Raw genomic sequence first — 53,561 nt, forward strand, 5'->3', positions numbered from 1 at the left:
TAACCTTTCGGCGAATCTTACGGTAACGCGGGAGGCAGATAATACGCTTTCCCGCCACAGAGTCAATCACTTAATTTCCTCTGCTCTACTCGGCTACTTTGTGAAGTTGCTCACAGCGCCGTGTCGATGGATGCGCATTATAGGGAGCCGCTTCAGAATGGCAAGGGTTTATATTAAAGTTTTTTCCGTTTGCTGATTATTTGAACATAAAGGTGATTTATGACGCTCTTTTATCGCTTTTGGCAGATCTGCCAGGCTATTTAGCACCCAATCTGCCGCAGCTTCGCCTTCTGCCGTGACTGGTTTGCCGGTGCGCACCAGAACCTTAGTACCAATATTCGCTGCTAATGCTGCCTGCATATCTTCAATTTTGTCGCCAACCATATAAGAAGAAGCCATATCGATGTTAATTTCACTTTGCGCTTGCAGTAACATGCCTGGCAGTGGCTTGCGGCATTCACATGCTTCGCTGAACTCCGCGACACTGCCATCGGGATGATGTGGGCAGAAATAGATGCCGTCCAAATCAACACCACGATCAGCAAGGGACCAATCCATCCACTCAGTTAGGCTTAAGAACTGTTCTTCGGTAAACATACCGCGTGCAATGCCCGATTGATTGGTGACTAATACCAAAGCAAAACCCATTTCTTTCAATTCACAGCATGCATCAATTACACCGTCTATAAACTGAAACTTGTCAATTTCGTGAACATAACCGTGGTCGACATTAATTGTACCATCACGATCTAAAAATATTGCGGGGACGGGCTGAGTCACTTATCTGCTCCTGAAGGCTGTACATCCCGTTAGTATCGCATGTTTTATTACCGATTGAGAATGGAAGAGAATCAGTGTTGCCAGTTGACTTAGCCGTCTAGACGCCTTAACATCCAATCCATACTTCGGTTCTGCTGAAGTTGACTTCATATCTAGCCACGGAAATAACGATAAAATAAGAATAATATGATTAAACTTTCTCACATCAGCAAAGTATTCCAGCAGGGTTCGCGCACGATTACCGCGCTTTCAGACGTGAGCCTACACGTCCCCGCTGGGCAAATTTATGGCGTTATCGGTGCTTCAGGTGCCGGTAAAAGTACACTGATTCGGTGCGCCAATATGCTAGAGCGCCCTACCAGCGGGCAAGTCCTGGTAGATGGTCAAGATCTCACCACCTTATCAGAAGGCCAGTTGACGCGCGCTCGTCGTCAAATTGGCATGATTTTTCAGCATTTTAATTTACTCGCCTCCCGTACCGTGTATGGCAATATCGCGTTGCCGCTTGAATTGGACAACAGATCACGCGCAGATATAAAGAAGAGAGTAACCGAGCTGTTGGATTTAGTCGGCCTGGCTGATAAGCAAGATGCTTATCCCGCGAACTTATCAGGAGGGCAGAAGCAGCGTGTTGCTATTGCTCGCGCGCTGGCCAGCAATCCTAAAGTTCTGCTGTGTGATGAAGCCACCAGCGCACTGGATCCGGCAACGACCCGCTCAATTCTGGAATTGCTAAAAGATATTAACCGCCGCTTGGGCCTCACAATTTTGTTGATCACCCATGAAATGGATGTGGTGAAGCGCATCTGTGATCAAGTCGCCGTTATTAGTGACGGTAAATTGATTGAAAAAGATAGTGTCAGCGAAGTGTTCTCTCATCCGAAAACCCCGCTGGCTCAACAATTTATCCAATCAACCCTGCATTTGGATATTCCGGAGGATTACGCCAAGCGTATGACTCAAGAGCCAGCGGCGGATCGCGTCCCACTGCTGAAACTGGAGTTCACCGGTAAGTCTGTTGATGCGCCGCTGATTTCACAAGCAGTGCGCCGTTTCAACATTGATATCGGTATTCTTAGCTCGCAAATGGATTATGCCGGCGGCGTTAAGTTTGGTGTCATGCTGGCTGAGCTACATGGCGACACTCAAGATGGCCTAGCTGCCATCAAGTTCTTGCAAGATCATCATGTAAAAGTAGAGGTTCTGGGTTATGTCTGAGGCAATGATGTGGTTAATGGGCCGAGGCGTCTGGGAAACTCTAATGATGACTTTTGTGTCCGGTTTCTTTGGTTTTGTTTTGGGGCTACCGGTCGGGGTTCTGCTGTATGTCACCCGTCCTGGGCAAATTATTGCCAACAATAAGATTTACCGAACACTGTCTGGGGTAGTGAATATCTTCCGCTCTATACCTTTCATTATCTTATTGGTGTGGATGATTCCATTTACGCGAATGATAGTCGGTACATCTATTGGTTTGCAGGCCGCGATTGTGCCGTTAACCGTCGGTGCAGCACCCTTTATTGCCCGAATGGTAGAGAACGCCCTGCTGGAGATCCCGTCCGGTTTGGTTGAAGCCGCGCGTGCAATGGGTGCAACGCCAATGCAAATCATTAAAAAGGTGCTGTTGCCTGAGGCCCTTCCTGGCCTGGTCAATGCCGCCACAATTACCCTGATTACCCTGGTAGGCTATTCTGCTATGGGGGGGGCTGTCGGTGCCGGTGGCCTAGGCCAAATCGGTTACCAGTATGGTTACATTGGTTATAACGCCACTGTAATGAATACGGTATTAGTATTATTAGTAATTCTGGTTTATCTAATCCAGCTCAGTGGCGATCGGATTGTAAAAGCCGTTACCCACAAGTAGTTGTTGCCACATAAATTAGTTGTTGCCACATAAATTACATAGCGACTGCCTCACACAGCGGCGCACCTTAACGAATGTCTATAGAGGAAGGGATATGTCTTTAAAATTCAAATCTATCGCGGCAGTCAGCGCACTCATTGGTACTCTGGCTCTCGTGGGTTGCGGCCCGGCAGAAAAAGATCCAAACCACATTAAAGTGGGTGTCATTGTCGGTGCTGAGCAACAAGTTGCTGAAGTTGCGCAGAAAGTAGCAAAAGACAAATATGGCCTGGATGTTGAACTGGTCACTTTCAACGACTACGTATTGCCAAACGAAGCACTGAGCAAAGGTGATATTGACCTGAACGCCTTCCAGCATAAACCTTATCTGGATCAGCAAATCAAAGATCGTGGCTACAAGTTGGTTTCCGTAGGTAACTCATTCGTTTACCCGATTGCTGGTTACTCTAAGAAAATCAAATCATTGGAAGAGTTACAACCTGGCTCTCAGGTCGCACTGCCAAACGATCCGACTAACCTGGGCCGTTCTCTGTTACTGCTGCAAAAAGTGGGCCTGATTAAGCTGAAAGAGGGTGTTGGCTTGTTGCCAACCGTGCTGGATGTGGTTGAAAACCCTAAAAACCTGAAACTGGTTGAACTGGAAGCACCTCAGTTACCACGCTCTTTGGATGACCAACAGATAGCATTGGCCATTATCAACACCACCTATGCAAGCCAGATTGGCCTGACGCCAGCGAAAGATGGCCTGTTTGTGGAAGATAAAGAGTCACCTTACGTCAATCTGATCGTGGCCCGCGAAGATAATAAAGATGCGGAAAATGTGAAGAAATTTGTTCAGGCTTACCAGTCTGACGAAGTTTACGACGCAGCAAATAAAGCCTTCAATGGCGGTGCAGTTAAAGGCTGGTAATCATCAATTGGCTATTTTGCTGAATACCACGCTAACTAAATTCAGTGTTTGCTAAATATATTGCAAGACGGGCTATAGCCCGTCTTGTTATTTGCATAATAGATTGCTTCAATAGCGCCTCTTAAATAAAAAGGCTGAGGAATTTCTATGCGTGCGTTACCTCTGTGTCTGTTAGCTATTTCGCTAACGGGATGCTCTATGCTTCAATCAAAGCCATCCACCACAGAAACCCCGGTTAAACAACCGTCTCCGGTGACTAAAACCAGCCCAACGGTAGCCCCTCGCCCGGCTCCGGTAAAACTTTATAAAAGCGCGGAAGAGCTTGTCGGCAAGCCTTTCCGTGACTTAGGGGAAGTGTCCGGTGAATCTTGCCAATCGACAGTTCAGGACTCTCCACCCAGCATTGCAACCGCCCGTAAAAGAATGCAGACCCGCGCATCTTATATGAAAGCCAATGCGGTCTTACTCCATCAATGTGAAATACAAAGTGGTATCCTTGGCTGTTATCAACAAGCGGTGTGCCAAGGTTCAGCACTGAGCGTTTCCTCAAAATGAGTCTGTTCTCCTTTAATCAGATCGGCGTGATCCGTTCACCCTATAAAGAGAAGTTTGCCGTGCCACGGCAACCCGGTTTGATTGAGGATGGTGGGGGTGAGTTACAACTATTAGCACCCTATAATCAGCCAGAGGCCGTGCGGGGCTTATCTGATTTCAGCCATCTATGGGTGATGTTTGTTTTCCATCAAACCATGGATGGCGGCTGGCGTCCGACGGTTCGCCCGCCACGTTTAGGCGGCAATGCCCGAATGGGCGTTTTTGCTACCCGCTCCACTTTTCGCCCTAACCCGATTGGGATGTCTCTGATTGAGCTAAAAGGGGTGCGCTGCCAAGGTGGCGAGGTGATTTTAGCATTGGGCAGTTTGGATCTGGTTGATGGCACGCCAGTGATTGATATCAAGCCCTATCTCCCTTTTGCGGAGAGTCAACCGCAAGCGCGCGCGGGTTTTGCTCAATTAGCGCCTGATGCTAACATGCAAGTTTGCTTCTCCACCACCGCCGAACAGCAGTTAGCACAGCAACAACAACAGTATCCGAATTTGCGGCGTTTTATCACTCAGGTTTTAGCGCAGGACCCGCGTCCCGCCTACCGCAAAGATGATAACGACAACCGCGAGTATGCTGTTCTACTGCTTGAATTTAATGTGCGCTGGCGGGTTATGGGCCAACAAACAGAAGTGTTATCCATCGACCCACGTTAAATTTCGCCCTGCTCTCTTTTGACAACCCGTACTCACTGGTAAACTAAACTACTTTTTACTTTTTTGGCTGCCTCTACTTGTTGCAGTGCCAATGGAACCAAAACATCATGCGTACTAGCCAATATTTGCTCTCCACTCTTAAGGAGACACCTGCCGATGCTGAAGTGATCAGCCACCAGTTGATGCTCCGCGCCGGGATGATCCGTAAACTGGCATCAGGTCTCTATACCTGGTTACCGACCGGGGTCCGGGTGTTAAAGAAAGTCGAAAACATCGTGCGCGAAGAGATGAATAATGCGGGTGCTATCGAGGTTTCAATGCCGGTGGTGCAACCGGCTGACTTGTGGCAGGAGAGTGGCCGCTGGGAACAGTATGGCCCTGAGCTGTTACGTTTTGTTGATCGCGGCGAGCGCCCTTTTGTTCTCGGCCCGACTCATGAAGAAGTGATTACTGACCTGATCCGCGGTGAGATCAACTCTTACAAACAGCTGCCGCTGAATTTCTTCCAGATCCAGACTAAGTTCCGTGATGAAGTTCGCCCACGTTTTGGCGTGATGCGTGCTCGCGAATTCCTGATGAAAGATGCCTACTCTTTCCATACCACTCAGGAGTCGTTGCAGGAAACTTACGACGCGATGTATACCGCTTACAGTAAGATTTTCGAACGTATGGATTTGAATTTCCGTGCTGTGCTGGCAGATACTGGCTCCATCGGTGGCAGCGCATCCCACGAATTCCAGGTGCTGGCAGAAAGTGGCGAAGACGATATTGTTTTCTCAACCGATTCTGATTATGCCGCTAACATTGAGTTCGCTGAAGCGCTGGCCCCTACTGAACCACGGGCCGCGGCAACAGAAGAGCTGCGTATCATTGATACCCCCAATGCAAAAACCATCGCTGAATTGGTCGAGCAGTTCAAACTGCCGATTGAGAAAACAGTGAAAACCTTATTGGTCCATGCTCATGAAGAGAGTGGACATAAGTTGGTGGCGCTGCTGGTGCGCGGTGACCACGAATTAAATGAAATCAAAGCAGAGAAGTTGCCACAAGTTGCCAAACCACTGACCTTTGCCAGCGAAGAGGAGATTCGTGCGGCAATCGGTGCAGGCCCTGGCTCACTTGGGCCGGTTAATCTGCCACTGCTGGTTGTCGCTGACCGCTCCGTGGCAGTGATGAGTGACTTCGGTGCGGGCGCGAATATCGACGATAAACACTACTTCGGTATTAACTGGGAGCGCGATTTGCCGCTGCCACAAGTTGCTGATTTGCGTAATGTGGTTGAGGGCGATATCAGTCCTGATGGTAAAGGTACACTGCAAATCAAGCGCGGGATCGAAGTGGGCCATATCTTCCAGCTCGGGACCAAATACTCCGAAGCGATGAAAGCCACGGTTCAGGGCGAGGATGGCCGTAACCAAGTGATGACCATGGGTTGTTATGGTATCGGGGTGTCTCGTGTGGTTGCTGCGGCGATTGAGCAGAATTATGACGACCGTGGCATTATTTGGCCAGATGCGATCGCGCCATTCCAGGTTGCAATTTTGCCAATGAATATGCACAAATCCTTCCGAGTGAAAGAGTTGGCGGAAGAGTTGTATGCCACGCTGCGTTCACATGGCATTGACGTTATTCTTGACGATCGTAAAGAGCGCCCAGGTGTGATGTTTGCTGATATGGAATTGATTGGTGTGCCACACAATATCGTGATTGGCGACCGCAATCTTGATAGCGAAGAAGTGGAATACAAACATCGCCGTGCTGGCGAAAAGCAAATGATTAAAACCAGCGAAATCATTGATTTCTTGCTGAGTCAGATCAAACGCTAAGTTAGGTATTTTGATCGTCAGGCCGCTGGGTAATCGCCACCAGCGGCTTTTTATTTCAGCGACGAACCGATTTTATTGGCTGTCGCAGCTTTTATTAGCATTGAACTGAATATCATCACCCGCCGGGATCAATGTTTTATCCGATTGTCCCTCTTCCATCGAAGGCCGAATATCAAAGTGACCATTGAGCGTCAGAAATACAGGTTCACCGGCATTTTTACGCGCTTTCAGATACCCTTTCTCCAGCGCGATACTATTCTCTACTGGGAAAGTTTTGCCGGTTGCACAATCAGTAAATAGTGCGGCATCCGCAAAGTATTTATACATGCCACTTAATGACATCGGCGTTTTAGGCAAAGATTGTTCGCTCGGCACCAACTGATAATTCAACGTAGATTGGATCGGCAACCCCTGTTGATCAAGCATCACCAGATTCTTACCCACGGGGCGGAAATAACGTTTTTCTCCCTGCCCATTGGTTAACACCAATTTATCCGCAGTACGCGCCCACTTACCATATTCAGCAAAAGTTTGATCACCCTCTTTACTGCCACGATAAATCTCTTTTAGGACAAATGTGCCGTCGCTATTAAGAAACAGCGAGGTATCCAGTCCGCTGCAATCTGCACAGGGTAATACCCCCTGATAACTTTGCTGCATCGGTTGTAAAACCTGCTCTACCGGCTGATACCTATTATTACAACCGAAGAGTGACAGCGCACCTACTGCCACAAACAGCGTTATTGCTAATTTACTCACAGTCACTCTCCCATACTGTGTGCGATATATAAGGCATGAAGCCATCCAGGCATCACCCCTGATCTATTTTTCCGCGCAGCGCTTTGGTTGCCCCTTTGCGGACTTTGCTTTCAACTCGCCTGATTTTTGAGCCTTTGGTGGGTTTCGTCGCCCGACGGGGCTTTTCCACGACCATGGCCTGACGAATCAATGCCACCAGCCGCGCTAATGCCGCCTCACGATTCATATCCTGGCTGCGGTACTCCTGCGCTTTAATGATGACCACACCTTCAGCCGTCATCAAATGACTATTTAGCAATAATAACCTTTCTTTATAATACTCTGGCAGGCTTGATGCCTTGATGTCAAAGCGCAAATGGATAGCGGTTGAGCTTTTATTAACATGCTGGCCTCCTGCCCCCTGCGCTCGGATCGCGGTCAGCTCAATCTCGCTGTCGGGTAGGCTGACGCTATTAGATATAATCAGCACACTTATTGCCCACTGCTCTGCCATTCGGCAAAACTAATTTCCAGACTATTCTTATCATCTGATAACCAGATAGTTCCCTCTTGCAAGGTGGCCTGTAATGACATATTTCGGTTAGACAACGCAGCCAACTTTGCCATCTGTTCATCATCAAGGAAGCGCACTTGAAGATTGCGGTGTCCAGAGAGCTTATCCTGGACCTGTGGCCACCACACTTTAGCCGCCCGCTCACTGTAGGCATACAGCACAACGTGCTGTGACTGATTGCAGGCTTTTCGTAACCGTTTCTCCTCTGGCAGCCCTAATTCTACCCAGAGTTCAATGCCATTGTGATCGTTGTGACGCCAGATTTCCGGCTCATCATCGGCGCTCAGCCCCTTAGTAAACTGTAAACGTTCATCTGCATGACAAATCCACGCTAATAAACGCAGCATCATGCGCTGGTCGGTTTCGGAGGGGTGTTGCGCTATCGTCAGGTTAACATCCTGAAAAAAATTACGATCCATATCAGCAATGTTAATAGCGGCTTTATGGATGGTTGCTTTTAGTGCCATGGGTGACCTCTTAATTATCTGGCGGACAGTGTACTTGATTAGGTCTGCCAGCAGCCAGACAACCCTGTGTAAAGAGAGTTATTAGTGGCATCAATACTAAAAAGAAACCTTATCTTCCACTCTAATATCTCCATCACTCCTGTGCTATAGTCCTTATAAGTTCAGAGTTTATCTTCGTAGGTTGACAGTGTGCTGTTTCCGCTGAGAATTTACCGGGTTAAACTTTTCCAGGAGGATTACTGTGCAGCAATACTGTGAATTAGTACGCCGTTTTTATGCCGAAATAGGAAGTGGTGACCTTGGCTACGTGCCAGACGCCCTGCGTTGTGTATTGAAAGCATTGGACGAAGTTGCGGCTAACGACGCACTCCCGTCCTCCGTTAGGGAACAGGCGGCCTATGCCGCCGCTAACTTATTGGTGAGCGATTATGTCGATGAGTGAAGAGTATCAACCCATCAACTGTGATGACTACGATAATCTGGAACTCGCCTGCCAACATCACCTGATACTGACGTTGAAGTTGAGAGGCGGCGAGATCGTGGAAGGTAAAGCTAGCGATCTGCTGCTGAGAAAAAAGGTCGAGTACCTGATTGTCGAACAAGACGGAGCTATGCGTGAGTTACGTCTGGACCATATTGCCAGTTTCAGTCATCCCGAAATCGGGACTGTCGTGGTGAGTGCATCATAGTTTCCACGCTTTATATGGGCCGCTTTTCAGCGGCCCCAAAGTTTAAGCTGCTAAACCGGCATATTAAGGTTTAAGACTGGCATAGTAAGCGGCCAGGTCAGAAAAATCCTCGTCAGATAAGTTAGACACATAAGCCCGCATCACTTCAGCCTGCCCCCCTGTACGCCCACCTTTTTTATACGCGGCCAATGATTGCTCCAAATAGAGCGCATTCTGTCCAGCCAGATTAGGGTACATCGGCACTGAAACTTTGCCATTCATGCCATGGCAAGCCACACAACTGGCTGACTTCACTCGCCCAGCCTCGATATCATTTTTTGCCAGCGCCGAAAAACTGCACAGGCCGAGAACGACCAATGTACTGACGACAAATTTCATCATTGCTCCTCACACAGTATTTTGCCAATTTCGGGCCTGTTGGCGACGTTTGTTTGCCGCCTTCCCGCCCCCTGAAATCTATTGGGTCTATTTATTATTATTCCGCTTTGGTCCAATTCAGATACCAGCACGGCTCGCCTTCTTTCGCCTGCCCCGCCTGAGTCACGAAAACCCCAGCAGCGGCAATCAGTTGCTCGCCAAAATAGAGCAACGGAATACGTTCCCGCTGCCATGGCGGAATACCTAACTCCTGCCATATCTTCTTTCCTCGGCGCGAATGGTGCCGCCCGACAATTTTGACGTCGCCATGCAATCCAAAACCTATACTGATCTCGTCGCCAACAGCAGCAGCTCTTACCGCTTGCCCACCACTGGTACTCAAGCTCAGGACACCTAGATTGGCTGGCAGAACCAAGGGTTCAGGTAGCACCTCTTTATCCTCAGCCGTTGCCCAAGAGAGATGATCTACACCTATCTCTTTCAGTGCCAGTACCAAGTAGAGATATTGCTGGAAACGGCGAACCTGATAAGCACCGAGGGTTAATTGAGGCTCTGCATCCTGCCTGGCCATCGCGACCTCCAACCACAATCTTTGTAACTGGCTCTGCGACGGCATTGAGGCTCCTCTCTCTGCTAACCAACGGCGCAGTATTGCCGCTCGCTTAGCCTCTGACGCCAGCAGTAGCCCCTCAATGGAGAGCGCGCCATGGTGATTTTTTAGTTGTCGCACACTCTCAGCCAACAACTCATCCAATAGTTGTTCTTGCTCGGCACACAAACCCGCACTACGTGCCGTGGCCTGCGCGAAATGCGGCCAACGATGATGAAGTAAAGGCAGAATTCTCAAGCGCAGGAAATTACGATCGAAACGATCGTCCTGATTACTGTCATCTTCAATCCACTGTAATTGCTGGATTCGGGCATAGCTCTCTAGCGTTTCGCGGGAAAATTTCAGTAAAGGTCGCAATAACTGGCTGTGGGCAAAGGGCATTTTAGCAGCCATTGCGGATAAACCTGCCGGGCCACTGCCCCTCTTGAGAGCAAGCAGGAAGGTCTCACATTGGTCATCCAGATGCTGGGCTGTAAGTAACACTTCATCGGCTGCTAAATGTGAAGAGAAGGCCTGATAGCGAGCCGTTCTGGCTGCCGCCTCAATACCATTGTTACGGGAATCAATACTCACTCGAACCACTTCGAGTGGAATTTGCCATCGCTCACATTGTTGTTGGCAATGCTTTACCCAACCATCTGCCCGCGGATTTAAGCCATGGTGAATATGAATGGCACGTACTTTCAGTTCAGGAATGAGTTGGTCACGTATACAGACCAATAAATGCAGCAATACACTCGAATCCAAGCCACCACTGAATCCCACCAGAAAATTGCGATGTCCCCCCAATTGTGCGAACACGGGGTTAAGTAAAACATTTGGCGTAGCAGGGACTGGGTTCATGTTATTCCGGCATCAATTCATAGAGCTCCAGTGGTAAACCATCTGGGTCATTAAAGAAAGTAAAACGTGATTGAGTATAAGGATCAATGCGAACCGCTTCGCAAATCACCCCAGCAGCGTCGAGTTCACTGACGGCCTGTTCAATGTCATCAACCTGAAAAGCCAGATGTCGCAAACCACAAGCTTCTGGGCGACTCGGGCGCGGTGCCGGTGAAGGGAAGGAGAATAATTCGATGGTGTATTGCCCATTTAACGCCAGATCAGCTTTCCACGAATCGCGCTCTGCGCGATAAACCTCACTAAGCAAATTGAAGCCCAGTACCTCACAATAGAATTTTTTGCTGGCCTGATAATCTGAGCCAATGATCGCAATATGGTGAACCTGACGTATTGCCAGCATATAACCTCCGTTAAATTAAGTCTGCATGTTCATGCGTACTTCAGGTTGCCTGTGCGTTGGCGACCTTCCTGCACTCAAGTTATTTAGGCTATATATGCTTTAGCCAAACTCAGGTATTCGGCAAAAAATAGATAAAAAAAACCGGCGCTTAAATTCTGCACCGGTTTTTCTCAATGGGCAATAAACTCAGCAGTAGCCGTAGTTCATCAAACGCTGATAACGACGATTCAATAGCTCTTCTTCATTCAGAACATCCAAATCACTGAGGTCCGCCAGCAATTGTGCTTTCAGTGAAGCAGCAATCGCTAAATAATCACGGTGGGCGCCACCTAACGGCTCAGGGATAACGGAGTCAATCATCTTCAACTCTTTGAGCCGATGCGCGGTGATGCCCATAGCTTCTGCGGCTAATGGCGCTTTATCTGCGCTTTTCCACAGGATAGAAGCACAGCCCTCAGGGGAGATAACGGAATAGGTACTGTATTGCAGCATATTCACTTTATCGCCAACACCGATAGCTAATGCACCACCAGACCCCCCTTCACCGATAACGGTACAAACGATAGGTACATTCAGTCGTGACATCTCACGCAGGTTACGTGCGATGGCCTCAGATTGACCTCGCTCTTCTGCGCCAACCCCCGGATAAGCCCCTGGTGTGTCGATAAAAGTAATGATTGGCAGCTTAAAGCGCTCAGCCATCTCCATCAGACGCAGTGCCTTACGATAACCTTCCGGCGCAGGCATACCAAAGTTGCGGCGGATCTTCTCTTTGGTTTCACGACCTTTTTGATGACCAATGATCATCACTGGGCGACCATCCAAACGAGCAATGCCACCGACGATAGCTTTATCGTCAGCATAGGCGCGATCGCCTGCCAGTTCTTCGAAATCGGTAAAGATATTAGCGATATAATCCAGGGTATAAGGACGACGAGGATGGCGTGCCAGTTGGGCAATCTGCCATGCGCCGAGGTCCGAGAAAATCTTCCGCGTCAGCTCGAGGCTTTTCTCACGTAGACGCTGGACCTCTTCATCCAGATTAATATCTAATTTTTCGTCTTGACGGCTGACTGCAGTCAGCGAGTCAATTTTCGCTTCCAGCTCTGCAATCGGCTGTTCAAAATCAAGAAAATTCAGACTCATAGCATTCCTATTTTAGTCAAATTCCAGTTCCACCTGCTCATTACCTACCAGCGTTCGCAAATCTATCAATAAGCGATCGGTGGGCGTCACGCGCCATGTGGCTCCAAACCGCAGCCGGGCGCGAGCATCTTCCCGCTGGTAATAAAGATGCACTGGGATCGTCCCCGCTCGATGGGGTTCCAACGATTGACGGAGACGGTTCAAAAGCTGGTCATCAATTTGCCTGTCGGTCAGCGATATAGCAAGCCCACGGGCATATTTTTCACGAGCTTCACTGATGTCCATTAACTCACGGGCGGTCATTTTAAGTCCACCACTAAAGTCATCAAAGCTGACCTGTCCGGTGGCTATCAGGATACGGTCTTTTTCCAATAAATGCTGATATTTTTCCAACGCATCGGTGAATAGCATCACCTCCAGACGCCCGGAGCGGTCATCCAAAGTACAAATACCAATACGATTCCCGCGTTTTGTTACCATAACTCTTGCAGCGATAACCAGCCCCACTGCGGTGGTCATTTTGCCCCGATCCGTCGGATGCATATCTTTCAAACGCTGCCCGCCGGCATAACGCTCTATCTCCTTGAGATATTGGGTGATCGGGTGACCGGTCAGATACAGCCCCAGCGTTTCCCGTTCACCGTCTAAGACAATTTGTTCCTGCCACGGCGGCACATTAGCATAAGATTGCTCAACCTGCTCAGGCGCATCAGCCAATACACCAAACATATCTGCCTGACCAATAGCTTCGGCCTTAGCATGCTGGTCAGCAGCTTTTAATGCTTCGCCCAACGAACTCATCAAAGCAGCACGGTGCGGCCCCAGGCGGTCAAAAGCACCGGACATAATCAATTTTTCTAAGATGCGACGATTGAGCTTTTTGGTATCGACTCTGGCACACAAATCAAATAATTCTTTGAAGTGTCCACCCTCTTTACGGGCCTCCAGCATGGCCTCAATCGGCCCTTCGCCCACACCTTTGATGGCCCCGATACCATAAACGATTTCGCCTTCATCATTAACATGGAAATGATACAGACCGCTGTTGATATCAGGAGGTAGGATTTTCAGCCCCATACGCCAGCATTCGTCGACCAGGCCAACCACTTTATCCGTGTTATCCATGTCAGCGGTCATGACTGCTGCCATAAATTCAGCCGGATAATGCGCTTTCAACCAAAGGGTCTGGTAAGAAACCAATGCGTATGCTGCAGAGTGAGATTTGTTGAAACCATAACCGGCAAATTTCTCTACCAGGTCAAAAATCTTAATTGCTAGTTCGCCGTCAACGCCCTGACTTTTCGCACCATCTTCAAATACAGAGCGCTGTTTAGCCATCTCTGCCGGGTTTTTCTTACCCATCGCACGACGCAACATATCCGCGCCGCCGAGTGAATAACCAGACAGAACCTGGGCTATCTGCATGACCTGTTCTTGATACAAAATGATGCCATAAGTCGGCTCAAGCACCGGTTTCAAGGACTCATGTTGCCACTCAATATCCGGATAAGATATCGCTTCACGGCCATGTTTGCGGTCAATAAAGTTATCTACCATCCCTGATTGCAGCGGACCGGGGCGGAATAACGCCACCAGTGCGATCATATCTTCGAAACAGTCAGGCTTCAGACGCTTGATAAGATCCTTCATGCCTCTGGATTCAAGCTGGAATACCGCTGTCGTCTCCGAACGTTGCAGCATATCGAAGCTTTTTTTATCTTCCAGCGGAATAGAGGCAATATCTATGGGCTCTAGCCCGGTTTTGGCGCGCCGGGCGTTAATCATCTCCAGTGCCCAGTTAATGATAGTGAGTGTTCGCAAACCTAGGAAGTCGAACTTCACCAGCCCGGCATATTCCACATCATTTTTATCGAACTGGGTAACGGGGTTGTTGCCTTCTGCATCGCAATATAGCGGTGCAAAATCAGTAATTTTAGTCGGAGCGATAACCACACCACCGGCATGTTTACCGGCGTTACGCGTTACCCCTTCCAGCTTGCGTGCCATATCAATCAACGCTCTAACTTCTTCATCTGCCTCATAAATTTCAGGCAGTTGTGGCTCAGCGGCGAAAGCTTTTTCCAGGGTCATGCCTGGGTCTGGTGGGACTAACTTGGAGATTCGATCGACAAAGCCATAGGGGTGGCCCAGTACGCGCCCAACATCGCGAATAACAGCTTTCGCCGCCATAGTACCAAACGTAATAATCTGGGAAACCGCATCACGACCATACATGTCCGCCACATGCTCAATCACCAGATCGCGTTTCTCCATACAGAAGTCAACGTCGAAGTCGGGCATTGAGACTCGTTCTGGGTTGAGAAAACGTTCGAACAGCAGGTCAAATGCCAATGGATCAAGGTCGGTAATTTTTAGCGCATACGCCACCAAAGAACCCGCACCCGAACCACGACCCGGCCCGACTGGTACACCATTATCTTTCGACCACTGGATAAATTCCATTACGATCAAGAAGTAACCAGGAAAACCCATCTGGTTAATCACTTTCAGCTCAATTTCCAGGCGCTCGTCGTACTCTGGTCGTTTCTGTGCTCGCTCTTTAGGATCTGGGAAGAGTAGCTCAAGTCGCTCTTCCAAACCTTGTTTCGACTTCTCGACCAGAAAATCTTCTGTACTCATATCACCGGTCGGGAATTGCGGTAAGAAATACTCCCCGAGGCGAATGGTCACATTACAACGTTTGGCGATTTCAACACTGTTGAGCAGTGCCTCAGGGATATCCGCGAACAGTTCACACATCTGCTCTTCATCGCGCATAAACTGCTGAGGGCTATAATTTTTGGGCCGCTTAGGATCAACCAGCGTAAAACCGTCATGGATGGCGACCCGGATTTCGTGGGCATCAAAATCTGATTCATCGATAAAACGCACATCATTGGTCGCCACTACCGGCAAGCCGCGCTCAGTAGCTAATGCTACAGCGGCATGCAGATAATTCTCTTCATCCGGGCGACCGGTACGAATTAATTCCAGATAGTAGCTGCCAGGAAAATGCTCCTGATAAAACTCAAGACACTGATCAACCTGAATCTGATTACCACGCAAAATAAATTTGCCGACATCCCCCATCCGGCCACCAGATAGCAGGATCAACCCCTCTTTATGCCGGATCAACCAATCACGATCAATGATAGGCCCAGCAGCGCCATAACCACGTTGATAGGCTTCGGAGATCAGTAAAGTCAGGTTTTGATAACCTTCATTATTGCGTGCCAGCACAGTGAGGTGGGCTAATTCATCACCCAGGATTTCGCTTTGCACATAGAAGTCTGCGCCAATGATGGGCTTAATCCCAGCACCATGAGCGCTACCGTAGAATTTCACCAAGCCGCAGAGGTTAGTGAAGTCGGTAATGGCCAGAGCGGGCATACCTAGCGCAGCAGCTCTTTTCACCAAGGGTCCAATCTTGGCTAATCCATCGATCATGGAGTAGTCGCTGTGAACACGCAGGTGGACAAAACGAGGTTCGGCCATATCCAGATACCAGAAATTAGTGGATTGAATCATGTCCTCAGCGATTTTCTGCTGAGGAATCATATCCATACGTTATGGATGTTGCTTTATTTCGTGAATACCACTAGTGGATTACACCAAACCCAGCACACGTTTAACCGGGCCGAAACTACGCCGGTGATGCTCTGTCGCACCGAAGGCGGACAATTTTTCCAAATGGACAGCGGTTGGATAACCTTTATGTTGCGCAAAACCATATTCAGGAAAATGGCGATCCAACTCAGTCATTTCACGATCTCGCGTCACTTTAGCCAAGATCGAGGCAGCGCTGATTTCTGCCACTCGGCTATCGCCTTTCACCACGGCCAATGACGGCATAGCCAGTTTCGGGCAGCGGTTACCATCAATCAAAACATAATCAGGGGCGATATGCAGCCCTGCAACCGCCCTTTGCATAGCCAGCATCGTCGCGTGCAATATATTCAGGCGATCTATCTCTTCTGGCTCTGCGCGACCAAGGCTCCACGATAATGCCTTATCAGTAATTTCGTCATAAAGTGATAAGCGGCGCTTTTCACTCAATTTTTTCGAATCAGCAAGTCCTACGATTGGCCGTTTAGGATCAAGGATCACGGCCGCAGTGACAACCGCGCCGACTAAAGGGCCACGGCCAACTTCATCCACACCAGCAATCAGATTTGCCTGCGGATATATAAAAATATCAGTCATCGTCCTGCCAACTCCAATACCGCCTGCGCAGCTTGCTCATCTGCGCCACAGCGAATGCTCTGATGCAAGATCAGAAAACGCGCTTTTAATACCTCAACCGCTTCACCACCTTGCAATAACGGCAACAGCGCGTCGGCTAATTTTTGCGGCTGACACTCTTGTTGTAGCAGCTCCGTCACCAACTCTTCGCCCGCTAACAGATTCGGTAACGAAACATAGGGCGTTTTGACCAGGCGCTCTGCCAACCAGAAAGTGAAAGGTTTCATACGGTAACCGACCACCATTGGGCATTTAGCTAGCATACACTCCAGCGCCGCAGTACCGGATGCCAACAGTGTTGCGTCACTGGCGATCATCGCCGCGCGGGCATTACCATTGAGTAAATGCACGGATAAATCAGGGGCAACCTCGGCCTTAATTCGCTCAAACTGCTCACGTCGTTTGCTGTTAACGAGGGGAACCAGCACTTCCAGTTCAGGCAGTTGCTCCCTCAGGAGCACTGCTGTACGCAGAAAATCGCCACTGAGCATTTCAACTTCAGAGTGACGACTCCCTGGTAATAAGGCTAAGCAAGGCACATTCGGCGCAATAGCCAGCTCTACTCTTGCGGCTTGTTTATCAGGGGCTAACGGCATGGCATCGGCCATGGTATGACCAATAAAACGGCAAGGAACATTAAAACGGTCGTAAAACGCTTTTTCAAAAGGGAGAAAAGCAAGCACCATATCAGTCGCTTTGCCTATTTTGAAAACACGTTTTTGTCGCCAGGCCCACACTGACGGGCTGACATAATGAATGGTTCGGATACCTCGCTGTTTCAAGCGCCCTTCAAGGGTGATATTGAAATCAGGGGCATCGATACCGACAAAAACATCTGGGGATAGCTCACTAAAACGCTGGGTCAGATCTTTTCGGATTTTCAGCAGACGTGGCAGCCGCTCTAGTACTTCAACAACGCCCATCACTGCCAACTCTTCCATCTCAAACCAGGCTTCACATCCTTCAGCTTGCATCAGAGGCCCTGCGACACCGACAAAGCGCGCATCAGGCACCTGAGCTTTCAGTGCACGAATTAACCCTGCACCCAGGATGTCGCCAGACGTTTCTCCGGCGACTAAACCTATCGTTAAAGGACGCCCGTCACTTAACGGACGATCAACAGATAATGGGCTATTTTGCATAGATCAGCGAATAATGCCGCGAGTGGAGCGAGCAAAGAAGTCACTGAATGCCTTAACCGCCGGATATTGTTCCGCTAATTCGGCAATTTCGGGCTTCACTTCATCCAATGTCCGGCCACTGCGATACAGCAACTTATACGCATTGCGGATAGCGTGAAGTGATTCTTTGTCGAAACCACGGCGTTTCAACCCTTCGATATTAATACCGAACGGTGTCGCATGGTTACCCTGAGCAATGACAAACGGAGGCACGTCCTGAGCAACGCCAGAACAACCACCCACCATAACATGCGCACCGATTACGCAGAATTGATGAACAGCTGTCATACCACCAATAATGGCATAATCGTCAACTTCCACATGACCACCCAACGTTGCATTATTCGCAAGAATACAACGATCACCAATGATACAGTCATGGGCAATATGGGCATTGATCATCAGTAAATTATCGTTGCCTACTTTTGTCAATTCACCACCTTGCACTGTGCCACGGTGGATAGAAACGCTTTCGCGGATACGGTTACGTGAACCGATCTCGACTCGAGTTGGCTCGCCTGCATATTTCAGATCCTGATTTGCTTCACCAATAGAAGCAAATTGGTAAATCTGATTATCGCAGCCGATTTTTGTTATTCCATTAACGACGACATGGGACTTCAGTTCCGTGCCAGCGCCGATTTCCACCTGGGATCCGACAAAGCAGAAGGGGCCAATATGAACGCCAGCGCCAATAACTGCGCCTTCTTCAACAATAGAACTTGGATGGATAACGGCCGTTTTGTCAATCACGTATCAGGACTCCTTTGCAACTACAGGTTCTGCTGGCGGTGTCGCGGGTTTGCTACGAGCACACATCATAGTAGCCGTACAAACAATTTCACCATCTACTTTCGCAACACCAGTAAAACGAGTCAGACCACGGCGTTCTTTGACAAACTCAACTTCCATGATCATTTGATCGCCAGGGACTACCGGACGTTTGAAGCGAGCTTCATCGATACCAGCAAAATAATAAAGCTCACCCGGTTCAAGTTTACCACGGCTCTTAAAGGCCAAAATCCCAGTAGCCTGAGCCATCGCTTCTAAAATCAGCACACCAGGAAAGATTGGCTTGCCCGGAAAGTGGCCTTGGAAAAATGGCTCGTTGAAAGAGACGTTCTTCACTGCACGCAGAAATTTTCCTTCCTCAAAATCAAGGACGCGATCTACCAGCAAGAACGGAAAACGGTGCGGGAGTAGATCCAAAATCTCTTCAATATGCAGAGTATGAGTGTCAGTAGTCAAAATACTCTTCCTGTCTAAAAAACTGATGCTATCAACAACACGGCCTGCACAGCCCCAAAAGGGAGGCATTAGGCAGGCCGCAAATTAGGAACTCTGTATACCCTTCGTACTGAAACTACGGTGATGCTAGCTACAACACCAATTTCTTTGGGTATCTACTTTTGGCATCAATTGCCAATAAGCTTAATTATTCGCTCAGAGTGTCGGGCTTGAGTGATTATTCTTTATCGATTTTACGCTCAATAGCTTTTAATCGCTTATTAATCCCATCAATATTCATCACTAAAGCAGCTGTCTTGCGCCAAACTTTATTCGGTTGTAGCGGAATACCGGAGGAGTATAACCCAGGTTCAGTGATTGGGCGCATCACCATTCCCATTCCAGTAATTGTGACTTTGTCACAAATCTCCATGTGACCATTGATCACGCTGGCACCACCTATCATACAGTAGCGGCCAATTTTCAGACTACCCGCCATGATAACACCACCCGCAACTGCGGTATTGTCGCCAATCACAACGTTATGTGCAATCTGACATTGGTTATCAATGATGACGCCATTACCAATAATCGTATTATCCAGTGCACCACGGTCAATCGTTGTACAAGCACCAATCTCAACGCGGTCGCCAATATGTACAGAACCGAGCTGTGGGATTTTTATCCAATTACCACGATCATTTGCATAGCCAAAACCATCTGCACCAATGACCGTACCGGATTGAATCAGACAGTTTTGCCCAATCACAACTTCATGATAAACGGAGACATTGGCCCACAAACGGCTACCAGCACCTATGTGAGTATTCTTACCAATAAAGCAGCCAGCACCGATAATCACGTTATCACCCAGCACAACACCAGACTCTATCACCGCATTAGCACCGACAGAGACACAATCTCCCAGGGTTGCTTGCGCGGAGATAACTGCACTTGGTGCAATATCTTGCGCCGGTTGAGGTGTGGTATCCATTATCTGCGCCATACGTGCATAGGTTAAATAAGGATTTTTAACCACCAAAGCCGCAGATTTACAGAAAGGTAAGTCAGCCTCAGTTAACACCACAGCACCAGCATGACAAGTGGCGAGTTGTTCCTGATAACGGCTGTTTGACAAAAATGTGATTTGCGAAGGCTCGGCAGAATGCATAGAAGCGATGCCGGTGATGACGAGATCGCCATCACCGTGCACCTGTGCATCCAACTGCTGGGCTAAATCAGCCAGTCGAATTGAAGGCATGTTTTATTTAACCTGTTTCAGCACGTCAGCAGTAATGTCTTTAGCAGGGTCTGCGTATGCAACAGCATTCGCATCAATCACCACATCATAACCGCCTTTGCTAGCAACAGATTTCACAGCATCCTGAATACGGCTCAGAATTTTGTTGCGTTCTTCCATCTGGCGACGGCGATTATCTTGCTCAAAAGCCTGGGCTTTAGTTGAGAAAGTTTCACGCTGTTTCATTACGTCGCTTTCCAGCTTAGTACGATCACTGGCCTTCATGGTAGAACCGTCGCGTTGCAGTTTCTGCATTTTAGTCTGCAGATCTTTCTCCATCCCTTGCAATTCGGTTGCACGGCCTTTGAATTCATTCTCCAGCTGCTTAGCTACGGTTTCACGCGCAGGTAATTGTTGGAAAATGCTGGAAACATTAACAATAGCAATTTTGTCAGCGGCTTGAACGCTGGCAGAAGCTGCCAATGCTAAACCAAGACTTGCGGCACACAACCACTTTTTCACTATAAACTCCTTACCATTACCCGTTTGTGTCAGAGACACCTTGAAGTGCACTTAATGCTGAATAATGCCTAAGATAGCGCCGACCTAGGCCAACGCTACTTTAGGTTTCTCCAACTACCAGTGCTGTCTTGAAAATTCAGTACTGCTTTGCCAACCAATTACCAGGTTTTACCAATGTTAAACTGGAATTGCTCTGACTTATCGCCTTCGTAATCTTTAACCGGTTTAGCATATGAGAACACTAATGGCCCCAATGGAGACATCCATTGCAATGACACACCGGCAGACACACGAATATTACTCGCTTTACTGTAATCAGGTATGCCAGCAGCTCGTGTGGCTGCGGTATTTTCCCAATTGGTATCCCATACCGTACCGGAATCAATAAAGAATGAGGTACGTATAGAGTTAGCGTATTTCTCACTGATAAATGGTGTCGGTGTAATCAGCTCTAAACTGGCCACCGCCATCGCGTTACCCCCGACAGCATCGGTAGAGTCTCTTACGGTTCCATTAGCATTATAGTATGCCGCTTTAGGCCCGATGTTATTTGATCGGAAACCACGAACTGTACTAGAGCCACCGGCATAGAAGTTTTCGTAGAATGGCATCTCTTTAGAGCCAATACCGTCGCCATAACCCAAGCGACCACGGCCCAAGAGCACCCACGAATGGTCTTCATCTAACGGCTGATACGCAGAGGTATCGAAAGTCACTTTATAGAACTCGTTATCAGAACCCGGTACAGTTACTTTGGTATTTACTGATGATTTAACACCCTTGGTTGGGAAGAAACCACGATCAAGGTTGTTATATGTCCAACCCAGATTCAGTGTGAAATCGTCGGCAGTGAAACCTGCACGGTCAATCAGATTAGGATCTTGACCAACAGAGTCAAGATATCGCCACATTGCAACTTGCGGTTCCATATCTGACAGATCGTTATGGACGTAACCTAAGCCGACACGCAATGAGTTATTCTCATTGATTGGGAAGCCTAAAGTACCATCAACACCATAACTGCTGTTGGTATAGCCAGATAGATCTGCATTATCTGCTTTAAAATCATTATAGAAGATACGCCCGCCCAAACTGACACCATCAACGGTGAAGTAAGGGTCGGTTAAGGTAAATTCAGCGTAGGTCTGGTAGTCGTTCTTCGTACCGTTAATGCCAACAGTATTACCCGTACCCAGCCAGTTATCCTGTTGAACACCAACCTGGAAGCTCACGCCACTTTCAGTACCGTAACCGATACCAAAGTTTAGGCTACCTGTGTTGCGTTCTTTAACTTTGTAGGTCACGTCGACCTGATCAGCTGTTCCTGGCACGCGCTGAGTTTCAACATCAACGGTTTCAAAATAGCCTAAACGGTTCAGACGTTCCTTACCCGCTTCGACCTGATCATTACCTAGCCATGCACCTTCCATCTGACGCATTTCACGACGCAATACGGAGTCTTTACTGGTGTCATTACCTTCGAAACGAACATTACGGACATAGAAACGGTTACCCGCATCTACATTGATATGCAGTTTGACGGTTTTATCAGCGTCGTTAATTTCAGGTTGAGACACGACACGCGGATAGGCATAGCCATAACGGCCCAACATCTTCTTGATGTCTTCTTCCATGCGCGTGACTTTGCTGCCGTTATATAACTCACCCGGCTCAATCTTGACCAGTTTGTCAGCATCAGATTGATGGCCTGCAAGATTACCGCTCACAACGACGCTGTTAAGCTTGTATTGATCGCCTTCGGTAATATTGATGGTGATATAGATGCCTTTTTTATCTGGCGTCAAACTCACCTGAGTTGAATCGATGTTAAAGCGCGCATAGCCGCGATCCAGATAGAAGCTACGCAAGATTTCAAGATCGCCCGCCAGTTTCTGCTTCTGATATTTACGATCACCGACCACGTTCCACCATGGCACCTCATCACGCAATTGGAAGCGCGAGATTAGCTCATCAGTGGTGAAACTGTGGTTGCCGACGATATTAATCTGCTGAATTTTTGCAGAAACACCTTCGGTAAAGACCAATTTAAGATCGACACGATTACGTGGCAGTGGTGTAACAACAGCCTTCACTGAAGCGCTGTATTTACCCACACTGTAGTAGAAATCTTCGAGTCCTTTTTCAATGCTGGATATAGTGGTACGGTCCAGGGCTTCGCCAATCCGGACGCCAGAGGCTTCCAGATTCTGCTTAAGCATGTCATCTTTCACCGCTTTGTTACCGGAGAAAGTGATGCTGGCAATCGTTGGGCGTTCTTTGACTTGAACAATCAGCGTATCACCATCGCGCAGGACACGAACGTCCTCGAAGTTGCCTGTAGCAAACAACGCACGAATAGTTTTACCGATGTCATCATCACTGACGGTATCGCCTACGCGAACCGGCATATTAAGTAACGCCGCACCGACGGCGACCCGTTGCAGGCCTTCGAAATGAATATCTTTCACTACGAACCCGTCTGCACCGTATACGGTGGCGCTGCCAAACAGCAGCGACGCTATGAGCAACTTTTTCATCGCCATCGTTGTTATGCGTTCTTCCTAACCTATCTCCTGCCGTTAAAGACGGGAGAAATCATTGAAAAGTGCAAGCCCCATTAATAACACTAGCAAAATAGAGCCAATGCGATAACTGAAGTCCTGTACTCGCTCAGAAACCGGCCCACCCTTGAGCTTTTCTATCGCCAGGAAGAGCAGATGTCCACCATCTAATACCGGTAACGGGAACAGATTGATAATACCTAAGTTGACACTGATCAGTGCCAAAAACATTAGGTAATACACCAATCCGTACTCAGCTGAAACCCCAGCACCTTGTGCAATAGATATCGGGCCACTCAGGTTATTCAGCTTAACATCACCAGTAATCAGTTTACCCAACATGTTTACCGTCAACCGCATCAACTGCCAGGTTTTATCCCCAGCTTGGTAGAGTGCCGTGAACGGGCCATATTGGCGAATCGTTCTATATTCATCCGGAAGCGGTATAACTTTCGGCACTACGCCCGCAAAACCTTCACTGCGGTTTGCTCCCACCGATTTTGTATCTGGTATCAAGGTTAAAGACAAGGGGGTACTTCCCCTTTCAATATCTAACACCAGTGGCTTACCGGGGTTATCACGAACCTGCAAAACAAATGTTTGCCAACGATCCAGTGATTGACCGCCAACTTTAACGATCCTATCCCCCGCTTGTAAACCCGCCTTTTGCGCCGCTGACCCTGGTTGAACTTCTGCCAGGACGGATTCAATCTGCGGACCACGAGGAATGATACCCAGTGCAACGACAGGATCTTGCTTATCAGGCTCGAATTGCCACTGACGCAAATCTAACGTCTTTTGTACTATGTTGTTGACAGAATCCGGGTTGTTGACAGAATCAGGCGCGTTGGCAGAACTAAATGGGGCTACGCCAACTTGTGTTTGCTTGTCGCCAATTTTACTAACTAATGCCAAACGAACAGAATCCCAGTCAGGCGTTTCGATACCATCTACAGACTTAAGTTCCATTCCCGGAGAAATATTGGCTTGTGCAGCAATAGATTGTGGAGAAATATCCCCCACAACCGGACGTACACTTGGCACACCAATGATAAACACCAGCCAGTAAGCAATGACAGCAAAAAGGAAGTTAGCTATAGGACCCGCGCTGACGATTGCCGCGCGTTGTAAAACAGTTTTATTGTTAAAAGATTGATGGCGAAGCTCCGGTGCAACAGCCTCCACGCGCTCATCCAGCATCTTAACATAGCCACCCAACGGGATAAGGGCGATAACATACTCAGTACCCTGGCGATCAGTTCGACGCCATAGGGCTTTGCCAAAACCAATAGAAAAGCGTTCGACACGGACACCACAGCGCCGTGCCACCCAAAAGTGACCGAACTCATGCACTGTAATTAAGATCCCCAGTGCGATAATAAACGCGGCCAGGCTCCAGAGTATGCTCATCATAATTCCCTAAACTCCCCGTCAGCGACGGATTAAAACACTAACAGCATTAAGCAGGCAAATACCGGCACAGCTGCGGTCAGGCTATCGATACGATCCAGTATCCCACCATGACCAGGAATCAAATGACCACTGTCTTTGATTCCCGCTTCACGTTTAAACATACTTTCGGTCAAATCGCCGAGTACCGAGGCCAATGCAGCAACCACGGAACAGATTAGCAGCTTTTCTGGGATGATATCCAATGGAGCATATCGACCAAACAGCCATGATATCAGAGCTGATGTCAGTAAACCGCCAATTAATCCTTCCCACGTTTTACCTGGTGAGACTTTAGGCGCTAATTTATGTTTACCGAATAACTTACCGAACATGTAAGCACCAGAATCTGCGCCCCACACCAAAAGCATCACGTATAACAGCCACCAGGCACCAATATTGTGGTGCTGGTCATAACCATACTGGCGTAATGCCACCATGCCCCAGAAAAAGGGGACAATGGTCAGAATGCCGAAAATTATACGTAAGAGACGTGAATCGCGCCAGAACACAGCAGAGCGTGGGTATGTAAGCACCAACAGCAATGCAGCGAGCCACCAGCCTATAGAGAGCCAGAGAGGAACACTCACTTGTGGAAGATGAACTGAATGCTGATAGGCCGGAAGGCTAAGCAGCATCAAAACAAGTAGGAAACCACAAAGTATAGCTAACCAAATGCGCTGTGAACGACTGGCAAATCCAGCTAATTGACCCCACTCCCATGCTGCAAGCATACAGACAAAGAGAGTAACAATAGCAAAACCAACCGGCGGAAGCAGGAACAGTGCACCAATGACAACCGGAATCAAAATCAAAGCAGTTATGAGACGATACTTCAGCAAAAGTTCCCCCTAGGATGCAGTGGCATCGATAGGTGTAGTTCCCCCGAAGCGACGCTCGCGTTGTGCAAATGCATTCAGCGCACCTTCAAAGACATGTTCATCAAAATCAGGCCAGAGTACATCAGTAAAGTAAAGTTCAGCATAGGCAATTTGCCACAACAAGAAATTACTGATGCGATGTTCACCACCGGTTCTGATCACTAAATCCACCTCAGATTGCTCATGCAGGCAGATATGCGAGTTTAGCGATTCTTCATTGATATCTGTGGGTTGCAGCTCCCCTTGCTGTACTTGTTCAGCTAAATGGCGCACACCCTGAATAATATCCCAACGCCCACCATAATTGGCAGCAATGTTAAGTTTCAGACCGTCATTATTTGCTGTTAGCACTTCTGAGCGACGGATCCGTTGTTGCAAACGTTCGCTAAATCGACTGATATCACCAATAACCGATAAACGAACATTATGTTTATGCAGGCTTTTTACTTCGCTGTCCAGCGCACGAACAAAAAGCTCCATCAGGGCGGTGACTTCCTGAGCAGGGCGGTTCCAGTTTTCACTACTGAAAGCATAAAGCGTGAGCGCATCCAAATGATGAGTAGCCGCAAAACTAACTGCCCGGCGAACTGACTTCACTCCCGCTTTATGACCGAAAACCCTTAATTTACCCTGATTTTTAGCCCAGCGCCCATTACCATCCATAATGATAGCGACATGGCGTGGCATCAGGGGGGACAAGTTAGCCCTATCTTCATTTACAGACGGCATAATGCGAACTCATTTCCTCAATCAAACCAATTGTTCGTCCCGAACATTAGGCAGTAAGCGCACAAAAAAAGCCGTGTACCAAGTCACGGCTTCTTAAGTGACAGCCAAAATAGACGGTTTAAATACCTATTGGGCCACTAATCAACAGTCTATCTCTCCATCGATGGTGCAGACTATACCACCTCAGCCTTGCCCTAACAAATTCCCAAATCAGGCAGTAGCTCTGAATTATTCAATTTTGCGATTGCTTTCGCAGCTGCATTACGGGCTTTACGATCAATCACCAGCACCTCATCCACACAGCTAGGTTCTGGTAACGATAAAGACTCCACAACCACTCTATTAATTGCTGCAATATCAGTGAAACGAATCTGTGAATCTAAAAATGCCATGACAGAGACTTCGTTTGCCGCATTCAGCGCTGTCGTTGCAGCCTGCCCTGCATTACATGCGTCAATCGCCAATTTCAGGCACGGATAACGTTGATAATCCGGTGTGGCAAAGGTCAGTTCACGTATCTTGCAGAAATCCAGTGGTGTTACACCAGAGTTAACCCGCATTGGGTAGGCCATAGCATGCGCAATAGGTGTACGCATGTCAGGTGTTCCCATCTGTGCCAGCACGCTGCCATCATGATAGCGCACCATCGAGTGAATGACGGATTGAGGATGTAAAATTACCTCAATTTGTTCTGCGCTGGCATTAAATAACCAACGGGCTTCAATATACTCCAACCCTTTATTCATCATTGTCGCAGAATCGACAGAAATTTTACGCCCCATAGACCAGTTTGGATGAGCACAAGCTTGATCTGGCGTGACATCCGCGAATTGCGATAAAGGGGTTTCACGCAATGGACCGCCAGAGCCAGTCAAGATGATGCTAGAAACGCCATTCTCACTCAATGAAGAGTAGCCTAATTGGCGCTGAATTTTTTCAGGTAAACTCTGAAAAATAGCATTATGCTCGCTGTCAATTGGCAGCAGTTGCGCTTTACTGTTCTTAACTTCATCCATGAACAGCTTGCCGCAGGTAATCAGTGACTCTTTGTTAGCCAGTAATACCTGTTTACCCGCACGGATCGCCGCCAGTGTAGAAGATAATCCGGCAACACCGACAATCGCCGCCATCACCTGATCAACATCATCTAACGCCGCCAGTTCACAGGCAGCTTTTTCGCCAGAGTATACTTCGGTTTTTGAACCCTTTTCAGCCAATAGCAGGCGCAATTCTTTAGCCGATATCTCATCGGACATTGCAGCGTAGCGGGGAGCGAATTCAAGACATTGCTGAGCCATCTGCTCGACATTGCGGCCTGCAACCAACGCAGTGACTTTGAATAATTCAGGATTAGCGCGCACAACACCCAAGGTGCTGTTGCCGATGGAACCGGTAGAACCAAGAATAGTCAGTTGCTTCATGAGAGTGCTCTGAATAACTGTTTTTATGATAGGCGAGGCGTTAACCATCTGTATGACAGGCGGTATTATTAAGATCCTCAAGCCCACTTTTATGGCGCTTTATGGCTCATAACAGATTGGCCGAAAGCAGAGCGCCACCTAAGCGGCGCTTTGCAATTATGAATGAGGATTAGAAATCCATTAGCTCGGCTTCTTTCGCAGCCAATGCAGCATCAACTTTCTTGATAAAGGCATCAGTCAGCTTTTGTACTTCATCTTGAGAACGGCGATCTTCGTCTTCACTGATCTCTTTATCTTTCAACAAAGCTTTCACTTTTTCGTTAGCATCACGGCGCACGTTACGAATAGAAACACGGCCCTGCTCTGCTTCTGCACGAACAACTTTGATCAGGTCTTTACGGCGCTCTTCAGTCAATGCTGGCAGTGGAACACGAATAACGGTGCCAGCAGAAGAGGGGTTCAGGCCCAAATCAGAGGTCATGATCGCTTTCTCAACTGCTGCACTCAGGCTGCGGTCAAAAACAGTCAAAGCCAAAGTACGGGAGTCTTCAACAACGATGTTAGCCAACTGGCGCAGTGGCGTAGCAGTGCCATAATACTCAACCTGTATGCCATCAAGAATACTTGGAGAAGCACGGCCGGTACGGATCTTACTGATATGGTTTTGGAAAGCTTCTAAGCATTTTTCCATGCGCACTTCAGTATCTTTTCTAATTTCGTTAATCACGTTGTTAACCCTTGAAAACTGGTTACTTGGCAGGCCATAGCTTCAGTATAGCCGGTGAATATACAAACCAACAGTTGCTGGCTAGAGGGGCAAATCTTCAATTGAGATACCCCTGACAGGACGGTAGCCGCTTATTTAGCGATCGAGGTCACTTCTTTAGTGATCAACGTCCCTTCATTCTCACCCATCACCACGCGACGCAGAGCGCCTGGCTTATTCATGTTGAAAACGCGAATTGGCAGATTATGGTCACGAGCCAGAGTAAAGGCAGCCAGATCCATAACTTTTAGTTCGCGTTCTAAAACGTCCTGATAGGTTAGCTGTTCATACAGCGTCGCGTCAGGATTTTTCACCGGATCTGCGGAGTAAACCCCATCGACTTTGGTGGCTTTCAACACAACATCAGCTTCGATTTCAATACCGCGCAGACACGCAGCAGAGTCAGTGGTGAAGAAGGGGTTGCCCGTACCGGCGGCAAAAATCACCACGCGGTTGTGGCGCAGCAAGCTGATAGCTTCAGCCCAGCTGTAATTATCACACACACCATTCAATGGAATAGCTGACATCAGGCGGGCGTTCACATAGGCACGGTGCAGTGCATCTCGCATTGCCAGGCCGTTCATTACGGTAGCCAGCATTCCCATGTGGTCGCCCACGACGCGGTTCATCCCTGCCTGTGCTAAACCGGCACCGCGGAATAAGTTACCACCGCCAATGACCACACCGACCTGAATGCCCAATTCGACCAGCTCTTTAACTTCTTGAGCCATGCGATCCAAAACGCTTGCGTCGATACCAAAACCTTCTGCGCCTTGCAGGGCTTCACCACTAAGCTTAAGCAGGATACGCTGATATACGGGTTTTGCATTGGTTGCCATGGTGTTCTGTCCTAAGCAGCAGTAAAAATATTGGGGAGTGAATAAAATGGAACCGCCTATTGGCGGCCCATTTTTAGCATTAAGACTGTTTGCTCATTGCTGCAACTTCAGCAGCAAAGTCAGTCTCAGCTTTCTCGATGCCTTCGCCCACTTCGAAGCGGATGAAGTTTACAACGTCAGCTTTGTTCTCTTTCAACAAATCGCCAACAGTTTTGCTTGGGTCCATAACGAAGTTCTGACCAGTCAGAGAAACTTCGCCGGTGAACTTACGCATACGGCCTTCAACCATCTTCTCAGCAATTTCACGTGGCTTGCCGGATTCGATAGCAATGTCCAACTGGATTTGGTGCTCACGAGCAACAACTTCAGCAGGAACATCATCTGGCTTAACATATTCAGGTTTGCTTGCAGCAATGTGCATAGCAATGTGCTTAACCAGCTCTTCATCAGCGCCAGTTGCAGCAACCATAACGCCGATACGTGCGCCATGTAGATAAGTCCCCAGAACGTCGCCTTCCAGCGCAGCAATACGGCGAATATTGATATTCTCACCGATTTTAGCCACCAGGTTTGCACGTTGTTCTTCGAACTTAGCTTTCAGAGCGTCGATATCAGCGATTTTGTCAGCCAGAGCTGCATTGATAACTTCTTCACCAAATGCTTTGAAGCCAGCATCTTTAGCAACGAAGTCAGTTTCGCAGTTCAGTTCCAGAATCACACCGTATTTACCGTCGGCTGAAACTTTAGCCAGAATGATGCCTTCAGCAGCGATACGACCTGCTTTCTTGGCAGCTTTAGCCTGACCAGATTTACGCATATTGTCGATGGCAAGCTCGATGTCGCCGTTAGCTTCAACCAACGCCTTTTTACATTCCATCATGCCTGCGGCAGTACGCTCACGCAGTTCTTTTACCAAAGCAGCGGTAATAGCAACCATTTAAATTTCCTCGGTTCTCTTGTGAAGAGAAGATCTCACATTAGATACGCAAAGGGGGCCTATAAAAGGCCCCCCTAACCAACATATTTCAATACCTGGTTAATAAGGGCTCCTGAGAGCCTGACTTATTATTCAGCTTCTACGAAGCTTTCTTCCGCTTGAACGGCCAGATCTTGAGAACGACCTTCATTGACGGCAGTAGCAACAGCGCTCAGGTACAGTTTAACTGCACGGATTGCATCGTCGTTACCTGGGATGATGAAGTCAACGCCATCTGGATCGGAGTTAGTATCAACGATAGAGAATACCGGGATACCCAGGTTGTTAGCTTCTTTGATAGCGATGTGTTCGTGATCAGCATCAACAACAAACAGAGCGTCTGGTAAACCGCCCATGTCTTTGATACCGCCCAGGCTGTTTTCCAGCTTGTTCAGCTCACGAGTACGCATCAGCGCTTCTTTTTTGGTCAGCTTGTCAAAGGTGCCGTCTTGAGACTGGATTTCCAAATCTTTCAAACGTTTGATGGACTGACGAACTGTTTTCCAGTTAGTCAGCATCCCGCCCAACCAGCGATGGTTCACGAAGAACTGGTCGCAGTTGTTGGCAGCTTCTTTTACCGCTTCGCTTGCTGCGCGTTTAGTACCAACGAACAAGATCTTACCTTTACGGGAAGAGATCTTTTTCAATTCAGCCAGAGCTTCGTTGAACAGTGGTACGGTCTTTTCCAGGTTGATGATGTGAACTTTGTTACGTGCGCCGAAGATGAAAGGCTTCATTTTCGGGTTCCAGTAACGGGTCTGGTGACCGAAGTGAACACCGGCCTGGAGCATGTCGCGCATGGAAACAGTTGCCATGATTAAAACCTCTATAGTATCAGTTGGGGTTATGCCTCCACGTGTCCCATAACGCCGACCCCATAAGCGATTGATATTAATCAAAAACTTTAGGGCACCCCGGCGTATGTGTCGACACGTGTGTGTTATTTACACATATGAGTGCGATTGGTATTACTCAGCTAAACAACGTATTCGTGACTAGAACATGCCCAGAAACACAGTACGGTTCGCCGGCGCGCTTTATACCATAAACAGCCACAACACGCCAACTTTTGTTGCATCTTGTGCCGCGACTGCAAACGAAAGTTTGGCAGCAAATTGCAGGGCTGGTAACATTAGCGACAGATTTTTTATTAATCGACATTCACCTGTTTTTTTCTGCATCTATGCCCTGAACATTTGGCGTGCCAGCTCGGTAGCAAGTTCGCCCCTGCACCTCAAGTATGAAGGTCATATTAATAATGGCGGCTGATATTCACAGCCCCTACGGACACTTTTGCATGGCAATCTCAATCAAAACACCTGAAGATATTCAAAAAATGCGCGTTGCTGGCCGCCTGGCTGCTGAAGTGCTGGAGATTATTGAGCCTCACGTCAAACCAGGGGTAACCACCGGCGAACTCGACCGCATTTGTCACGACCATATCACCAACCACCAGCAGGCGATTTCTGCATGTTTGGGCTATCACGGCTTTCCGAAATCTGTCTGTATCTCGGTGAATGAGGTCATTTGCCACGGTATCCCCAGTGATGAAAAAGTCCTGAAAGATGGCGATATCGTGAATATCGACGTTACCGTGATTAAAGATGGCTTCCATGGCGATACCTCAAAAATGTTCATTGTCGGCAAACCGACCATTTTGGGTGAGCGGTTGTGCCGCGTGACACAAGAGAGTCTGTATCTGGCCATCAACATGGTCAAACCGGGTATCCGTCTGCGTACGCTGGGTAAGGAGATCCAGAAGTTTGTGGAAGCGGAAAACTTCTCGGTGGTACGTGAATATTGTGGTCACGGCATTGGCGAAGGTTTCCATGAAGAGCCACAAGTGCTGCACTACGATGCAGATGACGGCGGCGTCGTTTTGCAACCGGGTATGGCGTTCACCATTGAACCCATGGTCAATGCAGGGGATTACCGCATTCGCACCATGAAAGATGGTTGGACAGTAAAAACTAAAGATCGCAGCTTGTCGGCACAGTATGAGCATACTATTGTGGTAACGGATAACGGCTGCGAAATAATGACGTTGCGCAAGGATGACACCATCCCCAACATCATAACGCACGAGTAATAACGACAAGCCGGCACCCGCCGGCTTTTTTATGGGCTGCGTTTTTTATCCGATATATATTCATCGGATAAATATTCATCGGGTAAACATATGTCTGAAAATCATACCGAGCACTCTGAATCACGCGCACTCACGCTGACTATTCCTGAGCAGCCCCCATTACCCAGCACCTATCTTGATGGCGAGCTTAACTGCCCGATACTCAAGCAACGGCTTGAGGCATTTCAATTCTGGCTGGCTGAAGCATTCAACGGCGGAATAAGTGCCGAGATACTCATTGCTGCGCGCAGTGATTACATTGATGGTCTGTTACGGCGACTCTGGACATTTTATGGCTTTGATGAAGTGCCAGAAACCGCGCTGGTCGCCGTCGGTGGCTATGGTCGTGGCGAACTACATCCCCTGTCAGACATTGATGTGCTGGTCCTAAGCAAACAGCGCCTGAATGATGAACATGCTCAGCAGATCGGCCAGTTGATCACACTGTTGTGGGATCTGAAGCTGGAAGTCGGCCATAGTGTGCGGACGCTGGAGGAGTGCTTGCTGGAAGGGCTAGCCGATCTCACCGTCGCCACCAATATGATTGAATCTCGCTTGATTTGTGGCGATGTGGCCCTGTTCTTACAGATGCAAAAACACATTTTTAGCGACGGATTCTGGCCTTCACCCCAATTTTTCCATGCCAAAGTTGCCGAGCAGCAAGAGCGGCATAAGCGCTACCACGGCACCAGCTACAACCTTGAGCCAGACATCAAAAGCAGCCCCGGCGGATTAAGGGATATCCATACCCTACTCTGGGTAGCGCGTCGTCATTTTGGTGCCACCTCATTAAGTGAGATGGTTGATTTCGGTTTTCTGACCAAAGCTGAGCGCAACGAACTGATTGAAAGTCAAAGTTTTTTATGGCGTATCCGTTTTGCGCTGCATCTGGTATTGACCCGTTACGATAACCGCCTGCTGTTTGACCGCCAACTGAGTGTGGCCCAACTTTTGCAATATCAGGGCGAAGGCAATGAACCGGTCGAGCATATGATGAAGGATTTTTATCGTATGACACGCCGGGTCAGCGAACTGAACAATATGCTGTTGCAGCTGTTTGATGAAGCCATACTGGCGCTGGATACCAATGAAAAGCCGCGCCCGCTGGATGATGAATTTCAGTTGCGCGGGGATCTCATTGATCTACGTGATGAGAATCTCTTTGTACAGCAGCCCGAAGCGATTATGCGCATGTTTTACCTGATGGTCCGCAATCAGGAGATCAAAGGTATTTACTCCACTACGGTGCGCCGCTTGCGTCATGCGCGCCGGCATCTAAAGCAGCCGCTATGCCACATTCCTGAAGCCCGTAAGCTGTTTATGGCTATCTTGCGCCATCCCGGTGCGGTCTCCCGCGCACTACTGCCGATGCACCGCCACAGCGTGCTGTGGGCCTATATGCCGCAATGGGGCAGTATCGTCGGCCAGATGCAGTTTGACCTGTTTCATGCTTATACCGTTGATGAGCACACGATCCGGGTGCTACTTAAGCTCGAAAGTTTCGCCGATGAAAAGACACGGCCACAGCATCCTTTGTGTGTAGAGCTTTATCCGCGCCTGCCTCAGCCTGAATTACTGCTGCTCGCGGCGCTATTCCACGATATTGCCAAAGGTCGTGGTGGTGACCATTCAATACTGGGCGCTCACGATGTGCTGGAATTTGCTGAGCAGCATGGGCTTAACTCACGGGAGGCGCAGTTAGTTGCCTGGTTAGTCCGCTGTCATTTATTGATGTCAGTAACCGCTCAACGCCGGGACATTCAGGACACGGATGTGATTCAGCAATTCTCCGCCGAAGTGCAAAGCGAAACCCGCTTGCGCTATTTAGTCAGCCTAACCGTGGCCGATATTTGCGCCACCAATGAAACGCTGTGGAATAGCTGGAAACAGAGCCTGTTACGCGAACTCTATTTTGCGACCGAGAAACAGCTACGCCGTGGTATGCAAAATAGCCCAGATTTGCGCGATCGCGTCCGCCACCATCGGCTACAGGCCCTGGCACTGCTGCGGATGGATAATATTGATGAAGAAGCGTTACATCGCATCTGGAGCCGCTGCCGGGCAGATTATTTCCTGCGCCATTCACCCAATCAATTGGCCTGGCACGCCCGCCATTTACTGGCGCATGATTCAACCAAGCCATTGGTGTTGGTTAGCCATCAGGCAACCCGTGGCGGCACCGAAATCTTCATCTGGAGCCCTGACCGCCCATCGCTATTTGCCGCGGTTGTCGGTGAGTTGGATCGCCGCAATCTGAGTGTCCATGACGCGCAAATTTTCACCAACCGCGATGGGATGGCGATGGATACCTTTGTGGTGCTGGAGCCGGATGGCAGCCCGCTGGCACAAGATCGGCATCCCATCATCAGTCATGCCTTGGAACAGGCCATGACCCAACCGAATTACCAACATCCGCGTGTCAGGCGGTTATCACCCAAACTGCGCCATTTCAGTGTGCCGACTGAAACTAACTTTTTGCCGACTCACAATGAGCGCCGGACTTATCTTGAGCTAATTGCGCTGGATCAGCCGGGCTTACTGGCGCGCGTTGGCGAGATCTTTGCAGATTTAGGATTATCGCTACATAGCGCACGTATCACGACGATCGGCGAACGGGTGGAGGATTTATTTGTGTTAGCGGATAAAGATCGCCGCGCCTTGAGTGTTGAAACACGCCGCGAATTAGCACAACGGTTGACAGATACCCTCAATCCGAACGATAAACTGTGATACAAATATCTTTTTAGCGATTAATTTACTTACAACTTCTTAATGTTAGGGAAGAGAACAGGATGCAGCAACTACAGAACGTTATTGAAACCGCCTTCGAGCGCCGTGCAGACATTACTCCGGCTAACGTAGACACTGTCACGCGCGAAGCCATTAATCACGTGATTGATCTGCTGGATACCGGCGCACTGCGTGTGGCAGAAAAGATTGATGGTCAGTGGGTCACTCACCAATGGCTGAAGAAAGCGGTGCTGCTCTCTTTCCGCATCAATGACAACCAGGTCATGGAAGGCGCAGAAACCCGTTACTACGATAAAGTGCCGATGAAATTCGCCGGTTATGACGAAGCACGTTTCCAACGTGAAGGCTTCCGTGTCGTGCCTCCCGCAACCGTGCGTAAAGGTGCCTTTATTGCCCGTAATACCGTGCTGATGCCCTCTTATGTGAATATTGGCGCTTTCGTTGATGAAGGCACCATGGTCGACACATGGGCGACTGTCGGCTCTTGCGCGCAAATTGGTAAGAACGTCCATTTGTCCGGTGGTGTGGGCATTGGCGGCGTACTGGAACCGCTGCAAGCTAACCCAACGATTATCGAAGACAACTGCTTTGTGGGCGCACGTTCAGAAGTGGTTGAAGGGGTGATCGTCGAAGAGGGTTCTGTTATCTCAATGGGCGTATTTATCGGTCAAAGCACCCGCATTTACGATCGCGAAACTGGTGAAATTCATTATGGCCGCGTGCCGGCGGGATCTGTTGTCGTTTCAGGTAACCTGCCATCAAAAGACGGCAGCTATAGTCTGTACTGTGCGGTTATCGTGAAGAAGGTTGATGCCAAAACGCGCGGAAAAGTCGGCATTAATGAGTTATTACGCACTATCGACTAATATTGAAACTCGCGGGCTAACCACCCGCTTTTTTTGCCTGATAAAGCAGTTATCGCCTGCAATCACATATTTTGGCGGAATTTACCGTCATAATAGAAAACTGTGGAATATAAGACCAAAAAGGTGGCGCTATGTATGACAATCTGAAAAGCTTAGGAATCACACAACCAGAAGATGTCGATCGCTATAGCCTGCGTCAGGAGGCCAATAACGACATTCTGAAAATTTATTTCCGCAAAGATAAAGGCGAGTTTTTTGCTAAGAGTGTGAAATTCAAATATCCGCGCCAACGCAAAACAGTGGTGGCGGATAATGCGGGTCATGGTTACAAAGAGATCAATGAAATCAACCCCAATCTACGTTATGTCATTGATGAGTTAGATCAACTGTGCAAACGCGATCAGATTGAAGTTGATTTAAAACGTAAAATTCTGGATGACCTGCGTCATTTAGAGAGTGTGGTCGCCAATAAGATTTCTGAAATTGAATCTGACCTGGAAAAATTAACCAGCGGCCGCTAAATAGAGCAGCAGCTAAACTCGAACAGTAGATATTAAGCCTGGTACGTATTGTGGCGCAACATAACGCCACAATACGGGCTTATTTCAGCCCTAATTCAAATTTCAAATCTATTGATCGTGATGTGCCATTTAACGGTAAGCGGCGACTTTCGCAGAGACCTCATTCATCGCCCGCACCGCATCATGCTTATCCACTATCCCCAAAGGTATGCCGTAATCTGCGGTATAGCGATTTGGCGTGGAGTAATAAGGAATATCATTACCCCCCATAACAGTTGCTAGCAGTCCGTAACCTGCATTATATGAACTATCACTTTTATAATGGTGCAGGCCCATATTATGTCCCAGTTCATGCCGCATAACGTCCTCTCCACAATTTGTTGAACCTGTCGCCACCATATAATCTCCTCCTCCGCCCACCCATGCTAACCCACAGCCATCTTCAGTACCTTTATAATAGATACCATCGGCTTTTAACGTATCCCTCAACTGCTGCACAATAGTATCCTCGCGTAAATCATTAAGGGGATCACCCAACTCACGCCAATGCGGTTTCGCCTCAATTTTCTGTAAGTCCACCATACGATAGCGAAAGTTGGCCCCTGAGTTTTCCAGTGCCTCATTAGTCCTATTAAGATCCCTAATCAACTCACCTCGTATTACATCTTCACCAACCTTGTCTGCGGCTTTATCGCTATAAAGTAACAACAGATCAATAGTCAGAGTTTCGCGCTGCCAAAGCCCTTGCTCATCCACTTTAAATGCCACAGTCTCATTCTGAAAGACTTTATACTTAGTCTCATCTGCTGAGACTTCAATATCTCGTCCCGCATCACTGTTAATAATAATCCGACTGCCTGATACCTGATTTGTCGGCAACCATAATTCTAGCTTTTCATGATCGTTAGAGACATTAATGATCGTTCGTGGTGTATATAATTTGGGGATTTTCCCGCCAATAATATCTTGCGATTGGTAAATAGTATCCGGTGAGCTGATTAATTGCCACTTTCCTTTTTCAGCAATATAGAAAAAGTCATATTGTTCACCATTACGGAGTTTCATCACCCCCAGCTCATCAACGTGGGCAGTATCAATTATCGTTATGTTGTCAGTTGATGATTTCAACGTAATTTTATCGCGGTCCCCAGCTTGCTCAGGCAATTTTATTTGGGCCAGCCAATGACTATCAGTAATATCAATCACTGTAGTTTGTGTTGTTGGGTAAGGTATTTGTCCATAAGTGCTATCAGGTTCGACTCTTCTTGTTGGCACAGATTCAAACACCCAGGCATTGAATTTCTGCAGATACTTCAAAACATACTGATCTCCGGTTTTTATCGTGCTAGTACTGGCATATAACAAATGATCTGCAGCAATTTTTGAATCCTTTTCTGCTGTAGAGCGAATAATAATAATCGACTGATCCTCGGCCGTTGCCGGTAGATTAATTTCAGATACCCAGTTATGACTCTCCATCATGTAGTAAGTAATACCTTGGGGGTTATCAGGAATAGTATTACCGACACTCTCTGGTGTCAGAGAGTTAACTAGCTCCCCCCCGATATCCCATTGCTGTATATCTGTACGGTACTCAAGATAATATTTATTGCCAGTTTCAATTTTTATTTTCGTAAATGGCAGGTGCAGGTATGCATCAAAGGTGGCAAAAGATTTAATAATAACTCTACTACCTTCCTCAGGTTGCAATGGCAATATAATATCTTTGGTCCAGTTCCCATCTGAAAGCGTGAATTCCACCTCGCTATAACCTGAAGGCAGCACACCACTCCCTAATTCATCTGGCGTGGTGGATAATGGATTAGATACCGGCTGTACTTTTCGCCTTTGATTCACCTCCTTGCTAACTTCATCCACTTCATCCACTTCATCCACTTCATCCACTTCATCCACTTCATCACTATCATCTATATAGCTAATAAGTACTTCTGAATCAGGTACCTCATCACTCATATAAACCTGTTGTTGGATTGGTGAAGCATCAAGCACCCAGCCACTCTCATTACATTTAGACTGATATCTGAAAATATACTGTTCACCACGCTTAACTGTTTCTATCTCCCCACTTAATATATTGGTACCGGAAATTTTTGAATCACATTTTGCTGTTGAGCTGATAATAATCCTGGCCCCATCCTCTGCCATGGTTGGCAGAGTCACTTCATGTGCATGATTATAATCATCCATCGAATAGTAGGTAAGATAGCTAGGATTATCAGAAATAATATGACCATCACAGTTTGGCGTCAGAGAATCAATACCTGTTCCTTTTACATTCCATTGCTTAATATCTTTGCGGTACTCAAGAAAATATTCACTTCCGGTTTCAACTTTTATTTTCGCAAACGGCAGATGTAAGAATGCACCCCAGGTTGCTGAAGAACGAATGACAACTTTGCTTTTATCCACAGGATGCTTTGGTAATATAATGTCCTTAATCCAGTTACAATCTGAAAGTTCAAATGTGACTTGATCATAACCTGAAGGTAAATCCCCCCCCTTCATTTTATTCGGTGTGGTAGAAAGAAAACGACTATTCATTGTATTGTGTCCCTTAAAAAATATAAGTTAAGTCACTGCATTGGCAGTCACTACAACATTACACAGAGACGATTTATGAGCCATTTAAGCACGGGTTAATTATGAGAAAAGAAGGAATATTGAAGGTGGCAAAGAAGTAGCCTCAGTTTTATTATGCCTATTAATGGCAAATCTGAGGCCAGATAGCGCAGCTTATGATTGAATTAAATGCCCCCACTGCTCGACCCATAGCGCGGAAACCGCTTCCGGCTCTGGCTGCTCAATAGCATCAATCTCTAATCTTTCACCAATCCGTGTTGCACCCTGCTCTTGTAGCAACTCATCAAATGCACGCCCAGCGCCGCAGAAATTATCATAACTGCTGTCACCCAGAGCAATGACACCATAGCGTAGCTCAGGCTGGAACCCGACCTGATCGCGAACCGCCACAAAGAGCGAAGCAATGCTATCGGGAAAGTCGCCCTGCCCGGTGGTCGAGGTGACCACCAGAACATAATGTTGGCGATAGTATTGCCAGGCCTCTAAGGTACCCTCGTCGAACACTTTGACGTCGTGGCCCTGCTCTTTCAGTATATTCTCAGCCTCTTCTGCCACTAACAATGCGTTACCGTAGACTGTGCCAACAAAAATCCCGATTTGAGCCATAAAATAGATACCCTTTTCACTAGAAAAAATTATTCACTATCCTGACCGTCGGTTGCAGAAAACTCAACCCTTTCAAGATGAGGGGCAATGCCCGACCAACCAAAATGTGACATCAATCCTTGCCAGGATTCATCCCAGCGTGCAGTAAGCGAAAGTGCTTCACCTGTCACCGGATGATTCAGTTCCAAATGGCTCGCGTGCAACATAAGTCTTGAGCAATCAAAATGTTGTGCCACTCCACGATTCTGACGTAAGTCACCGTGAGCGCTATCACCAATGATTGGATGACGAATATGCGCCATGTGCCGCCGCAACTGATGCTTACGCCCTGTTTCCGGTTTCAGCTCCATTAAGCTAAAGCGCGCAGTGTCGTAGCGGCCAATGGCAACAGGAACTTCCACTTGCGCTAGTGGCTGATAATGAGTGACTGAAGGCTGCGGTGCCTTATCTGGGCGAGAAAATTTATCAGCAATCTTATCCAACTCTTCGGTCATTTCGTAATCAACCGCCCCCCCCTCCAGCACATATCCACGGACTACCGCATGATATGTTTTCTGGATTTGGTGCTGCTCAAACTGCAAAGAGAGCGCACGAGCAACATCACTGGATAGCGCCATCAACAATACCCCTGATGTCGGACGATCCAGACGGTGCACGGTATAGACATGTTGACCGATTTGGTCGCGTACCGTTTGCATCACAAATACGGTTTCATTACTGTCTAGCCAGCTGCGATGAACCAGCCAACCCGCCGGCTTATTCACTGCAACTATATGTTCATCTTGATAGATTATTTCCAGCATTAGTTACTTTCTTTATTTAGCAGGTCATCGAGACGCTGTAAGTGCACCAGCAGTGTGGTGCAATCGGGCCGACCATCACCATTCAGCGCCTCTTCAAAATAGGGCGTGATAGCAAAACGGGTGGGAAGTGGGCCATTTGATTCCAGCAATGCATACATCCGGGGAATAAGTACCCATTGCAACCACTGCTCAGCATCCATGGTATCAATGCTGAAAGGTTCATTGCTTTCGAAAGCTTCTGCTTGCGGCGGAACTGTTTGCCAGAGATCAATGGCTCGCATAGCTAGCTCAATATCCTGAAGGCTCTGACGCACTTGATTTTCTGTATTCATGATTCTACTCTCAACCAAAAATAGCCATTCACCGGGCTGGTTCAACGGCGGCAAAGCATACCACTGAAGCAGGCTATGCCCAAATTCACACCATAGGCAACAGATATAACTTAAGCAAAATGTGAATAAAAAAAGGGGTACTGTTTTACCAGTACCCCTCGATTCGTTTTATAGCTATCCAGCTAAAAGTGATGCTCCCTGCTCAGTCCTTGAAAACTTTTCCGTTCGGTTATCCTAACCAGCAATCCGTAGCATTGTCCTACACCATCCCGGTGCTGATCCTGAAGTTATCCTAACCCACCATCCATCCTGAATCGGCTCTCAATCTCCATCCTGGAGGTGTCCTATGTTTCATCCTGAAACGTCCCTTCACTCATCCTAAGCAGTCCCTGTGTTCTTCATCCTGAAGTGGTAGCATCCGCTACCTTCCTTCTCCGCCAGATCCTATCCGGCGAATAGAAGGATCGCTTAAACGACAAAGGGTGACAAGGTACTGTAAGGGTATTGATGCTGACACTTTTTCATATAAAAAAATGAACGTTTATAACAAAATGATTTTATTGAAGATAAATTTGGTACAAGAATTTTACATATGAGGAATAGAAGTGATGTCTCACAGGCCATGTGCGAGATCTCTCACACGCGCAGGCCTCTGAATACAGGATAACCACTTATTTATTCAGGCAATACGGGGCGTAATGCATCCAGAAAATGTATCAGCGTCGAAGCCAATAGTGTGCGTTTACCGCTGCCAAATTGCTCTAACACCACATTGCCACTGACATTACACAGTGAGGCCATGGTCATTTCTGACTCAGTGGTTGCCAAAAATAGCGTCGGAGAGAGCTTCAGCCTTTTTTGTGTTACCAGGTGACCAATCAGATTCTCCTGTAAGCGGATAAAATCATCTTCGCTCCACACTTGCAGCAAACTGAAACGGTGATCACCGAGATCAGCCATCATGTCACCGGCGTATTGGTAAGTATAAAACTCATGAATATCTGGGTGAAGCTGAATCTCCAGTGCCCGCTCAATATTGCTCAAATTGGCATCTGCAACACAAGGCCGAGGTAACCAAATCACCTGATTATCCTGCGTTTCCAGGATGCAGGGTGAGGGTACACCATAGAGTTCTTCACTGGCGGGGGGATGCCCGGTTTGCTGCTGCCATAAATCGATATAGCGTTGAGTAAAACTGTTCAGTGCCGTTGAAACGTTCTGGTCCATTCTTAATTCTCTGTATCGTGGCAGCTTGCACTGCAACATGGTGGGTATCGCACCCGCTTAGAAATGCAGTTAAACGCGGCATAAATTGATAAACTAGAACTATTGTACCGAACTCTCATCATGGAAACAGCATGTCTTCATATCAAGACCACAAGGCGCTGGCGGAACTAACGCTGGGCAAACCAACCGCCTATCGCGATCACTATGACGTGACCTTACTACAAGCCGTACCGCGCAGCATGAATCGCGAGCCTCTCGGCTTGTATCCGGATAGCCTGCCCTTCCATGGCGCTGATATCTGGACACTTTATGAGCTATCCTGGCTAAACAGCAACGGGCTACCGCAGGTTGCGGTAGGCGAAATAAGCCTGAATGCGAATAGCGTTAATCTGATTGAATCAAAAAGTTTCAAACTCTACCTCAACAGTTTTAACCAAACCGTTTTTGCTGACTGGGAAAGTGTTCAGGCGACTTTGCAACGTGATTTGGCCGCCTGTGCTGTGGGTGATGTCAGCGTCACGCTGTACCGACTCGATGAGATAACGGCTCAGCCGATTGCCAATTTTGCGGGAGAGTGTCTGGATCAGCAGGATATTCGCATTGATAGCTATGAATTCAGTACAGATTATCTGCAAGGTTCGGCAGGGGCGAATCGCGTAACAGAGAGCCTCGTCAGCCACCTGCTCAAATCCAACTGCCTGATCACCCACCAACCCGATTGGGGATCCGTGCAAATCAGCTACAGCGGCCCGCAAATTAACCGAGAAGCACTGCTGCGCTATCTGGTCTCTTTCCGCCATCATAATGAGTTTCATGAGCAGTGTGTCGAGCGCATCTTCAATGACATCATGCGTTTTTGTCAGCCGGAAACCTTGTCGGTCTATGCCCGCTATACCCGTCGTGGGGGATTGGATATTAATCCTTGGCGCTCCAACACCAATTTTGTACCGTCAACAGGTCGTCTGGCGCGGCAATAAATGCGCGCATGTGCGCAACATTTTAGCTCACTGCACGTTAATGTTGGCAAAATGCGGGGGACAACGTTAAGGTTAATTACAGTATCTTCCGGCTATTTTCAGCAGAAAAACACAAACTGAATACTGAAAGATCTCTCTGATATTCCTAGGCAAAATAGAAAGTAGCATTCTGATACACGGGCACTACCACCCTCAAGGGTGTAAAGGAGCAACTTTGATTACACATATCAGCCCACTCGGCTCAATGGATCTGTTATCACAGCTAGAAGTGGATATGCTCAAGCGTACAGCTAGCAGTGATCTGTACCGTTTATTCCGTAACTGCTCATTGGCCGTTCTCAACTCAGGTAGCCTGACTGATAACAGCAAAGAGCTTTTATCTCGCTATGAAACCTTTGATATCAACGTACTGCGCCGCGAGCGTGGTGTGAAGCTCGAATTGGTGAATCCGCCAGAACATGCCTTCGTGGATGGTAAAATCATCCGTTCTTTGCAGGCGAACCTCTTTGCCGTACTGCGCGACATCTTATTTGTGAATGGCCAAATTGTTAGTGCAGAACATGACCAGCACTTGAATATGGAAAGCTCCAGCCATTTGACCAACTTGGTTTTCTCTATTTTACGTAATGCCCGCGCCCTGCATATTGATGAAGAACCGAATATGGTTGTTTGTTGGGGGGGGCATTCGATCAATGAAAACGAGTATTTATACGCCCGCAAAGTCGGTAGCCAACTCGGCTTACGTGAGTTGAACATCTGTACTGGCTGTGGGCCGGGTGCGATGGAAGCCCCCATGAAAGGTGCAGCTGTCGGTCATGCCCAACAGCGCTACAGAAATAGTCGTTTTATCGGTATGACCGAGCCTTCAATCATTGCAGCCGAGCCGCCAAACCCGCTGGTCAATGAACTGGTTATCATGCCAGACATTGAAAAACGGCTAGAAGCCTTCGTCCGTATCGCGCACGGGATCATTATTTTCCCAGGCGGCGTGGGAACCGCCGAAGAGCTACTCTATCTGTTAGGTATTCTGATGAATCCAGAGAACAGTGAACAGGTATTGCCACTGATTTTGACTGGGCCGAAAGAGAGTGCCGATTACTTCCGCGTTGTGGATGAGTTCATCATGAATACACTGGGTGATGAAGCGCGTAAGTACTATCAAATTATTATTGGTGATCCGGATGAAGTTGCTCGCCAGATGAAAAAAGCGATGCCATTAGTGAAAGAGAATCGCCGCAATACGGGTGATGCTTATAGCTTTAACTGGTCAATCCGCATCGAGCCTGATCTGCAGCACCCATTTGAGCCAACCCATGAAAACATGGCGGATTTGAACTTGTCCCATAATCAACCCCCTGAGAAACTGGCCGCAGCGCTACGCCGTGCCTTCTCTGGAATTGTGGCGGGTAATGTGAAAGAGGTGGGAATTCAGGCGATTGAAGCTAACGGGCCATTCAAATTACACGGTGACCCGCAATTGATGAAGCAAATGGATAGCCTATTACAGGGCTTTATCGCTCAACAACGAATGAAATTACCGGGCAGTGATTATACACCTTGCTACGAAATCTGTAGCTAAAAGAGAGGCACAATCACCGGGCAGCATTGAGATCCAGCGCTGCCCGACTCCACTGGCTTAATTCTCATATAAAACAGGCTATGCAAATCCACCTTCTTATCGTTGATGCCCTTAATTTAATTCGCCGCATTCACGCGGTGCAGGGTTCGCCTTGCATTAAGGCTTGCCAACATGCGCTGCAACAGTTGATTCAGCACAGCCAACCCACACATGCCGTGGCGGTTTTTGATGAAGATGACCGCTCAGACAGTTGGCGTCATCAGTGTCTGCCGGATTACAAAGCGGGCCGCTCCCCGATGCCCGATAACTTACAGCAGGAAATGCCCCTTATCCGTGAGGCGTTCAATTCGCTAGGAGTCGCTTGCTGGCACTCGCCGGGCAATGAAGCCGATGATCTGGCCGCAACGCTGGCAACTAAAATTGGCGGCACAGGCCATCAAGTGACGATTGTTTCGACCGACAAAGGTTACTGCCAGCTATTGGCACCAAATGTGCAGATTCGTGATTACTTTCAAAAGCGCTGGTTGGATATGGCGTTTGTGAAACAGGAGTTTGGCGTATTGCCGCACCAACTGCCTGATTATTGGGGGCTTGCTGGGATCAGCAGCAGTAAAATCCCCGGCGTCGCGGGTATTGGGGCAAAAACCGCCACACTGTTGCTACAGCAAGCCAACACGCTGGAAGCACTCTATCAGGGGCTGGAGTCAGTACCGGAGAAATGGCGTAAAAAGTTGCAACTGCATCAAGATATGGCGTTTATTTGCAAAAAAATCGCCACATTGAAAACTGATTTACCATTGAGTGGCAACTTACAGCAGCTTCGTTTATAGAAAGATTAAGGGGCCAAAAGGCCCCTTAATCTGCTGACAAACCCCGATGACGCGATCTGGAACGGAGAGGACGGGTAGAAGAGTAAAGCGTCCGCGCCATGGATGGCGCGGTTCGAGCCTCCAGGGAGGCTTTTTTTTTCAAAGGACAGACGGCGTCTTTACGATCTAGCTGTTTTCTCCGCAACCGGCACTTTGTCAATAACCTCAGGGGCCCAAAGGCCCCTTAAACATAACGTTATAGCGCTATATCACTCATCTTTACTCGCGTTCATCACGGCGACCTGGAGCACCAGACCAGATACGACGCACATGCACCGTCACTTCTTCACGGTCATGGTAGAGCTGTTTGGCTTGAATATGGGCATTGATACCATTTTCTTTCAGCTGCTCATCCATCATTTCCAGATTCTCTGAAACCACTTCGAAACGCTTTTTCATTGGCAATTTCAGGTTGAAAATCGCCTCACGGCACCAACCATTAACCAGCCACTTGATGATAAGTTCGGTTACCTTGGCCGGTTTCTCTACCATATCGCACACTAACCAGTAGATATTGCTGCGCGTCGGCTCATATTTAAAACCATCAACACGGTGATGCGTCACCTGCCCAGTATCCATCAGGCTCTGCGCCATAGAACCATTATCAATGGCCTGAATCATCATGCTGCGTTGCACTAACTGATAAGTCCAACCACCGGGACATGCACCTAAATCAACAGCATGCATACCACTGGCTAAGCGCTCTTCCCATTCGTCCGCAGGGATGAACATATGGAAAGCTTCTTCCAATTTTAATGTTGAGCGGCTTGGTGCATCGGATGGGAATTTAAGACGCGGGATACCCATATAGAATGGGGAGTTATTATTGCTATAGGAGTAGCCGACATAACAACAACCTGACGCGATAAAGAACACATGCACCACTGGGCGGTGAGCATTTTCACGGGCGGACAATATTTTTTGTTCACGCATAGCGCTACGTAAAGGGACTGTCAGCTTACGACAAAACTTCAGTAGCTCTTTGCTTTCATTAGTATCTGGGACTTCAACCCGTAGCTCACCCGCTTTTTCGATAACGCCGGTCAACATGCCCACAATCGGTGACACACGATCTTCCGGTGGTAGGTCTTTCAACAACTCACCCACCACCATCATTTGACGGGCAAAAATCAGCTCACGGAATGGCACTTCACGGATCAAGCGATCAGCATCTTCCAACTGATAGCACTCAAACAGCACATAACCGCTGTTATCTTTGACTCGCGCGAAACCAAAAATTTCGAGCTGTGCCGCTTTCGCGGTAATTTCTGCCGCACACTCTTTTTCAAAGCCGGAGCGGCAATATAAAGCAATTTTATTATTCATGGCGTTCTGCCCTTTTTCTTAGACGCAGCGCGCCAATCAACATCAAAATCCATCCCGCCAGAAAACATACTCCGCCGACTGGCGTGATATATACCCACAGTTTCAGGTGCGATAGAGCCAGGCAGTATAAACTGCCACTAAAGAGTAGCGTTCCGAGCGCTAACAAGGCTCCACTCCAGTAAAACCAAATACTTATCTGCCGTTGCATCGCAACAGCCAATGCCAGGATCGCCAACGTATGGAATCCTTGGTACTCCAGCCCAGTGCGGATCCAGGCCATCTCATTCGGTCCCATTGTGGTGCTCAATACGTGGGCACCAAAGGCACCGAAAGCCACATAGAAAAAACCGCTCAGCGCGGCAAATATCAGCATTAAACGACTGTTCATCGCCATTAACCTTGAATTAGATAGAGTGATACCCTTGGTAGTTGGCGCTGCAAGCGCGTGAACAGCAACACCAATGACTTTAGGTATGTCGTTATATCAGGCAATAATCTATTTTATCGTAGCCAGCTACCATCGTGAATGGGTTGTCATGACTGCGCAGATACTAGATCGCTTAACACCACGATCAATCATTTGTCATAGCGAAAGCGCAATTTCTCCTGCTCACTGGCAGCTCTTGCCAGTATCCACTGACGAAAGGCGGCTATTTTACCCAGTTCTGCCTGACTGTCATGACAAACCAGATAAAAAGCATTTTTACTCACCAATACATCATTAAATGGGCACACCAATCGCCCGGCTTCAATCTCAGACTGCGCCATCACGTTATTCACCAACGCAATACCTTGCCCATGAACGGCAGCCTGAACCACCATGGCGCTATGGCTGAATATTGGCCCTTGTTGCACATTAATCTGCGGCACACCCAGTTGACGGGTATACGCCATCCAGTCTCGGCGGGAAGTATCATGCAACAGCGTGTGATAAGCCAGATCTGCCGGTACTTTTAATCCATGCTCTCCCATTAATAAGCTGGGAGCACAGACGGGGAGTAAGAATTCAGCATACAGACGTTCAGTTCGCAAGCCGGTCCAATTGCCCCGACCATAAAATATCGCGACATCGACGTCATCAGCGAGTTTATCCTCTTCTCGATCCACCGCCTGGATCCTGACATCAATGCCCGGATAAGCAGCATTAAATCCAGAAAGACGTGGGACCAGCCATTGGATAGCAAAACTTGGGGGCAGACTGACCGTCAATGCACCTTTCGCACTGCGGGCCTGTAATTTGCGGGTGGCTTCATTGATGGAGGTAAAAATCTCTTTGATATCGAGGTAATAGCTCTGCCCCTCTTCGGTCAGCAACAAAGAGCGGTTACGACGGCGGAACAGTTTTAGTCCGAGAAAATCCTCCAGGGACTTTATCTGGTGGCTAACCGCAGCTTGAGTGACAAATAACTCGTCAGCTGCTTTAGTAAAACTCAGGTGGCGTGCGGCCGCATCGAAAACCCGCAAAGCGTTCAAGGGTGGTAGTCGTTTTGACATGAGTTGGATACTTTTTTATAACGGCTCATCCTCAGATGAAACCCTTTGTTTACTTATTAGTTTTTATAATCCGAGGCATTATAAATTGTCCGTTGATGATGTGCCAGCAAATACCTATAGTGGCGGCACTTCCCAAGCCGGAACGAAAAGTAGGTTTAGTATCCAGGTACTGAAATGCTTTTGGCTTTGTGGTTGTGATGTTGTGTTTGCAAATGGTCTGGTATGCCAGACATAGTAGCTAAGCTACTGTTTTTTTTTCACTTCCTGTACATTTACCCTGTCTGTCCATAGTGATTTTATGCAGCACCGCCATTTTCGCGGTGCTTTTTTTTACCCAAATTTTAGAGCTTACTTAGTTTTTAGAGCTTAAATGTAAGCGCCACTTGGTATTGCACATCAGTCAGAGCTTACATTTAAGTTGTTACCACAGTTTTTTAGATATCATTTCAACAACGATTTAGCATAAAGCTAATTACCCTCAGCCATCTCTTTGACTTCTGAACGATTAATTTGCAGCTCGGTGCCATTAGCATCGGTGTAACTTATCATTCCTGTCTCATCATCTACTTTAGGTTTACCATCAGCAACGATAGTGCGACCATCATTAGTATGCATAACATAGTTGCTTGAACAGGCTGCTAGAGTAAAAGTGAGCATAAGTGCAGAAATTGCGGCAGTTGTCTTTTTCATGGGTGACTCCTTGCAGATTAAAATGCTGAAAAACTCGATTCCATTACCAGACAAATGGTTGTGTCCGTTACTATTCAGCATAACCCGCTTATGACATATTTCCAGCCATCAGGGCCATTAGTGGGCAGTTTATGAGCAAAATGCGCCAGAATGAGACAGTTCCGAAGTGAACCCAAGGATACAAAAAACGGTATGAAGGCTTTTAATCCAACGAATTTTCGTCAGGAATTTCCGGCAATTAGCGATGAGATTATCTATCTGGACAGCGCGGCAACTGCCCTGAAGCCCCGCGCCATGATTGAGGCAACCCAGCTGTTTTATCAGCAGGATTGTGCGACAGTACATCGCAGTCAGCATCAATCGGCATTATCATTAACGGTCCGCTTTGAAGAGACTCGCCAACAGGTGGCTGATTTTATCAATGCCCCAACAGCAGAAAATATCGTTTGGACCCGTGGCACGACCGAAGCGATTAACCTCGTGGCGCAAAGTTATGCTCGCCCCCGCCTGCAAGCTGGAGATGAAATTATTGTCAGCGAAGCAGAACATCATGCAAACCTAATCCCCTGGCTTATGGTTGCTGAACAGACGGGTGCCAGAATCATTAAGTTACCTATCGGTCTTGACCATCTACCTGATTTACCACAACTTCCACAGTTACTAAATGGTAAAACGCGCATCTTAGCGCTGGGACAGATGTCTAATGTCACTGGCGGTACTCCTGAATTGGCGAATGCAATAGCACTCGCTCATCAATATGACTGTGTTGTTGTGGTGGATGGGGCGCAAGGTATTGTTCACAGCCCGGCTGATGTTCAAGCATTGGATATTGATTTTTATGCTTTTTCCGCTCATAAACTCTACGGTCCGACCGGTATTGGGGTGCTGTACGGCAAATCAGAATTACTGGAAGAGATGCCCGCCTGGCAAGGTGGCGGAAAAATGCTCACTCATGCTTCATTCGGTGGTTTCACCCCCCACGAGGTGCCCTACCGCTTTGAGGCCGGCACGCCAAATATTGCCGGTGTGATTGGCTTATCGGCGGTGCTCAGTTGGCTTGAATATATAGATCTGGAAGAGGCCGAGGCATATAGCCAAAGTTTAGCCACGATGGCTGAGAATAAGTTGGCTGAATTACCGGGCTTTCGCAGCTTCCGTTGCCAACAATCGAGTCTGTTAGCCTTCACTTTCATTGGTATTCATCATAGCGATTTAGTGACATTGCTGGCGGAACAAGGTATTGCGTTACGCGCAGGGCAACACTGCGCACAGCCACTTATGACAGCACTGGGGATAAATGGCAGCCTGCGGGCATCATTCGCGCCATACAATACCGCTGACGATGTTGAAATGCTTTGCGCCGCGATCGCTAAAGCGCTGGATCTGTTGCAAGATTAAGCACCAACAGATGATAATCCCGATAAATATCAACATGCAATAAAACGAGAAAATGATGATTGCACCACACCCTTTTGGTCACGATATTACTGTAGCTCAGCTTATCGAGACATTCAGTGCCCATAAACAGTGGGAAGATCGTTATCGCCAGTTAATTTTGCTGGCTAAGCAACTCCCGCCATTACCAGAATCATTGAAGCAAAATGAACTGGAACTGACTGGCTGTGAAAACCGAGTGTGGTTGGGGCATCAGCATCTGCCGGATGGGCGCTTACATTTCTACGGCGACAGTGAAGGGCGTATTGTTCGTGGGTTATTGGCGGTGATTTTAACCGCCGTAGAAGGTAAAACACCGCAACAGGTCCTGGCAGAAGACCCCTTGGCTCTGTTTGATCAACTCGGTTTACGCCAGCAATTGAGCAGCTCACGCGCCAGTGGTTTGCAAGCACTGGCGCAGGGAGTGCGGGCGATCGCGGCCCAATATATCTCGCGATAAACGGCTGAGAATAATTACGCCTGACGTGCCGCTTTCGCCATCATTTTTTTCAATGCATGGGACACCGCAACAAAACCAAAGGTCGCGGTGACCATGGTTGCCGAACCGAAGCCTGAAGTGCAATCCATTCTCTTTGGCCCCTCAGCGGTAGTGCGGGATGCACAGACCGAACCATCGGCCTGCGGGTAAACTAATGGTTCACTGGAGAAAACACAGTCGATCCCCAGCTTACCTTTGCTATTTTTCACCACGTTAAAATCATGTTTCAGTCTCTCACGTAGCTTTGCCGCCAGTGGATCCTGAATGGTTTTCGCCAGATCCACCACTTCAATGCGCGTTGGATCGATTTGCCCGCCCGCACCACCGGTGGTCACTACCGGGATTTTATAGCGGCGACAGTAGGAGAGCAGTGCTGCTTTTGGGCGAACACTATCTATCGCATCAATGATATAGCTAAAATTATTATTTAAAAGCTCCGCAACATTATCTGCGGTAATGAAATCATCAATACAAGTCACTCGGCATTCAGGATTGATAGCCAGAATACGTTCCGCCATCACTTCGGTTTTAGCCTGCCCGACATTGTGTCGCAGTGCATGGATCTGGCGATTAGTATTGGTGACGCAAACATCATCCATATCAATCAGCGTGATTGCGCCAATGCCAGTACGTGCCAATGCTTCCGCAGCCCAAGATCCCACGCCGCCAATGCCGATAACACAAACATGCGCCTGTGAAAAAAGTGTCAGCGCCTGCTGCCCATAAAGGCGCGCAATACCACCAAAACGCTGTTGGTAAGCTTCGGAAAAGGCTGTGCTCATAGAGTTGTTACCTTAATAACTTAGAAATAATAAGTGGCTTTAATAAAATTGATGAAGCAAATGCAAAAGCGGCCAGTTGGCCGCCTGATAAATAGTGACTCTATTACATCAAACCATCTGCTTACTGACTTTGATTGCTCACCAATAACGATGAACCATTGCCAGCGGGTGCAGTTTTAGCGCCACCTTGATAGGCAGTAAACAGTGGCCCGTTACTTTGGGCATTTTTCAGCACCCAAACACGGCCATAATGGTTGTAGAAACCGGCCGTTTGCCCTGCTTCATGACCAATTCCCTGATAGATATCAAAGTGTTGACCCTTAATCGCCCCACCTACATCCAGTGCTACCATTAGGCGCATCTGATATTGGCCGGTGAATTTCCCCTGCTTATCCAGCAAGGGGACTTCAGCCAGCAGTGTAGTACCCGCCGGGATCAGCGAGCGGTCAGAAGCAACTGAGGCTTTGGCTATCAAAGGAACTGCACTGGCCCCTTTGACCGGTGCATACATTTCTGGTTTAAAGAAGACAAAGGAGGGATTTTGCTCTAATAATTCTCTAACTTCAGCTTCGCTGTGAGTTTCAGCCCAGTGACGGATAGCCTGCATCGACATATCGGCTTTTGCAACTTCTCCGCGATCAATCAGTACCTTACCGATACTGCGATAAGCATGACCATTTTTACCCGCATAGCCGAAGAAGGTCAGCGGTCGCCCATCGCCATAATCGACATAACCGCTACCCTGTACTTCCATCATAAAGTTATCCACCAATGAATTGGTGTACGCGATAACTAAATCACGGCTATCTAATGCGCCGGCATATATTGAAGCGCGATCAGGTAAGCGCCCCTTTTTCTTAGCAGGCATACGATAAAGTGGGTAACGGAATTCGCCTTGTGGGGTATAGCGCGCCTGCAGTACTGGGGTGTAATAACCGGTAAATTGCACATTACCGAAATTATCCACGCCCTCCATCTGGTAAGCATTCAGACCAAATAGAGTTAACTTGCTGGTGTCAGCACCCGCCAACATCCAGTTTTCTACCGCATTAAATGTACTACTATTGCGGCCATACAGACCTGGTGAGGATTGGTTAATCACTTTCACCTGATCAGAATAATCTTTTGCGTTGACTGGCTTACCTGTCGCATTTGGTTCATTCACCAGCTCCAGTGGCTGCTCCAGATGCCCATCCTTATATTGCTGTCCACGATCGGTTGGCCGTGATTGGCAGCCAGCCAGAACAGCAATCATTATTCCACTCAATAGGTATTTGCCCCAACGACTTGTCATTTCACGCCTTCTCTTACTTATTTTATCTACCGGCGAACGATAACAAACGCCTATGGATAAAGGAATCAGCAGGTAGAAAAAAATCCCCTGATGCCACTATGAGGAAAAAGGAAACAGATAGTTGATAAATTAATCGAAAAAACCTATTTACTTAAATTAAGTAGCAAAACTACTTGCAACAGATCTCATCCAGAGTATAGTGCGCTCAATCGGACGCGGGGTGGAGCAGCCTGGTAGCTCGTCGGGCTCATAACCCGAAGGTCG

At 48.0% G+C, this 53,561-nt stretch carries 53 protein-coding genes; 17 read left to right on the forward strand and 36 right to left on the reverse strand.

Going from position 1 to position 53,561, the window contains the following annotated elements; translation table 11 throughout:
- Positions 1-168 precede the first annotated feature (168 nt).
- On the reverse strand, positions 169-780 hold the full coding sequence (gene gmhB, locus AACW11_RS09530; protein WP_212586601.1) for a D-glycero-beta-D-manno-heptose 1,7-bisphosphate 7-phosphatase: 612 nt from the start codon (positions 778-780) through the stop codon (positions 169-171).
- A 186-nt stretch (positions 781-966) separates the two neighbouring features.
- On the opposite strand from gmhB, the gene metN reads away from it, so the two are divergent.
- The 6 genes from metN to proS all read left to right on the forward strand — a co-directional run bounded on the left by metN (position 967) and on the right by proS (position 6,639).
- Positions 967-1,998 carry a methionine ABC transporter ATP-binding protein MetN gene (gene metN, locus AACW11_RS09535; protein WP_212586602.1) on the forward strand — a complete coding sequence of 344 codons (1,032 nt, stop codon included), beginning with the start codon at positions 967-969 and terminating at the stop codon, positions 1,996-1,998.
- Complete coding sequence (locus tag AACW11_RS09540; RefSeq protein ID WP_032813821.1) at positions 1,991-2,644, forward strand: methionine ABC transporter permease MetI; 654 nt, start codon at positions 1,991-1,993, stop codon at positions 2,642-2,644. The genes metN and AACW11_RS09540 overlap by 8 nt, the downstream gene beginning before the upstream one ends.
- 94 nt (positions 2,645-2,738) lie before the next feature.
- Complete coding sequence (locus AACW11_RS09545) at positions 2,739-3,554, forward strand: MetQ/NlpA family lipoprotein (RefSeq protein WP_005276171.1); 816 nt, start codon at positions 2,739-2,741, stop codon at positions 3,552-3,554.
- A 147-nt stretch (positions 3,555-3,701) separates the two neighbouring features.
- Positions 3,702-4,109 (forward strand): Rcs stress response system protein RcsF, encoded by a 408-nt coding sequence (rcsF, locus tag AACW11_RS09550; protein ID WP_212586603.1) that lies wholly within the window; start codon positions 3,702-3,704, stop codon positions 4,107-4,109.
- The gene (gene tsaA, locus AACW11_RS09555; protein WP_032898246.1) at positions 4,106-4,813 is read left to right on the forward strand and encodes a tRNA (N6-threonylcarbamoyladenosine(37)-N6)-methyltransferase TrmO; all 708 of its coding nucleotides are present in this window, start codon (positions 4,106-4,108) and stop codon (positions 4,811-4,813) included. Before rcsF ends, tsaA begins: the two co-directional genes overlap by 4 nt.
- 107 nt (positions 4,814-4,920) lie before the next feature.
- Positions 4,921-6,639: a proline--tRNA ligase gene (gene proS / locus AACW11_RS09560; RefSeq protein ID WP_212586604.1), complete on the forward strand. Its 1,719-nt coding sequence runs from the start codon at positions 4,921-4,923 to the stop codon at positions 6,637-6,639.
- A 72-nt stretch (positions 6,640-6,711) separates the two neighbouring features.
- Here proS and nlpE read toward each other — a convergent pair whose 3' ends face one another.
- The 3 genes from nlpE to AACW11_RS09575 are packed head-to-tail and all read right to left on the reverse strand — an operon-like array spanning position 6,712 to position 8,418.
- The gene (gene nlpE, locus AACW11_RS09565) at positions 6,712-7,398 is read right to left on the reverse strand and encodes an envelope stress response activation lipoprotein NlpE (protein ID WP_212586605.1); all 687 of its coding nucleotides are present in this window, start codon (positions 7,396-7,398) and stop codon (positions 6,712-6,714) included.
- Between the two features lie 52 nt (positions 7,399-7,450).
- On the reverse strand, positions 7,451-7,867 hold the full coding sequence (gene arfB, locus AACW11_RS09570) for an alternative ribosome rescue aminoacyl-tRNA hydrolase ArfB (protein WP_212586606.1): 417 nt from the start codon (positions 7,865-7,867) through the stop codon (positions 7,451-7,453).
- A 2-nt stretch (positions 7,868-7,869) separates the two neighbouring features.
- Entirely contained in the window at positions 7,870-8,418 is a 549-nt protein-coding gene (locus tag AACW11_RS09575; protein ID WP_212586607.1) for a YaeQ family protein, read from the reverse strand.
- A gap of 241 nt (positions 8,419-8,659) precedes the next feature.
- On the opposite strand from AACW11_RS09575, the gene AACW11_RS09580 reads away from it, so the two are divergent.
- Positions 8,660-8,860 (forward strand): YaeP family protein, encoded by a 201-nt coding sequence (locus AACW11_RS09580; RefSeq protein ID WP_002212152.1) that lies wholly within the window; start codon positions 8,660-8,662, stop codon positions 8,858-8,860.
- Positions 8,847-9,107, forward strand: a complete 261-nt coding sequence (rof, locus tag AACW11_RS09585; protein ID WP_019211527.1) for a Rho-binding antiterminator — start codon at positions 8,847-8,849, stop codon at positions 9,105-9,107. Before AACW11_RS09580 ends, rof begins: the two co-directional genes overlap by 14 nt.
- Positions 9,108-9,170: 63 nt before the next feature.
- Here the strand turns inward: rof and AACW11_RS09590 are convergent, their stop codons facing one another.
- From AACW11_RS09590 to AACW11_RS09690, 21 genes are all read right to left on the reverse strand, one after another.
- On the reverse strand, positions 9,171-9,488 hold the full coding sequence (locus AACW11_RS09590) for a c-type cytochrome (RefSeq protein ID WP_212586608.1): 318 nt from the start codon (positions 9,486-9,488) through the stop codon (positions 9,171-9,173).
- Positions 9,489-9,582: 94 nt separating this feature from the next.
- Positions 9,583-10,938 carry a tRNA lysidine(34) synthetase TilS gene (gene tilS / locus AACW11_RS09595; protein WP_212586609.1) on the reverse strand — a complete coding sequence of 452 codons (1,356 nt, stop codon included), beginning with the start codon at positions 10,936-10,938 and terminating at the stop codon, positions 9,583-9,585.
- A gap of 1 nt (position 10,939) precedes the next feature.
- Positions 10,940-11,338, reverse strand: coding sequence for a VOC family protein (locus AACW11_RS09600; protein WP_212586610.1), 399 nt, complete (start codon positions 11,336-11,338; stop codon positions 10,940-10,942).
- A 186-nt stretch (positions 11,339-11,524) separates the two neighbouring features.
- Positions 11,525-12,484 carry an acetyl-CoA carboxylase carboxyl transferase subunit alpha gene (gene accA, locus AACW11_RS09605; RefSeq protein ID WP_048617213.1) on the reverse strand — a complete coding sequence of 320 codons (960 nt, stop codon included), beginning with the start codon at positions 12,482-12,484 and terminating at the stop codon, positions 11,525-11,527.
- A gap of 12 nt (positions 12,485-12,496) precedes the next feature.
- Positions 12,497-15,979 (reverse strand): DNA polymerase III subunit alpha, encoded by a 3,483-nt coding sequence (dnaE, locus tag AACW11_RS09610; protein ID WP_212586639.1) that lies wholly within the window; start codon positions 15,977-15,979, stop codon positions 12,497-12,499.
- A gap of 111 nt (positions 15,980-16,090) precedes the next feature.
- Complete coding sequence (rnhB, locus tag AACW11_RS09615; RefSeq protein WP_212586611.1) at positions 16,091-16,687, reverse strand: ribonuclease HII; 597 nt, start codon at positions 16,685-16,687, stop codon at positions 16,091-16,093.
- Positions 16,684-17,868 (reverse strand): lipid-A-disaccharide synthase, encoded by a 1,185-nt coding sequence (gene lpxB, locus AACW11_RS09620; RefSeq protein WP_212586612.1) that lies wholly within the window; start codon positions 17,866-17,868, stop codon positions 16,684-16,686. The genes rnhB and lpxB overlap by 4 nt, the downstream gene beginning before the upstream one ends.
- A gap of 3 nt (positions 17,869-17,871) precedes the next feature.
- On the reverse strand, positions 17,872-18,660 hold the full coding sequence (gene lpxA / locus AACW11_RS09625) for an acyl-ACP--UDP-N-acetylglucosamine O-acyltransferase (protein WP_212586613.1): 789 nt from the start codon (positions 18,658-18,660) through the stop codon (positions 17,872-17,874).
- A 3-nt stretch (positions 18,661-18,663) separates the two neighbouring features.
- A complete protein-coding gene (gene fabZ / locus AACW11_RS09630; protein WP_004874503.1) occupies positions 18,664-19,155 on the reverse strand; it encodes a 3-hydroxyacyl-ACP dehydratase FabZ in 492 nt (163 codons plus the stop codon).
- A 217-nt stretch (positions 19,156-19,372) separates the two neighbouring features.
- Positions 19,373-20,395 (reverse strand): UDP-3-O-(3-hydroxymyristoyl)glucosamine N-acyltransferase, encoded by a 1,023-nt coding sequence (gene lpxD / locus AACW11_RS09635; RefSeq protein WP_212586614.1) that lies wholly within the window; start codon positions 20,393-20,395, stop codon positions 19,373-19,375.
- A gap of 3 nt (positions 20,396-20,398) precedes the next feature.
- Entirely contained in the window at positions 20,399-20,896 is a 498-nt protein-coding gene (skp, locus tag AACW11_RS09640; protein ID WP_212586615.1) for a molecular chaperone Skp, read from the reverse strand.
- A gap of 158 nt (positions 20,897-21,054) precedes the next feature.
- Positions 21,055-23,439, reverse strand: coding sequence for an outer membrane protein assembly factor BamA (gene bamA, locus AACW11_RS09645; RefSeq protein WP_005276119.1), 2,385 nt, complete (start codon positions 23,437-23,439; stop codon positions 21,055-21,057).
- Positions 23,440-23,475: 36 nt separating this feature from the next.
- Positions 23,476-24,870: a sigma E protease regulator RseP gene (gene rseP, locus AACW11_RS09650; RefSeq protein WP_212586616.1), complete on the reverse strand. Its 1,395-nt coding sequence runs from the start codon at positions 24,868-24,870 to the stop codon at positions 23,476-23,478.
- Between the two features lie 29 nt (positions 24,871-24,899).
- On the reverse strand, positions 24,900-25,748 hold the full coding sequence (gene cdsA, locus AACW11_RS09655) for a phosphatidate cytidylyltransferase (RefSeq protein WP_212586617.1): 849 nt from the start codon (positions 25,746-25,748) through the stop codon (positions 24,900-24,902).
- Between the two features lie 9 nt (positions 25,749-25,757).
- Positions 25,758-26,516 carry a (2E,6E)-farnesyl-diphosphate-specific ditrans,polycis-undecaprenyl-diphosphate synthase gene (gene ispU, locus AACW11_RS09660; RefSeq protein ID WP_212586618.1) on the reverse strand — a complete coding sequence of 253 codons (759 nt, stop codon included), beginning with the start codon at positions 26,514-26,516 and terminating at the stop codon, positions 25,758-25,760.
- A 194-nt stretch (positions 26,517-26,710) separates the two neighbouring features.
- Positions 26,711-27,937, reverse strand: coding sequence for a 1-deoxy-D-xylulose-5-phosphate reductoisomerase (gene ispC, locus AACW11_RS09665; protein ID WP_212586619.1), 1,227 nt, complete (start codon positions 27,935-27,937; stop codon positions 26,711-26,713).
- Positions 27,938-28,106: 169 nt separating this feature from the next.
- Complete coding sequence (gene frr, locus AACW11_RS09670) at positions 28,107-28,664, reverse strand: ribosome recycling factor (RefSeq protein WP_004874494.1); 558 nt, start codon at positions 28,662-28,664, stop codon at positions 28,107-28,109.
- Positions 28,665-28,795: 131 nt separating this feature from the next.
- The gene (gene pyrH, locus AACW11_RS09675) at positions 28,796-29,542 is read right to left on the reverse strand and encodes a UMP kinase (RefSeq protein WP_005185746.1); all 747 of its coding nucleotides are present in this window, start codon (positions 29,540-29,542) and stop codon (positions 28,796-28,798) included.
- A 79-nt stretch (positions 29,543-29,621) separates the two neighbouring features.
- The gene (gene tsf / locus AACW11_RS09680) at positions 29,622-30,479 is read right to left on the reverse strand and encodes a translation elongation factor Ts (protein WP_212586620.1); all 858 of its coding nucleotides are present in this window, start codon (positions 30,477-30,479) and stop codon (positions 29,622-29,624) included.
- A 128-nt stretch (positions 30,480-30,607) separates the two neighbouring features.
- Positions 30,608-31,333 (reverse strand): 30S ribosomal protein S2, encoded by a 726-nt coding sequence (rpsB, locus tag AACW11_RS09685; protein WP_004706703.1) that lies wholly within the window; start codon positions 31,331-31,333, stop codon positions 30,608-30,610.
- Positions 31,334-31,555: 222 nt separating this feature from the next.
- Entirely contained in the window at positions 31,556-31,699 is a 144-nt protein-coding gene (locus AACW11_RS09690) for a hypothetical protein (RefSeq protein WP_212586621.1), read from the reverse strand.
- Positions 31,700-31,815: 116 nt separating this feature from the next.
- On the opposite strand from AACW11_RS09690, the gene map reads away from it, so the two are divergent.
- From map to AACW11_RS09710, 4 genes are all read left to right on the forward strand, one after another.
- A complete protein-coding gene (gene map / locus AACW11_RS09695) occupies positions 31,816-32,607 on the forward strand; it encodes a type I methionyl aminopeptidase (RefSeq protein ID WP_212586622.1) in 792 nt (263 codons plus the stop codon).
- Between the two features lie 90 nt (positions 32,608-32,697).
- Entirely contained in the window at positions 32,698-35,376 is a 2,679-nt protein-coding gene (gene glnD, locus AACW11_RS09700; protein ID WP_212586623.1) for a bifunctional uridylyltransferase/uridylyl-removing protein GlnD, read from the forward strand.
- Between the two features lie 62 nt (positions 35,377-35,438).
- Positions 35,439-36,263, forward strand: a complete 825-nt coding sequence (gene dapD, locus AACW11_RS09705) for a 2,3,4,5-tetrahydropyridine-2,6-dicarboxylate N-succinyltransferase (protein ID WP_004391708.1) — start codon at positions 35,439-35,441, stop codon at positions 36,261-36,263.
- 131 nt (positions 36,264-36,394) lie between these two features.
- Positions 36,395-36,784, forward strand: coding sequence for a DUF3461 family protein (locus AACW11_RS09710; protein WP_005276087.1), 390 nt, complete (start codon positions 36,395-36,397; stop codon positions 36,782-36,784).
- 129 nt (positions 36,785-36,913) lie between these two features.
- On the opposite strand, the gene AACW11_RS09715 is transcribed toward AACW11_RS09710, so the two are convergent.
- The 5 genes from AACW11_RS09715 to syd all read right to left on the reverse strand — a co-directional run bounded on the left by AACW11_RS09715 (position 36,914) and on the right by syd (position 42,353).
- Positions 36,914-39,346, reverse strand: a complete 2,433-nt coding sequence (locus AACW11_RS09715) for a reprolysin-like metallopeptidase (RefSeq protein WP_212586624.1) — start codon at positions 39,344-39,346, stop codon at positions 36,914-36,916.
- 192 nt (positions 39,347-39,538) lie between these two features.
- Positions 39,539-39,991, reverse strand: a complete 453-nt coding sequence (locus tag AACW11_RS09720) for a flavodoxin (protein WP_212586625.1) — start codon at positions 39,989-39,991, stop codon at positions 39,539-39,541.
- 29 nt (positions 39,992-40,020) lie between these two features.
- Positions 40,021-40,794 carry a tRNA pseudouridine(65) synthase TruC gene (truC, locus tag AACW11_RS09725; RefSeq protein WP_212586626.1) on the reverse strand — a complete coding sequence of 258 codons (774 nt, stop codon included), beginning with the start codon at positions 40,792-40,794 and terminating at the stop codon, positions 40,021-40,023.
- Positions 40,794-41,126, reverse strand: coding sequence for a YqcC family protein (locus AACW11_RS09730; protein WP_212586627.1), 333 nt, complete (start codon positions 41,124-41,126; stop codon positions 40,794-40,796). The genes truC and AACW11_RS09730 overlap by 1 nt, the downstream gene beginning before the upstream one ends.
- A 675-nt stretch (positions 41,127-41,801) precedes the next feature.
- Positions 41,802-42,353, reverse strand: a complete 552-nt coding sequence (gene syd / locus AACW11_RS09735; RefSeq protein ID WP_212586628.1) for a SecY-interacting protein — start codon at positions 42,351-42,353, stop codon at positions 41,802-41,804.
- A 131-nt stretch (positions 42,354-42,484) separates the two neighbouring features.
- Between syd and queF the strand changes: the two genes are divergently transcribed.
- The 3 genes from queF to xni all read left to right on the forward strand — a co-directional run bounded on the left by queF (position 42,485) and on the right by xni (position 45,739).
- Positions 42,485-43,330, forward strand: coding sequence for an NADPH-dependent 7-cyano-7-deazaguanine reductase QueF (gene queF, locus AACW11_RS09740; RefSeq protein WP_212586629.1), 846 nt, complete (start codon positions 42,485-42,487; stop codon positions 43,328-43,330).
- Between the two features lie 214 nt (positions 43,331-43,544).
- A complete protein-coding gene (gene ppnN / locus AACW11_RS09745) occupies positions 43,545-44,909 on the forward strand; it encodes a nucleotide 5'-monophosphate nucleosidase PpnN (protein WP_212586630.1) in 1,365 nt (454 codons plus the stop codon).
- Positions 44,910-44,989: 80 nt separating this feature from the next.
- Complete coding sequence (gene xni, locus AACW11_RS09750; RefSeq protein ID WP_212586631.1) at positions 44,990-45,739, forward strand: flap endonuclease Xni; 750 nt, start codon at positions 44,990-44,992, stop codon at positions 45,737-45,739.
- Positions 45,740-45,997: 258 nt separating this feature from the next.
- Here xni and rlmM read toward each other — a convergent pair whose 3' ends face one another.
- The 4 genes from rlmM to AACW11_RS09770 all read right to left on the reverse strand — a co-directional run bounded on the left by rlmM (position 45,998) and on the right by AACW11_RS09770 (position 49,288).
- Positions 45,998-47,104, reverse strand: a complete 1,107-nt coding sequence (gene rlmM, locus AACW11_RS09755; RefSeq protein WP_212586632.1) for a 23S rRNA (cytidine(2498)-2'-O)-methyltransferase RlmM — start codon at positions 47,102-47,104, stop codon at positions 45,998-46,000.
- Positions 47,097-47,492 carry a DUF423 domain-containing protein gene (locus AACW11_RS09760; RefSeq protein ID WP_212586633.1) on the reverse strand — a complete coding sequence of 132 codons (396 nt, stop codon included), beginning with the start codon at positions 47,490-47,492 and terminating at the stop codon, positions 47,097-47,099. Before AACW11_RS09760 ends, rlmM begins: the two co-directional genes overlap by 8 nt.
- A gap of 188 nt (positions 47,493-47,680) precedes the next feature.
- Positions 47,681-48,598, reverse strand: coding sequence for a transcriptional regulator GcvA (locus AACW11_RS09765; protein WP_048617264.1), 918 nt, complete (start codon positions 48,596-48,598; stop codon positions 47,681-47,683).
- 468 nt (positions 48,599-49,066) lie between these two features.
- Entirely contained in the window at positions 49,067-49,288 is a 222-nt protein-coding gene (locus AACW11_RS09770; protein WP_212586634.1) for a YgdI/YgdR family lipoprotein, read from the reverse strand.
- 192 nt (positions 49,289-49,480) lie between these two features.
- Here AACW11_RS09770 and csdA point away from each other — a divergent pair, with 192 nt between their 5' ends.
- On the forward strand, positions 49,481-50,686 hold the full coding sequence (gene csdA, locus AACW11_RS09775; RefSeq protein WP_212586635.1) for a cysteine desulfurase CsdA: 1,206 nt from the start codon (positions 49,481-49,483) through the stop codon (positions 50,684-50,686).
- A gap of 52 nt (positions 50,687-50,738) precedes the next feature.
- The gene (csdE, locus tag AACW11_RS09780) at positions 50,739-51,182 is read left to right on the forward strand and encodes a cysteine desulfurase sulfur acceptor subunit CsdE (protein WP_212586636.1); all 444 of its coding nucleotides are present in this window, start codon (positions 50,739-50,741) and stop codon (positions 51,180-51,182) included.
- Positions 51,183-51,196: 14 nt separating this feature from the next.
- On the opposite strand, the gene tcdA is transcribed toward csdE, so the two are convergent.
- Positions 51,197-52,003, reverse strand: coding sequence for a tRNA cyclic N6-threonylcarbamoyladenosine(37) synthase TcdA (tcdA, locus tag AACW11_RS09785; RefSeq protein ID WP_212586637.1), 807 nt, complete (start codon positions 52,001-52,003; stop codon positions 51,197-51,199).
- A 121-nt stretch (positions 52,004-52,124) separates the two neighbouring features.
- Positions 52,125-53,297, reverse strand: a complete 1,173-nt coding sequence (gene mltA, locus AACW11_RS09790) for a murein transglycosylase A (protein WP_212586638.1) — start codon at positions 53,295-53,297, stop codon at positions 52,125-52,127.
- Positions 53,298-53,561 lie beyond the last annotated feature (264 nt).

Source organism: Yersinia sp. Marseille-Q3913 (genome assembly GCF_963892745.1).
Taxonomy (GTDB): Bacteria; Pseudomonadota; Gammaproteobacteria; order Enterobacterales; family Enterobacteriaceae; genus Yersinia; species Yersinia bercovieri.

Coding starts and splice junctions, on each gene's coding strand:
- metN (WP_212586602.1), top strand. CDS start 967: ATGATTAAACTTTCTCACATCAGCAAAGTATTCCAGCAGGGTTCGCGC.
- AACW11_RS09540 (WP_032813821.1), top strand. CDS start 1,991: ATGTCTGAGGCAATGATGTGGTTAATGGGCCGAGGCGTCTGGGAAACT.
- AACW11_RS09545 (WP_005276171.1), top strand. CDS start 2,739: ATGTCTTTAAAATTCAAATCTATCGCGGCAGTCAGCGCACTCATTGGT.
- rcsF (WP_212586603.1), top strand. CDS start 3,702: ATGCGTGCGTTACCTCTGTGTCTGTTAGCTATTTCGCTAACGGGATGC.
- tsaA (WP_032898246.1), top strand. CDS start 4,106: ATGAGTCTGTTCTCCTTTAATCAGATCGGCGTGATCCGTTCACCCTAT.
- proS (WP_212586604.1), top strand. CDS start 4,921: ATGCGTACTAGCCAATATTTGCTCTCCACTCTTAAGGAGACACCTGCC.
- AACW11_RS09575 (WP_212586607.1), bottom strand. CDS start 8,418: ATGGCACTAAAAGCAACCATCCATAAAGCCGCTATTAACATTGCTGAT.
- rof (WP_019211527.1), top strand. CDS start 8,847: ATGTCGATGAGTGAAGAGTATCAACCCATCAACTGTGATGACTACGAT.
- AACW11_RS09590 (WP_212586608.1), bottom strand. CDS start 9,488: ATGATGAAATTTGTCGTCAGTACATTGGTCGTTCTCGGCCTGTGCAGT.
- tilS (WP_212586609.1), bottom strand. CDS start 10,938: ATGAACCCAGTCCCTGCTACGCCAAATGTTTTACTTAACCCCGTGTTC.
- AACW11_RS09600 (WP_212586610.1), bottom strand. CDS start 11,338: ATGCTGGCAATACGTCAGGTTCACCATATTGCGATCATTGGCTCAGAT.
- accA (WP_048617213.1), bottom strand. CDS start 12,484: ATGAGTCTGAATTTTCTTGATTTTGAACAGCCGATTGCAGAGCTGGAA.
- dnaE (WP_212586639.1), bottom strand. CDS start 15,979: ATGGCCGAACCTCGTTTTGTCCACCTGCGTGTTCACAGCGACTACTCC.
- rnhB (WP_212586611.1), bottom strand. CDS start 16,687: ATGACTGATATTTTTATATATCCGCAGGCAAATCTGATTGCTGGTGTG.
- lpxB (WP_212586612.1), bottom strand. CDS start 17,868: ATGCAAAATAGCCCATTATCTGTTGATCGTCCGTTAAGTGACGGGCGT.
- lpxD (WP_212586614.1), bottom strand. CDS start 20,395: ATGCCTTCAATTCGACTGGCTGATTTAGCCCAGCAGTTGGATGCACAG.
- bamA (WP_005276119.1), bottom strand. CDS start 23,439: ATGGCGATGAAAAAGTTGCTCATAGCGTCGCTGCTGTTTGGCAGCGCC.
- rseP (WP_212586616.1), bottom strand. CDS start 24,870: ATGATGAGCATACTCTGGAGCCTGGCCGCGTTTATTATCGCACTGGGG.
- ispU (WP_212586618.1), bottom strand. CDS start 26,516: ATGCCGTCTGTAAATGAAGATAGGGCTAACTTGTCCCCCCTGATGCCA.
- ispC (WP_212586619.1), bottom strand. CDS start 27,937: ATGAAGCAACTGACTATTCTTGGTTCTACCGGTTCCATCGGCAACAGC.
- pyrH (WP_005185746.1), bottom strand. CDS start 29,542: ATGGCAACCAATGCAAAACCCGTATATCAGCGTATCCTGCTTAAGCTT.
- tsf (WP_212586620.1), bottom strand. CDS start 30,479: ATGGTTGCTATTACCGCTGCTTTGGTAAAAGAACTGCGTGAGCGTACT.
- rpsB (WP_004706703.1), bottom strand. CDS start 31,333: ATGGCAACTGTTTCCATGCGCGACATGCTCCAGGCCGGTGTTCACTTC.
- AACW11_RS09690 (WP_212586621.1), bottom strand. CDS start 31,699: ATGCAGAAAAAAACAGGTGAATGTCGATTAATAAAAAATCTGTCGCTA.
- map (WP_212586622.1), top strand. CDS start 31,816: ATGGCAATCTCAATCAAAACACCTGAAGATATTCAAAAAATGCGCGTT.
- glnD (WP_212586623.1), top strand. CDS start 32,698: ATGTCTGAAAATCATACCGAGCACTCTGAATCACGCGCACTCACGCTG.
- dapD (WP_004391708.1), top strand. CDS start 35,439: ATGCAGCAACTACAGAACGTTATTGAAACCGCCTTCGAGCGCCGTGCA.
- AACW11_RS09710 (WP_005276087.1), top strand. CDS start 36,395: ATGTATGACAATCTGAAAAGCTTAGGAATCACACAACCAGAAGATGTC.
- AACW11_RS09715 (WP_212586624.1), bottom strand. CDS start 39,346: ATGAATAGTCGTTTTCTTTCTACCACACCGAATAAAATGAAGGGGGGG.
- AACW11_RS09720 (WP_212586625.1), bottom strand. CDS start 39,991: ATGGCTCAAATCGGGATTTTTGTTGGCACAGTCTACGGTAACGCATTG.
- truC (WP_212586626.1), bottom strand. CDS start 40,794: ATGCTGGAAATAATCTATCAAGATGAACATATAGTTGCAGTGAATAAG.
- AACW11_RS09730 (WP_212586627.1), bottom strand. CDS start 41,126: ATGAATACAGAAAATCAAGTGCGTCAGAGCCTTCAGGATATTGAGCTA.
- syd (WP_212586628.1), bottom strand. CDS start 42,353: ATGGACCAGAACGTTTCAACGGCACTGAACAGTTTTACTCAACGCTAT.
- queF (WP_212586629.1), top strand. CDS start 42,485: ATGTCTTCATATCAAGACCACAAGGCGCTGGCGGAACTAACGCTGGGC.
- xni (WP_212586631.1), top strand. CDS start 44,990: ATGCAAATCCACCTTCTTATCGTTGATGCCCTTAATTTAATTCGCCGC.
- rlmM (WP_212586632.1), bottom strand. CDS start 47,104: ATGAATAATAAAATTGCTTTATATTGCCGCTCCGGCTTTGAAAAAGAG.
- AACW11_RS09760 (WP_212586633.1), bottom strand. CDS start 47,492: ATGAACAGTCGTTTAATGCTGATATTTGCCGCGCTGAGCGGTTTTTTC.
- AACW11_RS09765 (WP_048617264.1), bottom strand. CDS start 48,598: ATGTCAAAACGACTACCACCCTTGAACGCTTTGCGGGTTTTCGATGCG.
- AACW11_RS09770 (WP_212586634.1), bottom strand. CDS start 49,288: ATGAAAAAGACAACTGCCGCAATTTCTGCACTTATGCTCACTTTTACT.
- csdA (WP_212586635.1), top strand. CDS start 49,481: ATGAAGGCTTTTAATCCAACGAATTTTCGTCAGGAATTTCCGGCAATT.
- csdE (WP_212586636.1), top strand. CDS start 50,739: ATGATGATTGCACCACACCCTTTTGGTCACGATATTACTGTAGCTCAG.
- tcdA (WP_212586637.1), bottom strand. CDS start 52,003: ATGAGCACAGCCTTTTCCGAAGCTTACCAACAGCGTTTTGGTGGTATT.
- mltA (WP_212586638.1), bottom strand. CDS start 53,297: ATGACAAGTCGTTGGGGCAAATACCTATTGAGTGGAATAATGATTGCT.